Origin of the sequence: Caldisericum sp. (assembly GCA_022759145.1) — a bacterium.
Classification (GTDB): Bacteria; Caldisericota; Caldisericia; order Caldisericales; family Caldisericaceae; genus Caldisericum.
In genome coordinates this window covers 1-57,671 of the sequence record JAEMPV010000048.1, presented here as the reverse complement: position 1 = coordinate 57,671, position 57,671 = coordinate 1, and the positions used below count along the sequence as shown (strand labels likewise).

Genomic DNA, 57,671 nt, shown 5'->3' with positions numbered 1-57,671 from the left:
TCAGAGTCCTCTTTTGATTGTGTGTTCACTTTAGCATACTTTATAAACCTTTCAATCATTTCTTCCATAGTTCACCTCTTAGAAATTATACCAAAAGATGTATAATATAGAAACTATATACTATATTAGGAGGTTAAATTATGGCACAATTTCATATTAGATGTGAAAGTGAGGATATCTCACCTTATGTAATCCTCGTTGGGAACCCCCAAAGAGCAGAGAAGATGTCTCATCTTCTTGAAAATCCAAAACTTGTTAACGAGTATAGACTTCTCTATGTTTATACAGGTTACTACAAGGGAGAAAGAATAACAATAGCAACAACAGGAATGGGTGCTCCTTCTACTGCAATAGTTTTAGAGGAGCTTATTAACCTTGGTGGTAAAGTTTTCATAAGAGTGGGATCTGCAGGCGGAATTGATCCTAACCTCAATGTTGGTGATGTTGTTGTTGCAACAGGAAGCATTAGAGACGATGGAACAACTCCAAATTATCTAAGGACTACATTTCCTGCAGTTGCAGATTTTGATATAACAAAAACCATTATTGAAGTAGGTAAAGAAATAAAACCTAATTTAGCATATGGTGTCGTTATTTCTGAAGATGCTTTTTATATTCCTTATTCTGACGAGGAGATGGAGAAATTCGTTAAGGCAAAAGTTAAAGCAATAGAAATGGAGAGTGGCTGTGTATTTATTGTGAGCGCAGCACGTGGCGTGAAGGCAGGTGCACTATTTGCTTTAGATGGAAATGTGTATTTGAAATCTGTAAAGCCTTTTGGTGCAGAGGAACTTTTTAAGAAAGCAGAAGAAGATGCAATAAAAATTGGTTTAGAAGCAATTTACAAGCTCTCAAAAGAAGGCGTAAAATGAGAATAAGCGATAGAATTCTTACCGCTCTTAAGAATGGCGACCCTATTGTTGCATTGGAAACTACAATTGTTACTCATGGAATGCCATATCCACAAAATGTTGAAACAGCCATATCCGTTGAAAAAACTGTAATAGAAACTGGTGCCACACCTGCAACAATTGGTATCCTTGATGGAGTAATAATTATTGGCTTAAGTCCTGACGAAATTGAAGCCTTAGCAAAAAAGGAAACTGTTCTGAAGGTTTCGACTCGTGAAATACCTCTTGCAGTTGCACAAGGTCTTTCTGCAGGAACCACAGTATCTGCTACATCTTTTCTTGCTGAAAAAGCAGATATAAAAGTTTTTGCAACTGGAGGTATAGGTGGTGTTCACCGAGAAGTAAATGAGACCTTTGATATCTCAAGAGACCTTGATGAACTTGCGGAGAGGAATATTGCCGTAGTTTCAAGTGGTGTGAAATCAATTCTTGATGTCCAAAAAACTATTGAGTATTTAGAGACAAAAGGCGTGCTTGTTTTGGGCTACAAGACAAACGAATTCCCTACATTTTATTCAAGAAAAAGTGGTTTGAAGATTGATCCAGTAGATGAGAGCGTTGTTGCAAAAGTTCTTAGGATAAAGAATATATATGGCATAAAAGGTGCAATTCTCGTTGCAAACCCGATACCTGAGAAATATGAGATTCCATATGAAACCATGGAAAGGTGGATTAATAACGCACTGTTGGAATTAAAGAAAAACAAAATTACAGGCAAAGGCGTAACACCTTTTCTTCTCTCTAAAATTTTTGAATTGAGTGAAGGAAAGTCATTAGAAGCAAATATCGCACTCATTAAAAATAATGCATATGTTGCAAGTTTAATTGCAAAAGAAATCGCCTCAAATGGACTGGACTAAAGAATATTTTGACGATGTTTATTTAAAATATTTTCTTTTACCTCAAAACGAAGAAAGAACTAAAGAGCAGGTTAACTTTGTTGAAAAGTTTTTGCTTCCTAATTCATATGTGCTTGACGCTGGCTGTGGTATAGGAAGACACTCAATAGAACTTGCAAAAAGAGGATATAGAGTTTTAGGTATTGATTCAAGCCCTCTTTATATAAAATTTGCAGAAGATTTCAAAAATGCCCTAAATCTTGAAAATTTGGATTTCAAACTCGTGGATATGAGAGAACTTGCTTTTAAAGATTCTTTCGACGCTGTAATAAATATGTGGTCTTCCTTTGGCTACTTTGATGACGATACAAATGAAAAAATCGTTTCAAATTTCTATAATGCACTAAAAAAGGGCGGAGCCCTCATAATTGACATTGAAAATCGGGACTATATACTCAAATATTTTATTCGAGAAACTTTTAAAGAAAAGGAAGATGGTGTATTTATACTTGAACGTAGAAAATTTAATCCAGTTACATCCGTTGTATCTACCCATCGATATATTGTAGGTCCCAATCTAAGGAAAGATTATATAAGACACATACGTATCTATTCTCTCACTGAAATGATAAACCTATTTAAGAAATTTGCTTTTAAGAATATAGAATACTACGGCAATTACGATTTCGAAAAATTTCATATAGACTCTGAACGCATTATCATTATTGGCAGAAAGTAGGACAAATAAACTTGAATTTTCATAAAATTGTATTATAATATTACCGCCTTAGTAATAATTGAAAATGAAAAGAGGGTAAAGTGATACTTACAACACTTGAAGGTTATGCTATAAAATCGTTAATATACATTGCAAGCAAAAAAGATAGACGCGCAACCGTGAGCGAGATTGCGCACAATAATAATGTTTCGTTCCCCTATATCCTGAGGATTTGCTCTATGTTAAGAGAACATCATATTCTTGAAAGCGAAAAAGGAAGAAGCGGCGGATATACACTTGCAAGAGACCCAAAAGATATTACTGTGCGTGAAATAATAGAAGCCGTAGGAAGACAAAGTATTGAAGTTAAGTGTGAATTTGGTAAGAAAACCCTCAAGTGCAAACCTACAGAGTGCATTTCTATGCAATCGCTTGAATATCTTAAAGAAAGATTAGACGAATTTTTACAAAATATAACGCTTGAAGATTTAATAGAAAGGAGAGCAAAGTATGGCACTTTTACAAACACAGGTAATTGATGTCCTTAAAACAACCTATGTCCCTAAACTGAAAAAATTACTTTTAAACATTGGAAGCATTGATGGGGTAGAAGTAATTGGAAACAAAGTAAACATAGCGCTTCGATTAACTCCAATTGATGAAGAAACGCTAAACGAATTGAAACAGGTTATCACAAAAAGGCTTACGCAACTTGGAGCAGAGGTAGTTGAGTTTGAAATAACTTTCAAGGAAACTCCTAAAATAAAGCACATAATTGCGGTTGGCTCAGGAAAAGGCGGGGTAGGAAAGTCAACCGTTACAACAAACCTTGCAGTAGCACTTGCTAACCTTGGTTATAAGGTAGGAATAATGGATGCGGATGTATATGGACCTAATATTCCAAAGATGTTTGGTGTAGAACAAGAATTGCCAAGAGTAACTGAAAATAGGAAAATGGTTCCGATCGAAAAATTTGGTGTAAAGCTTATTTCTATTGGTTTTCTCCTTGAGGATCCATCAACACCTGTTATATGGAGGGGACCACTTGTAACTAAGGCTTTGGAACAATTATACGAGGATGTTGAGTGGGGAGAGTTGGACTTTCTTTTAATTGATTTACCTCCAGGAACAGGAGACGTTGCACTTACAGTTGCTCAAACTTTACCAACACATTACGGCATAATCGTTACAACACCACAAAGTGTATCGGTACTTGATGCATCTAAAGCATTAAATATGTTTAAGCAAATGAATATAGAAGTACTTGGAGTAATTGAGAATATGGCATATTTTAAGTGTCCACACTGTGGAGCAAAAACGGAAATCTTCGGAGCGGGGGGAGGTAAGAAGCTTGCAGAATCAGCGGGTGTGCCGTTCCTCGGAAGCGTCCCTCTCGAGGTGCAGGTAAGAGAAGGCGGAGACGTAGGCATTCCTTCTTTCTACATAGAGGGTAATAGTGAAGTAAAAGAAGCATTCACTATTATTGCAAACGAAGTAATAAACAAACTAAAATGACTATTTGAAATTCCCCCATTTTCTGCTATTCTATAATAGATAATGGGAGAAGAAACCGAAGTAATACGACTAAAGAACCCTAAGAATATATTAAAGGTTACTGGTGTATTAGATGAAAACTTCAGGGTAATCGAAAAAAATTTAAATGTAAAGATTACCCTGAGGGACGAAAAATTATATATAAGTGGCGAAAAAGAGAATGTTCAATTAACGAAAAAGATTCTAAAAGAAATAGAACAACTTGTAGAGAAGAAATATCCATTTTCCATTCAAGAGGTAATTTATTCAACAAAAATAAAAGACGGGAATTTCCTTAAAGAACTTCCCGAAAGCCAAATTATCGAAGACATAAAAGGAAGGGGTATAACCCCTAAGACACTTGGACAGAAAAAATTTATAGAGGCAGTAAACAAAAGCGATATCACCTTTGTAATAGGACCAGCAGGAACCGGAAAGACCTATTTGTCAGTTGCAATTGCAGTTAAGTATCTTCTTTCAAATAAAGTTTCTCGAATAATACTTACAAGACCTGTTGTTGAGGTAGGAGAAAAAATAGGGTACTTACCGGGAGACATTCAACAAAAAGTTGATCCATATTTTAGACCAATATACGATGCTCTTTTCGAATTCTTGGGACAGGAAAAAACTCAAAAACTCATCAACAATAAAACAATAGAAATAGCACCTCTTGCTTTTATGAGAGGAAGAACTCTTAATGACGCTTTTATAATTATGGACGAAGCACAAAATACAACATTTTCTCAAATGAAAATGTTTCTTACAAGACTTGGAATAGGCTCTAAGATGGTTATAACTGGAGACTTAACGCAAAGCGACTTACTTGCAAGCCAGGGGCGAAATGGATTGGAGGTTGCAATTGATATTCTGAGAAATGTCGAAGGAATTGAGTTTGTTTTTCTTGATATAAATGATATTGTAAGGCACACCCTTGTCCAAAAAATTATCAATGCTTATGAAAAATTTGAAAATAAAACGAAGAATAGCAACGGGGCTTAAGGAAACATTTGTCTCTATAACCCTTGAGAAGAAGCTTTTTGCTGTGCTCCTTGTATTCTTTCTTACTTTAAATTATCTTTTACTATTCTTATCTATCAGAAACCAAATAAATATTGCCGTTAATGAGCCAGCTCCACAGGATATAATCGTTCCTGCGACTATATCATATATTGATGAAGCAAAAACCGCTCAGGCAATAGAAAATGCAAAAAAATCAGTCATGCCGTTATACACATATGATTCAAATGTAGAGATTAAAGTTCAAAACAGGATAGTTAACTTATTTAATGAAATACTTGCTATAAAAGAGGATTCCTCAAAAACAAAAAATGAAAAGGTAGCTTCTTTAAAGCAAATTTTTGACAACGATTCAGAACTTGCAAATTATGTCCTTGAGTTAAGCAAAGACAGATTGCTTTTCATAAAAAATTTTTTATTAAACGAGTTTAACAATCTTTATAAAAAAGGGATAAGAGATTCTGAGATAAATGATGCTTTTGATACAATCAATAAGGACATTAATTCTTTAAAACTTTCGGATGCAGAGAAAACCCTAACTTTATGGATTTCAAGAAAGTTTATTGAACCGAACTTTGTTTACGATGAAGAGGCAACAAACAAAGCAATTCAAGAGGCAATTAAAAAAGTAAAACCGGTAGAGGTAGTCCTTCAAGAAGGAACAAAAATTATAGAAAAAGGCCACATAATAACCAAAGATGATATTACGATGCTACAGAAAATCGGAATCTATAAAACCATTACCATTTATAATATAATTCTTTTGGCATTTCTTGCTTTATTGGAATCTGTAACAGCATTTATTATTCTTTCCAGGAAGAAAAATGTCCCAAAGAAAACTTCTGAGTTTTTATTAATTGTCTCTATCTTTTCTTTCCTTTCCTTCTTTATCTCATCATTCTCAATCTATTTAATATTGGTTCCTCTATTCTTGATCGTATTTAATGAATTTTTCGAATTAAAGGACTTGTTACTATCATCTTTTGTATTTATATTGATTCTTTTGCCGTTTCTAACTCAACCTCTTTTCGTGATAATAATATTCTCAGTTACATCTCTCTTAATTGTTTACTACATAAACAAAACGAAAAAGATTGCAAGTTATATTATTTCAAGCGCAATAGGCGGATTTTTTGTGGGAATTACAGTATTTTTTATGGGAAAAACTTTTTCTTTGGCAACGCAACCATCTTTCATAAACAGCCTATTTTCATTTTTGAACTTTTTACTTTCGGTACCAATTGCAATAGTAATTATATATATTTTCGAACACATTTTTAACGAAGCAACTCTTTTAAGGCTTTTAGAGTTAAACGATTTGAACACACCGCTTTTGAAGGAAATGTCAGTTAAGGCACCTGGAACTTTTGCACACAGTATTGCTGTTGCAAATATTTCTTCTCAGGCTGCAGAGGCAATAAACGCAAACTCGCTCCTTGTAAGAGTGGGGGCATTGTATCACGACATTGGTAAGCTACTTTATCCTTACTATTTCACTGAAAACCAATCGGATGTTCCAAACATTCACAATACGATTTCACCAAGCCTCAGTAAAGTAATTATTCTAAACCACGTAAAGGATGGAATTGAACTAGGTAAAAGATACAGGCTGCCTGATGACATAATTCATTTTATCGAGACTCACCATGGGAAAAGTGTAATGATGTACTTTTATTTAAAAGCAAAAGAAATTGACCCTAATGTTACAATGGATGATTTCAGATACCCCGGTCCACTACCGGATACCAAAGAAACTGTTATAGTTTCGCTTGCCGATGCAGTAGAAGCGGCTTCAAAAAGTCTGGATAAAGAAGAACTCGAATATAGGAAAATAGAGGAACTCGTTAATAGACTAATTGAGGACAGAATAAAACAAGGAGAGCTTTCTGAGGCTGATATTACCTTTGCCGAACTTGAAAAGGTAAAGAACTCATTTGTAAAAAGTCTCATTTCTATGTATCATAAAAGAGAGAGGTATCCGAATGGAAAGTAAGGTTAAATTAGAATGTAGCAGTAAATTGAAAAAATACAAGGTAAATAAAAGTGCGTTAAAAAATATAATTAAAATGATTGTAGAGGAATTAGGCATAAAAGAAAATGTCTCTATAAGTTTTGCAATTCTTTCTAAACCTGAGATTCAAAAATTAAACAAACTTTACAGAAAAATTGATAAGCCGACGAATGTACTTTCCTTTCTTATCGATTACGAAGAAGGCAAAAGACTCTATGGAGAGATACTCATTTGTCCAGAAGTTGTCTTAGAACAATCAAAAAAACTAGGGAATAACTTTAACGACTATTTTATCCTTCTGTTCATTCATGGAATTTTGCACCTTCTCGGATATGACCACGAAAAAGAGAAGGATAGACTTATTATGGAAGAAAAGGAAGAAGAACTGCTAAATAAGATTCTTCAAAATCTTAAAAGGCAGGTGATTGAACTTTGTCTTCGTTAGGCGTGAGTACTTTAATCGTAATTCTTCTTTTGTTTATTTCAGCAGTTTTCACAATGCTTGAATCAGCGATGTTTAATTCTTCGCTTCTTCGCATACAAACTTATGCTAAAAAGAATTTCCTTTATAAACTAATTCTTGAGCATAAAAGGAAACCCGAAAGTTTTATAAGTGCAGTCGTTATTGGAAATAACTTTGTAAATTTCCTGATATCTGCCTTAATTACAAATATTGCAATAATGTACTCAAAGAACTACGCTCTTTCAAACGAACTCATAGTTCTAATAGCAACGATTATAACGACACTACTTGTAGTGATCTTTGGTGAAACTGTCCCGAAAACTATTGGGAGTTCAATTCCAGAAAAAAGCCTAAGTTTTTCTTTTGCTATATTCCTTCCTTTTTATTATTTAATAAAACCTTTTGCGTATATCCTTTCAAAAGTTTCCCAGTTTGTTCTTTTAATTTTAGGCATTAGAGCAGAAGAAAAGAAGTTCTTTGCATCAGAAGATGAAGTCCTATCTATGATCGAGATTGGGAAAAAGGAAGGGATAATTGAACGAGAAGAAGAGAAAATGATATATTCAATTTTCGAATTTGGTGACACTATTGTAAAAGAAATAATGACTCCTCGCGTAGACATTGTTGCAATAGATATCGAATCTGAAATTGATGAAACACTTGACACCATAACAAAAAGCGGTCACTCAAGATTCCCTGTATATGAAGAAAAGATTGACAATGTGATAGGTATTCTTTATGTGAAGGATCTTCTAAAAATTATCGCAAAAAAAGAAAAAATCGATCTTAAGAAAATCTTGCGTACACCTTTGTTTGTTCCTGAGACAAAAAGAGTAGATGAGTTGTTTAAGGAGATGCAAAAGAATAAAATTCAGATAGCGCTTGTTTTTGACGAATATGGAGGAATTTCCGGTCTTGTAACAATTGAGGATATATTGGAAGAAATCGTTGGAGAGATACAGGACGAGTTTGACATTGAGGAAAAACCAGTCCAAAGATTGGGAGAAAATGCATATCTTGTGTCGGGTGCTTTTAATATTGATGACTTCAATGAAATGTTTAATGTAAATCTCTCAGGGGAAGAGGCATCTACTATAGGGGGTCTTCTCTTAGAACATTTTGGAAGGCTTCCAAATCCGGGCGAAGAGATTATAATAGAGAATATCAAGTTTATCGTAAGCAAGGTTAGAAATAGAAGAATAGTCCAGGTAAAGGCTATTTTTCTTGAAAATAAGAAAGAAGGTGAGGAAGAAAATGGACAAGAACGAGGTGATTAAACAAGCAATAGAAGCAATGGAGAACGCTTATGCACCTTACTCAAAGTTCAAGGTAGGTGCAGCGTTACTTACCAAAAGTGGTAAAATTTACACGGGTTGCAATATCGAAAATTCAAGTTATGGTGCAAGTGTATGCGCCGAGAGAGTTGCAATTTTTAAAGCAGTAAGCGAAGGAGAGCATGATTTTGAGCTTTTGGTTGTTGCAACAAAAACCGAAGAGCCATCACCACCGTGCGGAATTTGCAGGCAAGTAATATCTGAGTTTTCCAATGATTTACCAATAATGCTTGTAAACGACAAAGGCTCAATTATTGAAACGAACATAAACAAACTTCTTCCGTTTCCATTTTTAAAAGAAAGGTTGGATGGGAGGTAAAAATGAGAAAGTATTATCTTTTTGCAAATTGGAAGATGCATAAGACTGTAAAAGAAGCACTTGAATACGCAAATTATTTGAAAGGAGAAGTAGAATTTAATGAAAATGTTGAGATGGGCGTATTTCCACCTTTCACTGCAATTGAAAGTTTCTCAAAAGCAATTTCTAACTCTCCGGTAAAAGTAGGCGCACAAAATATGCACTATGAAGAAAAAGGGGCTTTTACAGGTGAAATTTCCCCAATAATGCTAAATGAGTTTGGAGTTCAGTATGTGTTAATAGGGCATTCTGAACGAAGGCATATATTCAAAGAAGATAACGAAATAATAAACAAAAAAGTTTTATCTGCTATTTCTCACGGACTAACTCCAGTTCTTTGTGTAGGCGAAACTCTTGAAGAAAGGCAATCAAACAAAACTGAGACCGTGATAAAGGAACAATTAGAGAAAGGGCTTAAAGGTGTGAGTTCTACAAACTTTATCATTGCTTACGAGCCTGTATGGGCAATTGGAACAGGAGTAAATGCAACACCAGAACAAGCAAATGAAGTTCATAAATTTATTAGGAATTATCTTGTTGAACTTTTTAACAATCCTGAGTTCAAAAATGTTTCCATTCTATACGGGGGAAGTATAAAAGTTGATAATTTTGACAGTTTGGCAAACGTTAATGATATTGATGGTGGGTTGGTTGGTGGAGCAAGTCTTGATGCAAAAACATTTACCGAACTATACAGAATTTTAAAAAACGCAAAGTTAAAATAAAGAGTGGTAGAATATCTTTTAAGAGAAATTAAATCCTCTGAAGACTATCGAGGGCAAATAGTAAAGATATTCGATATTCCAGGGGACACTTATGAAAGATTTGATTTTCCGTTAGATATAGATAGCAAGCTAAGAAAAAAACTCGAGGATAATGGCATCTTTGGGTTATACAGACATCAAATCGAAGCGTACAATCTGCTCAAAGATGGGCATAATGTAATAATAACCTCTTCTACTTCCTCAGGCAAAACGTTAGCTTTTAATGTCCCCATCATTTCAAAACTTAACAAAGATCCCCAAGCAACAGCTTTGTACCTTTACCCAACAAAAGCTCTTGCCCAGGATCAATTAGAAAAGCTCCATGAAATAACAGATTTGCAATCTTCTACATATGATGGCGACACGCCAGCCCAAGAAAGGATTAATCTCAGGAAATATTCAAGAATTGTTATTGCCAACCCAGATATTCTTCATGTAGGAATATTACCAAACCATATGCTTTGGAGCAGATTTTTAACCGGGCTGAAATTCGTGGTAGTTGATGAAGCGCATTACTACTCAGGAGTTTTAGGAGCACATTTTGCAATGGTTATGCGAAGGTTAAGAAGAATACTTTCTTATTATGGAAGTTATCCTCAATTCATATTATCTTCCGCAACACTTGAAAATCCAGTTGAATTTGCTTTTAAATTAGTAGGCGAAAGATTTGAGTGGGTTAAAGGGCCTCTTAATCCACCATACAGAAAGTCTTTTGTAATATACAATCCACCAGTAGTAAATGAAGCACTTAATTTGAGGAAGAATATTATTCAGGAATCTGTAAATTTAATAGAAAAACTTCTCAAAAACAATCAAACGGTAATTGCCTTTGTAAAATCAAGACAAGGAGTAGAAATTCTTACTAAATTGCTACAAGAAAGGTTGGGCAAATCTTTTGAAATTTCTCCATACAGAGCAGGTTACACTAAAACACTACGAAGAGAAATAGAAAGAAAAATAAAAGAAGGATATATCAAATGTGTCGTTGCAACTAACGCTCTCGAACTTGGAATTGACATAGGAGAATTAGATTCAACAGTTATCGTCGGTTACCCTGGAAGCGTTGCAAGCCTATTTCAGCAATCCGGAAGGTCTGGAAGAACTCACGAATCTGTTACTTTTTTTATTACAAGTAGCAATCCTCTTGATCAATATTTTACAAAAGATCCGGACTATATAATTTCTCGGAAATTTGAAAGTCTTAATATCGACCTTAATAACCCATACATCTTAAAACCTCATTTACTCTGTGCTTCTTACGAACTTCCGATTGATGCTGAAGTTGATAACGAATACTTTGGGAATTCCGTAAAGGAGTCAATTTTTGAATTTGAAAAGAACAATCTACTTACAAAAAGAGGAAGCAAATATTTTTTGAATAGCAAAAAATCTCCTGCACCAGGAATTAACCTGAGAAGTGCAGGTGAAGAAAACATAAAACTTATAGACATAGATACAAAGAATGTGCTTGAAAGAATTTCAAAAAGTAGAGCATTGGAGGAAGCTTTTGTAGGTGCTGTTTATATGCATCTTGGAGAAACATATGTTGTAAAAGTTATGGATTTAGAAAATAAAGAGGTTTACCTGAAAAAGGAGACTACAGACTATTACACGGATTCGCTTGCAGTTGAAACAATATGGATCGATAATATATTAAAGGAAAAGAAAGTAAAGAATCTAAATGTGTATTACGGAGAGGTTACTGTCGAAGAAGTTATTCGAGGTTTTGTTAAAAAGCAGTTCTTTACAGACAGGAAAATAGAAACGCTTCCTCTTGAACTTCCAAAAATCGAGTTTAAAACAAAAGCATTATGGTTCACAATAGAAAACAACATTACAGAAAAGATTAAAAAAACTGACGATTTTTTAGGAGCAATTCATGCAGCAGAACATGCCCTTGTTGGAGTTATGCCATTAATCGTCCAATGCGATAGAAATGATGTCGGTGGAGTTTCACACCCAATGCATCCTGACACGAATATGACCACAATCTTTTTATATGATGGAATTGAAGGTGGTGTAGGAATTACAGAAAAAGCCTACGATAGAATTGAAGAACTTCTAGAAAAGGCTTTCATTAGTATTTCAACATGCCCTTGCAAAGATGGTTGCCCCTCGTGCATATATTCCCCTAAATGCGGAAACGAGAATAACCCGCTCAGCAAAACAGGTGCAATAAAACTTCTGATGGAGATAAGACCCTCATGAAATATATACTTATTGTATCGATAGTACTCGTTCTTATTTTTGCTCCCTTATTTACGATCCTTTTACTCAACCAGTGCGTTTTTTCTCATCTTTTTGACATGCTACATCTTCAGCAATATAACGGATTCGAAAAGAGAGAATACTTAAACAAAGTTTCTTCAATTATCAGTTATTTTTTCGACAGAAGTGTTTATCTAACAATTGACGGATTTACAGAGATAGAAAAAATTCATATGAAAGACGTTAAAATACTTGTTCTTATTTCATTTTTGCTTTTTCTTTTATCACTATTTTTCATCATTTATTTTCGAAAAAACCTTAAAAGAGATGTCCTTAAAATAAGCGCAGTAATTACTATAATATTTGTTATATCGCTAATTGGATTTTCATTAACTAATTTTGATGAGGCTTTTACCTTATTCCACAGAATTCTTTTTAGAAACAATTACTGGCTTCTTGACCCCGATACGCTACTTATAAGACTTTTCCCTGAAGAGGTTTTTATGAAACTTGCCTATGTTTGGTTTGGTGGAACACTTCTTTTATCGCTTGCTATTCTTCTTTATCTCTATGTAAGTAAGCGTAAGCGTTATGGTTATGAATACTTTCGTAACTAATTGCTTCTACCTCGTAATAGGTTATCCTTTTGTCATTATCTAAAGCAATTGCAACATCTCTTACAATATCCTCAACAAACTTTGGGTTTGTGTACGCCATTTCGGTAATATACTTTTCGTCGGGACGCTTTAGCAAAGCATAGAGTGGCGCCGAGGCGGAATCTTCTACCAAGTCGACTATTTCTTCAATCCAAACAAGTTTGTTCATCTTTATTCTTACCTTTACATTTGCTCTCTGGTTGTGCGCACCAAAATCCGAGATTTCTTTTGAGCAGGGACACAAAAGGTGAACAGGGACATTTACCTCAAGCATAAATTCAAATTTTTCATTTTTCGAGGCAATAAAGGCACATTCATAGTCCATAAAACTTTCTTCATTTGTTACAGGTGCCTTTTTGAGAATAAAGTAGGGAAACCTTAAAATTATGTGAGAAACTTTCGCTTTTAGTTCAATTTTTACATCGTCAAGGATTTTTTCAAGGTTTGAGAGTGACATGTTGTTTCTGTGTCTATTTAATACCTCGACGAACCTGCTCATATGCGTTCCCCTATAATCGGATGGCAAATCAACGAAAATATCGACTAATGCAACTGTATTCTGGAAACCGTTTTGTCTATCCATAACTCTAATTGGATATCTTAAAGATGAGACACCTACTTTTTCAATAGAAATATTTCTTTCGTCTTTCTCGCTTTGAACATCTCTCATCGAACTGTCACCCTATTGTTATTGCCTTCAAAAAGTGTTATTTCGTAAACTCTACAGTTAAACTCTTTAAATGCATCGCTCAACTTATCATAAATCCATTTAGCAATTAACTCCGTCGTTGGATTTTCAAAAAGGTCGTTTAAATATCTGTGGTCAAGTTCTGAAATTACATTCTCATTAACTACCTTCTTTAGTATAGCAAAGTCAAGAACCATTCCATCATTTTTAATTTCTCCCGTGATTGTTACTATAAGGCGATAGGTGTGACCATGCAGATTTTCACATTTACCATGGTAATCAACTACTCTGTGAGCAGCATCAAAAGAAAATTCTCTTGATAAAAGAAACATTTTGCCTCCATAAATGGCGGAGAGGGTGGGATTTGAACCCACGGCAGGGTTTAGCCCCGCACACGCTCTCCAGGCGTGCACCTTAAGCCGCTCGGTCACCTCTCCAATAGCCTATAAATAATAACAAAATTTGATAAAAAAATCAAGGTTTAAATTTAAGGAAAACTATCCAGATAGATGTTAAAATCAGTAACAATAAAAATGGCTTTAACATAAGCTTGTAAACTTTAGTGAAATTTGTTTTGAAATAGTCTACGCTGAGCGAAAGACAAAGATGCATCGGCGTAAAAAGAAGCGCTGTCCATACTCCAAGATATGCAATAAGAACATTGGAAGAACTTAATGCACCATTGCTCTTAAGCAAAGGCATAAGAAGTGGATAGGCTATACCGATTGAAGCAGATGAAATACCAGCAAGAAAGCCTATTGAAAAAGGAAGCAAGAACAGAATTAAAAAAGTCGGAGCTTTAAGTAGTTGAAGCTCGTTATAGACACTTGCTGCAAAGTTAGTAGAAGTAATTATCTCTCTAAGGAAAAATATGGAGTAAATTAAAAATGCGTATTCTATGATTTTTTTGAACTTAAAGGATGATTTTAGTTTTGATAAAGTTACTCTCTTCATAATAATAAGGTAAATAAGCCCCGATAGCATTGCAACGAAACTTGGTAGATTCTTAAAACTCATAAGAATTATGAAAATGAAAATTATAGGAGATAGGCTTCTCAATATATTAATTAAAATTTGCAAGTTCACACCATCAGTAGGCTTAGTTTCACTTTTAATAAGAGGTATTACAAAAAGTATTCCAGAAAGAAGCATACCTAAAGATACAGGCCATTGGATACTTATTACCTTTCCTATTGTTGTGCCAAGTATAGAAACACCAAGAAGGAACTCAGGATAAAGTGGCGAAATAGGTTCCCAAACATGCCTGAACCAGAAGTTTAACAATGCCTTTTCCTCTGGATTTATCTCTACATCCTGTGCACCTTCTTCAACCATTGGAGCAGAAACCAACGCTCCGCCTGGCATAGGTAGAAGACCTATAACAAGTGCATAAAGAGGAAGATATATTTTGGGTGAGAAAATTTTTTTGAAAGTTGAAGATATGTCCGAAAGTAGCCCTGAAGTTTTCAAAATCTCTCCAAGGTAAGTAACTATTATCATTACAAGAATCATATTGATTGTATCCATATGAGTTAATGTTTTGGTTAGAAGGTGGATAATCGAAATTACGTCTAAACCTTTAAAAATTGCGGTAATTATAGCAAGCAAAAACACTGAAATTGCTATGCTTATTTTTAGCTGGACAAGAACTCCAATCAGGAGAAGCGATACCACAAGGAAAATTAAATCTCTCATACTGCACAATTATAATGAAATTTTGTAATTTAAGGAAGAAAATTATAATGTTAATATGAAATTTAAGAATGATACATTAGAACAAATAGAGAACCTTTCGAAATACTATGTTGAAATAAGCAAAAGGAAACGAGAACTAATTCATTTGCTTAAAGAGCAAATTTTGGATATCGACTTAAGTGAAGTTGATAAAATTAAATCTCCCCCTGAATTCAGTTTTGCAAAATTTATAGATGACTTTTCAACTTTTCCTGTTCAAGATAAAGATAATTTAGAGTATTCGATTCTTGCTGTTGACGGTTCAAGAATAGAAATGCAAGAGGGCTTTCCTCTACCATTCTATGTAATTAATGTTTCATCTGTTTTTGAGATAATAGGAAAAAACCATAGACATCTTGAAGACTCTGAAACTCAAGTATATTTCAGGGAAAACGATATTTACGATTCAAACGGAAATTTTATCACAGAACAAGACATAGACCTTAATATGCTTTTGCAGGAAGCAGAATTTCTTGCACAGAAAATTAAAACTCATAAACCCGATATTTCTCTTGTTGATGGTTCACTTATACTATGGGGACTCAAAAAGACGGCAACTAACGAACAAGAAGCAATTCGGAAATACGAAAAGCCGATTATTGAAACAAAAAATGCAGGAAAAGCTATCGCTGGATTTATAAGCGGAACAAGGTCGAGAGAAGTTATCAAAACGATGGGCTTGTACTTAAGGAAGAAGAATGTACAACTTGATGAGAAAGATAAACAACTTTTAAGGGCGATAACTGATGCAGAACTTATGAGCGTTTTGCTCGAAGAAAACCAAAGGACTTCTCTCTTTATATCAACAGAAAAACTTCTATCGAACTACTCAAACAGAATATATTTCTTTTTCTTAAAGACAAAATATGAAGTCGTGAGAATTGAGGTTCCAGATTTTCTTTACGAAAATAATCAAATGTTTGAAAACTTATGCTCGCTAATTCTTTACGAAATAGAAAGAGGTCAAGGATATCCTCTAATCCTTAAACTTGCTCACTTTGGTGCAGTTATTACCGAAAATGAGAAAAGATTTTTAGAAGATTATGTTAGAAAAAGAATGATTGATTCTAGACGTTATTCTGAAAAATTGGCTTCAAAATTAAAAAGGAAAATTTAATCTTCATTAAGTAATTTTTCAATTTCGCTTTTAAGGACAGGATATATTTCTTCGCCCCTTACTACTTTAACAATTTTGCCTTTCTTAAAGAGAACTCCAGAGTCTTTCCCGCATGCAACACCAATATCAGCATCTTTTGCTTCACCTGGACCATTTACAACACAACCCATTACCGCTACTTTTAGTTCCGTTTTTACATTACCGAAATCTGTATTCAATTTTGTAACTATACTTTCTATATCAACTTCGGCTCTCCCACAGGTAGGGCACGAAATAATCTCAAGTCCATGTTTTCTTAATTCAAGAGCCTTAAGTATTTTGTATCCAGCAATAACCTCTTCACGTGGATTCCCTGTAATTGAAACTCTTAATGTATCTCCAATTCCTTCATTCAAAAGAATACCAATTCCAATGCTACTTTTTACAAGTGAATCAGAAAGAGGCCCTGCTTCTGTAACGCCAATGTGGAATGGATACTCAAACATATCACTTAATAGTCGGTTTACTTGTATTGTTGTTAAAACATTCGACGTCTTTGCAGAGATTACAATATTATCAAATCCCACCGAATTTAATATTTCAACTTCATTTTTTACGCTCTCAACCATTGCTTTAACAAGGTCTTTTGGTCTTTCTCTAAATGAACCGAGATTTGCTCCTACTCTTATGGGTATGTTCCTCTCTTTGCATAGTGTTGCAACTTTTTTAATCCACTCCTTATCCTGAATGTTAGACGGATTCAATCTAATTTTATCTGCTCCATTTTTTATCGATTCTACAGCAAGCCGTGGATCAAAATGGATATCTGCAACAAGTGGGATATGAATTTTCTTTTTTATTTCTCCTATTTTTGATGCAGCCTCCATATCCTTAACGGCGACTCTTATTATCTCACAACCCAGTTCTTCCAATTCGAGTATCTGATTGACTGTCGAATCAACATCTCTTGTGTCAGTCTTAGTCATCGACTGAACACGAATAGGGTTTTCGCCACCGATTTCGGTATTTCCAATTCTAACAACTCTTTTTAATTTTCTCATTTGTGGATTAATTTCAAAATGTCGTTTATGCTTACTATAAACATCAGGAATAGCATGAAAATTAGAGCAATACTTTGAATCTTAGCTGTAAGTTCTTTAGGCAACTTTTTTCGTGATATGCCTTCTGCTAATATGATAATAAGCCAACTTCCATCAAGAGGGGGGATGGGAAGCAAATTCGTAAAAGCAAGTGCAATGCTTATATAAGCAACAAAGAAAAGAAGGCTTAAAAAACCCGCCGATGCTGCTTCGCCGGTCATAGATATAATCCCTATAGGTCCAGTAACCGATGAAATGCCTGTTCTTGTAAACAATTTTGGTAAAAATGTAAACATATTATAAAGCGTTGAAAGAGTCCACCTTGTTCCCTCTATAAATGACTTTCCTAAAGGATAGACCTCTCCTTTCGGGGATATACCAATCAACCATCTTTTTTGAACAGAGTCGTAACGGGGAGCAACTTTTACTTCTAAGGTTTCGTTTCCTCTCTTAATCTCTATTACTGCTACGTTATCCTTATTTTTTTGAATTTCAGTTACTATATCATCCCAGGTTTTTACTTCGGTCCCGTTTATCTTAAGAATAGTATCTCCTGCAACTATTTGAGCTTGTTCAGCGGGACTTCCCTTTACAACGCTTGCAATAGTTGTAGTAGGTGATAAAGGATTTCCAAACGTCGCAAACACAACTCCAAAAATTAGAATTGCAACTACAAGATTCATAAGCGGCCCTGCAAGTATTGTAAGGAATTTAGCTAAAAATCCTTTATTATAGAATCCTTCGGGATCGTCATAATTATCTTCCATACCTCTTATTTTTACATAACCCAAAATAGGGAATAGTCCGATTTTAAAGGTAGTGCCGTTTGGCTTTTGAGGTTTCTTTTCATAAATGCTTGGTCCGAAGCCTATTGCAAATTCTTCTACAGGAATGCCTGATAATTTTGCAACAATAAAGTGCCCAAATTCGTGGGCAAGCGCAAGAAAACTGATAATTAAAAGTCCATAGATTGCATATAAAACACTATTCATCATTTTCTCCTTAGTATCTCTAAAATTTTATTTTTCGTATTATTATACACATTTTCTCCCTCTTCCAAGCTGTTGATTTTTTGAAACTCAATGGAACCCAAAAAATCTATTAAGTACTTCTCAATATCAAGGAAAGAAATCTCTTCGCTTAAGAAACTTTCAACCAACGCTTCGTCAATTGCAACAATTGATGGTAAATAATTTCCCCCAAGCATTGCATAACTTAAAATGGTATCAAATAGTGGAAATGCATCTCTATCAATTTCATAAAATGTTAGTTTTCCTAAAGATACCAAATCTAAGTGCTTAATATTGTTCTCTTTTCTTTCAGGATAAGTTAAGGAATACTGTATTGGAATAGCCATATCTGGAGTACTTAAAAGGGCTTTTATCTCGCCATCTTTAAATTCAGCCATTGCGTGAATAACACTTTCCCTATGAATAACTGCATCAATTTTCGAGTAAGGAACATTAAAAAGAAAATGAGTTTCAATAACTTCAAACGCCTTGTTAACAAGATTTGCAGAATCTACTGTTATTTTACTGCCCATACGCCAATTCGGATGATTCAAGACGTCTTTCACAGAAACTTTCTCTAAATCGTCTCTCTTCTTGTTAAAAAACGGACCACCAGAGGCAGTTATAATTATCCTTTCTAAATCTTCTTTCCTCTCCCCAAGCAACACCTGGAAAATGCCAGAAGTCTCAGAATCTACTGGTATAACGAGATCTCCAAAATTCTTATTTTCAAACAGGACTTCTCCAAAAGCAATTATACTTTCTTTATTTGCTATCCCTATTCTTATGCCCTTTTCAAGGCATACTCTTATTGCTTTCGCAGAGGTTATACCTGATGCAAGAAAGAGGACAATGTCAGGCTCGTATTCAAGTATATGCTCATGAACTTCGTTTAAAGAGTATGTTTTAGTATTTGGTTCCTCAATCTCTCCAAGTAATTGATCGTCTACCGCAACGAAGGATGGATTTGAAAGAAGCATTTGTTTTCTAATTTCAAAAACATTTTTATAAGCAGTAAGACCAACAATTTTATAACCAAGGTTCAGTGAAATTTCAAAAGCTTTTTTTCCAAGAGTCCCTGTTGAGCCAAATATAACAACTTTTTTAGACACCGCCGAATCTTCTTTCCCTCTTACCAAAATCTTGCAATATTTTAAAATATTCTTCCTTTGTGAAGTCGGGCCATAATGTTTTTGTAAAATAAAGTTCTGTATAGGCTACCTGAAATAGAAGAAAATTACTTATACGCATTTCCCCACTTGTCCTAATTAGCAGATCCGGATCTGGAAGATCTTTTGTATATAGAAACTTTTTAAAATTTTCCTCTGTTATATCTTCATTACTTTCGCATAATTTTCTACACGCTTCAAGGATCTCGTGACGTCCACCATAGTTTATCGCAATTGTTAATACTAAACTCGAGCCATCCGAAGTTTCTTTCAAGGCATATTCCATTGTCTTCTTTAAAGGCACAGGGAGAGGTGTAAAATCACCTATAAAATTTAACTTCACGGAATTTCTTTTAAGTTCTGGTATATAGTTATAAATTGTATCGACGAATAAGTTTAGCAAAAAATTTACTTCGCTTGGTCCTCTTTTCCAGTTTTCAGTAGAAAATGCAAACAAAGTTAAATATTTAACGCCTACCTCAACAGAAGCCTCTACTATCTTTTTTACGACCTTTACGCCTTCTTTATGACCCTCGGTTCTGTTGAGACCACGTTGAGTCGCCCATCTCCCGTTCCCATCCATTATTATCGCAACATGATTGGGAACGGGAGAAATTAGATTCATTAAACCTCCAGAATCTCCTTCTCTTTCTTTTCTAGTCTTTCGTCAATTATGTCAATATACTTTTCCGTAAGTTGCTGTATCTTTTCTTGGAGTCTAAATTTATCGTCTTCTGATATTTCTTTATTCTTTTCCATAGTTTTTATCTTTTCGATTTCTTCACGTCTTATTGCTCTAACTTCTTCTCTGAATTCTTCAGCAAGTTTCTTAACTTGAACTACAAATTTTTGTCTTTCTTCTTCGGTAAGCTTAGGAAACGGAAGAGTAATGGTAGTTCCATCGCTCTGAGGCGTAACACCTAAATTTGCCTTTAAAATAGCTCTTTCTATTTCCTTCAAAAGAGACTTGTCCCACGGCTCGACTACTAAAAGCCTCGGTTTAGGAGCTACAACAGTTGCAACCTGTTTAAGCGGCATTAAAGTACCATAGGCTTCTACCTTAACAGGATCAAGAATTTCTGGAGTAACTCTTGTAGCCATAATTTTCGAAAACTCTCGTTCCATGACTTCAACTGCTTTTTTCATTTTCTCTTCAACTTCATTTAGGATCTTTTTCTCTTGTTCTAAAGTCATCTCTATCCCTCCTTTATAACTGTTCCTACTTTGCCTTCAATTACCGCTTTAATTAGTGTATCCTTACCCTTAATGCTAAAAAGAATTATTGGCAATTTAAAGTCTCTGCAAAGGGAAACTGCCGTCGCATCCATTACTTTCAAATTTTTAAGTAAGAACTCTGTATAAGTAATTGTTTCGTATCTTACTGCGTTAGCATTCTTAGTAGGATCATCCGAATAAACTGCATCAACTTTTGTTGCCTTAAATAAGGCTTCCGCCTTTAATTCAAGTGCACGAAGCGCCGCAGTTGTATCGGTACTAAAGAAGGGGAGACCCGTGCCTCCCCCAAAGATAATCACTCTATTTTTTGAAAAGTGTGAGAGCGCCTTAGCAAGAATATAAGGTTCTGCTACCTCTGGAATTGTAAAGGAGGACATAACTCGTGCATCGATGCCTCTACTCAAAAGTGCATTTTGAAGTGCAAGTGCATTTATTATTGTTGCAAGCATTCCCATATAATCACCAGTTGCTCTATCTATTCCTAATTTTTCTGCTTCTGCACCACGCAAAATATTTCCACCACCAATAACCACACCAATTTCAATAGCCTGGTTATGAAGATACGCAATTTGCTCAGCAAGTCCATCAAGGGTTACCTTGCTTATGCCAACTCCATCGACATCTGCAAGCGCTTCCCCGCTTAGTTTCAGTATAATTCTTTTATACTGAGGCAAATCTACTCACCTACCTTGAAGCGTGCAAATCTTCTTACAGTTATGTTTTCGCCAAATTTTGCGATATGCTCCTTTATTAATTGCTCAATAGTAATGCTTTCATCCCTTAAATATGGCTGCTCAAGAAGGCAATGTTCCTTGAAGAATGTTTCAATTTTTCCTTCGATGATTCTGTCAATAACATTGGCAGGCTTTCCTTCTTCTTCCAACTGCTTTCTGTAAATTTCCTTCTCTTTTTCTATAACATCCTGCGGGACATCTTCACGAGAAACATATTCAGGTGATGAGGCTGCAATTTGAAGTGCGATCTCATCGGCTAATTTTTTGAATTCATCAGTTCTTGCAACAAAATCAGTTTCGCAATTTACTTCAACAAGTACTCCAAGTTGGCTTCCTGGATGTATGTAAGCAGCAATAACACCCTCGTTTGTTACACGTCCAGACTTCTTAACTGCCTTTGCAATACCTCTTTCTCTTAAAATATCAATCGCTTTCTCGATATCACCGTTTGCTTCTTCTAGTGCTTTTTTGCAATCTGAAATACCTGCGCCTGTTCTTGCACGTAGTTCTTTAATTAAATCTAAACCCATATCATTTCACCTCTTTTCTAATTATTTTTTATAATCTTCAAACTCTTCGAAGTCAAACTCTTTTGTAAGAAGTTCTTCTTCGCTTACTTCTTCCTCAATTTCTTCCTTTTCAACTTTTCCTTCTTTTCCTTCAATCACTGCATTTGCAATTATTGAAGTAATAAGCCTAAGTGAACGGATCGCATCGTCATTGCCAGGGATAGGATAATCAATTTCTTCTGGGTTAGAATTTGTATCACAAATACCAATAATCGGTATCTTTATTTTTCTTGCCTCGAGAATAGCACTTCTCTCTTTGTGAGTGTCCGTTACAAAAATTGCCCATGGAAGAGTTACCATGTCTTTAAGACCGCCATAAAGTTTTCTAAGTTTTGCTAATTCTCGCTCAAGTTTAACTCTTTCTTTAACAGAAATGGTATCAAAATACCCTTCCTGTTCAAGTTTCTCAAGTTCTTTTAATCTGTTAATGCTCTTGCGGACGGTTTGGAAGTTTGTTAAAAGACCACCAACCCAACGTTCATTCACATAGGGCATTCCGCATCTTTCTGCCTCTTCCTTTACGATGTCCTGAGCAGCCTTTTTTGTACCCACAAAAATAATCTTTCCACCCTGCCTCGTAACGTCAACTACAAACTTATAGGCTTCCTCTATCTTTTGGACAGTAAGCCTTAAGTCAAAGATATGGATCCCGTTTCTTTCTGTAAAAATGTACTCCTTCATTCGTGGATCCCATCTCTTCGTCTGATGTCCAAAATGGACACCTGCTTCAAGAAGTTCCTTCATTGAAACTACACTCATTTTTTAGACCTCCTAATTTAGTTTTTACCTCCCATCCTTCAACTTCTCGGAGATAGGTTACATACCTACACTTTCCGAGAATCCAGATGGTGTGTAATCATTATATTTTAAGGATTTATCCAAAAAAATCAAGTATTTTTATTACTAAGCGTTAACTTGAAAAATTAATAAAATTTACTATAGTAAAATCTATGTTCTATAACTTCATCACAGTTATCGAAACCAAAGATTTATTTTATATACAGATTTCAATCAATAAATCTTTAAACTTTGTATCTAAGTAATAGTGCGCTATTGCTTATGAAGTAAAATTATCTGTTTTCTAATTTTTTTAAGAGAGTTTTAAGTTTTTAGAAGATTTGATAAAATATATAAAGGAGGAAACTATGGAGGAAAAAGACTTATACAATGAGGAAGAAAAAGGAACACAGCCCAAAGTAGATTTTAAAAACATTTATACTGGAAGCCAGGCTTTAGAAAAGGCACCAAAAATATACGGAGTTCCAACAGGTATAGAAGGGCTGGATGATTTGTTTTTTATTGTAAAGGATGAAAAAGGAAAATTGGTAAAGAAAACTTTAGGCGGCATACCAGCATATTCCGTTTTTAACATCACGGGTGTAAGTGATACTGGTAAATCTCTTATGGTTGAGCAATTTACAGTTGAACAGGCAAGTAAAGGTTCGAAGGTTGCATTTATAACCGTAGAATCACCAGCAAACTTTGTTGCAGCGTCTCTTCAAATAAGGGCAACTGCAATGGGTTATAACTTCAAAGATTTCGAAGATAATATTATATTAATTGACGCAGCATCGTCATACAATCTGAGAGAAAATATCCCTGACTTGCTTGCAACGCTTGCATATGTTATCCAAAACTACAAAGTCAGGTTCACAGTAATAGACTCTGTAACAGGACTTTTTGAAAGCAAGGAAATGTTTGCAAGGGCAATAGTAAGGAGGCTATTCAACTTCATGAAATCCTGGTATCAGACTGCAATCTTTGTTTCACAGAAGAGAAGTGGTCATGAAGAATTAACTGCAGAAGCAGCTGGTGGATATGCAGTTGGGCACATTGTCGATGGTACTATGGTCGTTGCAAAAGAACTCATTGATAGTCAATACAAAGCAAAAATTTACAAAAAGCCTTTGGGCGATATAGTAAGACTATTTAGAATCGACGGTTGCAGACTTTCAGGTCACGATACAAGGACTCACTTTTTAGAAATAACTGAGTCAGGTATTGTAAAAATCAAGGAGCCAATAGGAGGAGGTGATGTAGAATGATTATTGTAGGTAGCAGTGAAATTCCTCAAAATGAATTTGAGGATCTCGTTGCAAGAGTATTCTCGAAGTCCATTGACCTTTTGGGAGGAATCGTAAAACTTGCTGAGTACAGAACGCTTACATGGTTACCGTCGCTTGCAAGAGCAACGCTTGCGGTTGTATTAAAGGAAGAGTATCTCCGTTCAGAAGAAGAAATTGCCCAAAAGGTTGGGATAACAAAAAATACTGTAAGGAACATCATAAGAGCTGATCCACAACTTGCGCTTGAAAAAATTAAAAGACTTGAAGAACTAACTAAGGAAGAAGCAAAGGAATTAAAGACACATACTGCAGGTGGTATTGCAAAATTAGCTTACAAACTTGTAAAAGGCGGAGAGGATGCTAAGGTTCTTGTTAACTTCAGTTCAGCTGTCCTCGAAGATATGATGAAGACATTAGAAATACCATGGGCATATATGGTACTTAAAAGAATAAAAGGAATAAACTTTCCAATTACATCACACGAAGTGCTTCAGGATAAACTTATGGATGTGACTTATAAAGAAACGAAACTTATTGATATTTTAGCTAACCTACAGTATCCTATAAGTACACCTGCGCAGTTAATAAAAGAAATTAAAGAACACTTAAAGATGAAAGAACAGTAGAAGTAATGCAGCCTCACCACAGGAAGAATTCAACAAAATCTCCTGCGTTGAGGCCTTCTTTATCCTGGGGAATTTTAAAATACCCTTGAGAATTATTAATTACAAATACAAATGAAGAATCAGCAAATACTGGTTCTATTAAATTTTCGTTTTGAGAAATTGTTAGTTTTCCAAGCACAAACTCTTCTCTTCCTTTTCTTGAATTTACTTGAGATGAAAGCCTACCAACAATTTTGCTTTCATTAAAACGAATGCCTATTTTCTTTGATAAAATTTTTCTTACTACAATTGAGTAAATCATAAAAGATGCAAGAGGATTTCCTGATAGACCTATTAACAATTTCTTTTCTACGACACCAAAAATCGTAGGTTTACCAGGAGATGCATTTAAACCATGAATAATAACTCCAGGAGTTCCTAGAGAATTAATGGTATTTACTGTGAAATCAAAGTTCCCTTTACTTGTTCCTCCAGTTGTTATAACAAGATCATTTTCATTTAAAGCCGTTTTTAAAGCATATGTTATCGCATCACGATTATCTTTTATAATGCCGTAATCAGATACAATAAAGCCATCTTTTGTAATCAGGTTCTTAAGCGTAATTCTGTTAAAATCAAAAATTTTTCCGTATGGTAAAGGATGTTCGTCGGTAATCTCGTCTCCCGTTGAAAACAGACCTACCCTTATCGGCTCTATCACATTAACAAATTCAACTCCTACCGAATTCAATAAGCCAATATTCCTTTCATTAATTCTTGTCCCTTTTTCAAGGATCACTTTACCTTTTTCAAGTTCGACTCCCTGCTCAAACATATTTTGAGAGGACTGAACATCTTTAAAAACAAAAACCGTGTCTCCTTTTACTTCTGTGTCTTCAAGCATTACAACCGCATCAGCGCCTTCGGGAACAGCACCTCCTGTAGGAACATAGCAAGTAGTTCCTTCTTCAATTACAAACTCAGGTTTTGTTCCTATCTTAATTTCGCCTAAGTTTTTTAAAAAAACAGGATTGCTTTCGGTTGCTCCCTTTACATCCGATGATTTAACGGCAAAACCATCAACTAAAGATTTTCTAAAAGGAGGGAGATCAATTTTTGAAGTGACATCCTCTGCAAGATAATATCCAAAAGAATTTTCCACCGGAATTGAAAGTATTTTTATATTTATCTCGAAAGTATCTAATATTTTTTCTATCGCTTCGTTATATCCGTAGACTTTTAAAAACTTTTCGCCCATTCAATAACTCCTGGTAAAATATCCTCAACCTTCTCATTTATCTTTATTTGTGCTTTTGAAAAAATTGGTGCAGATGGATCTTTATTTACCGCTATAATTTTTCCTGCTTGAACACTATTGAGATGTTGCTGTGCACCAGATATCCCTAATGCAATATAAATATCTGTATGCAATGTACTGCCCGTATCTCCAACAACTCTATCGTATGGAAGATAGCCAAGATCAGCAACCGGACGAGTACAAACAACCTTCGCAGAGATTTTATCCGCAAGTTCAAAAATAGAATTTAGCAATTCCTTAGATACGCCAAGCCCAACGCCTATTGTTATCTTTGACTTTATTTCATTTGTAAAATTAATCTCTTTTGTCCGCACAAATTCAATATCGCTTTCATCTTTAACTTCGATAATTTCTTTGTCTCCATTGGGATAGTCACCATTAAAGGGCTTTAGATTTGCAATAATAACGGTTGGTTTTGTTTTTGATGCTATCTTTAGACCAAGGTTTTTCCAACTATAAACGATAAAAGACAAATCATCTTTAGCCTCTATACCGCTTACGTGTGAAATTGAAGCAAGGTTATTCTTTGAGGCAAAGTAGGAAGCAATTTCTTTTGGTAAAATTTCATTTGAAAAAATAATAACATCAAAATCAAGAATATTCTTAATTTTCGAAAGAAATTCTACACCCTGAATTGATGTTTCGAGAGGTTTCGATGGAAGAAAATCACCATTCGCATTTCCATCAATATTTGCAACTTTTATATCAGTAAAAATTCCCTTCAAATAATCAATATCAGGAAGTTCAGTTTTATAAACTACAAGTGCTTTCATTTCAACACCTCTTTTGAAATAATATCCACAATTATCTTATCACCATTTTCTTTGATTAATTCGTTAGATTGCACCGTTTTCACCTCAAATAATTCGTTTACAACAGTTTTGGAACCAATTTTACCAATTTCATCTTGACTAAGTTTAAGTGTTTCATTTGTTATAATCTCTAAATGCTTCTCATTCTCATCAAAAATATAATAAAGGTTAGGCAAGGCCTTCTTATCGCTCCTGTCAGAAAAACTCACCACTGCTTTACTAAGAACTTTAAGTAAATGCAAGGAGTCCTTTTCAATTTTTTCCGCAAGAAGAGAACCATCCAGATAATTTACACTGAGTACGTTTGAAATATATAGTATAGACAATTTCGAAGCGACTTCTCCTGGCAGTAAGCCCGTAAGTCCATCCGAGGAGTAATTCCCTGTGAAAATAAAATTAAAATCGTTATCAAAATTAAGAATAAATCTTGAAAGTACATTTGAAGTTGAAAAAACATCCGAATTAGCAAATGCAGGGTCCGTTAGTAAAAATATTCTATCAATTCCAAAATCAAAAAGTTTCAAAAGAGTATCTTTAGCTTCTACAGGCGCCATTGAAACAGCATCAATTTCAAAACCATATTTATTCTTTAGTTCAACTGCATTCCCAACGGCGATTAGGTCCGATGGGTTAATGATATTTTCTTTAGACCTTTTAATTCTTTTTGATTCTTTATCAAACTCTATTTCTTTAGGTACTACCTTAACAAGAGTAATAATTTTCATATTAGTACCTCCAAGACTTGCGGTTTGTATCCATTTATAAAATCTGATGCATTCATAACTCTCTTCCCCTCCAACTGCACCTCAATGACCTCGATATAACCATTACCTGTAGCAACAATAAAAAAATCTTTTCTTAATTCAACGATGGTCCCAGGTTTATGCTCGATTTGTAAGTCTATAATTGGAACAGTCTTAAAGATTTTCAATTTCTTTCCTCTAAAAGTTGTATATGCACCTATTCTTGTCAAGGCTCTCACTTTGTTGTGAATTGAAATTGCATCCTTTGACCAGTCGATTTTTTCCTCTTCGCTTGTTATTTTTTTTGCGTAGGTTCCTTTACCTTCCTGTGGAATAGGTAGACAAGTGCCACTCAAGCAACACTGAAGTGCCTCCTTAACAAGGGGAATACCTACCTCGTACACTTTTTCCAAAAAAGAGTAATAGTCGTCGTATAGTGATACCTCAAAATGTTTTTTCAAAATTATCTCACCTTGATCGAGTTTTTCGTTCATTTTCATTATTGTTACTGCAGATTGAGACACTCCATCCATAAGTTGTCTCTCAATCGGGCTTGCGCCTCTATAATATGGAAGGTCTGAGGGATGGACATTCAAGGGGCATTTTACTAATTCAAGCACTTCCTTAGGAATAATCTTTCCGAACGAGAACACTATATAAGCTTCAGGATTATGTAACTTAATATTAGTAACAGTTTCCTCATTAAAGTCTTCTATCTCCAAAACATCAATACTGTTTTCATCGGCAAATACTTTTACGGGATTTGGAGTTACTTTTGAGCCTCGTCCTCTTATTTTTGGTGGCAGAGTTACTATTAAATTTATATCAGGAATTAATGCTTTAGCAAATGGTATTGAAATGTCCGAGCCACTAAAAAAAACAATGTTCATTTTGATAGGTATCTTTCGATAAGTGCTTTTGGAAGTTCAAAACCTTCCTCAACCTCTAATTTTTCTATACTATCGATATAATCTGTAAAAATAATACCATTCAGGTGGTCAGTCTCATGCTGAAATACCCTCGCCTTGAGACCTTGTAGAATTTCTTCGTGCACTTTTCCATCCATATCCATATATCTAACAACAATTTCAGAAGGCCTTTCAACAATTCCATAGACTCCAGGCACAGATAAGCAACCTTCTTCTTCGGGTTCTAACTCTTTTCTCTTTTCTAAGATTTCGGGGTTAATTACTACTCCTTTGTCATCCTCAAGTTCATAAATGAAAAAAGCATACGTTAAACCTACTTGAGTTGCAGCAAGACCAATACCTTTTGGGAAATTTGTCCTCATAGTTTCAAACATATCCTTAATGATTTTTTCCATCTCTTTATCAATTTTCGTAACCTTCTTTGCTTTTTTCCTCAAAACAGGATGTCCATAGGTATAAATTTTCATATTTCAATCGCTCCTTTTCTAATTATAACAGGAATTCCTGAAGTTACATCGACTACTGTTGACGGAAGACCTAACATTTCTATGTTGTGCTCGAATTCGACAAAAAGAATTTTATCCCCAAAGGTTTTCAATACGTCATCCTTGGAAAGTAACGGTGGTTCATTTGAGATATTTGCACTTGTATTCAAAATTGGCATTTTTATGTATGCCATAAATTCTAATAGGTCAGTATACTTAGGAATTCTAACGCCCAAAGTTTCGCCTTTTTCATCAGGCTTTGTATAAAGTTTATTCTGGGACCTCAAAATTATTGCAAGAGCTCCCGGAAAATACTTTTTCATAAGATCGAGTGCAGCATCTGAAATACCATAGGTATATTCATAAATTTGTTCAATCGAATATGCCAAAAGGTATAATGGTTTATCATAAGACCTGCCTTTTAAATCAAAAAGATTTTTAACAGCTAAATTATCAAGTCCATTAACACCAAGTCCCATAACTGTATCGGTTTTAAATGCTATTACGCCGTGATTATTGAGGTGCTCTACCACTTTGTCGTAATCAGTTTTCATATTTTCTCTCCATAGGCAAATCTCTCAAAGCCTGCAAGGTCTTTAACTATACTCACCTTCTTAAAGTATTTTTTCATTTCCGTTAAGACCATTTTTGCAATTGATGAGTCAATCTCAAAAATAACAAACCCACCTTTGTTTAGTAATTCAAAAGATTTCTTTATCAAATCAGGATATAATTTAAAGCCGTCAATACCTCCATCAAGGGCTTCGACAGGTTCATAAGGGAGATTTTTCAAATTCTCGCTTCTTACATATGGCGGATTTGAAACAATAAAATCGAACTTTTCGTCTGTCTCAAAATTCCTAAAGTCAGCCAATTCTATTTTTAATCTATCAGAAACTTTGTGCCTTATAGCATTTTCTTTCGTTACACTAATTGCTTTATTGGAAATATCTATTGCATGTCCTTTGAGATTCTTGCAATAATAAAGGATAGATATTGCAATAACACCAGAGCCACATCCAATGTCAAGAAAAGACTTTTTATTACAGCCTTTTTTGATTGCAAGTTCAACGAGTGTTTCAGTTTCTGGACGAGGAATTAAGACACCTTCCTCAATGTAAAAGTCAAGGGACATGAATTCTTTGTGTTTCAGTATGTACGGAAGTGGATATCCCTTTCTAATCTTTTCAAGGTATTCATTTATAAGAGAGATTTGATAATCAGTAAGTATTTCATTTTCCTTAAGATAGACTTTTTCTTTTTCGACTCCAAGAACATGAGACAATAGCATTAAACTCTGAAGATAATATTCATCACTAACTTCCTTCAAAGTTCTTATTGATTGAATGAAAGAATCTTTTACCGTCATGATTTTCCAAAATATTCCTCAAGCAGTTGTGCCCTTTCGTTTTCCATTAAGGCATTTATTAATTCATCAAGGTTACCTTCCATAATCTCTGGTAGGTTATACAACGAGAGATTAATCCTGTGGTCGGTTACTCTACCCTGCGGAAAATTATAAGTTCTTATTCTCTCATTTCTATTTCCACGACCGATTTGCGCTCGTCTTGCACTAGTAATCTCCTGCTCTTTCTGCTGCTCATATAAATCGAGAAGTCTTGCTCTTAATATCCTCATTGCCTTCATTTTGTTTTGCAATTGTGATCTTTCATCCTGGCATGTAACCATTATTCCAGTTGGCTTGTGGATGATCCTTATTGCAGTTGCAACTTTCTGAACATTCTGTCCGCCATGCCCACTTGCGTGAAACACATCAATTCTTAAATCATCTGGATTTATCTCAACATCGACTTCCTCCGCTTCAGGTAATACTGCTACAGTTGCAGTCGAAGTATGAATCCTTCCAGAAGCTTCTGTTTCAGGCACTCTTTGGACTCTATGGACTCCGCTTTCGTACTTTAAATGTTTGTAAACATCCTTTCCAGATACTGAGAAAACTATTTCTTTAAAACCGCCGAGGTCTGTTTCATGTGAGTCAAGGATCTCTACTTTAAAACCCTTTCTGTCTGCATAACCAAGATACATCTTGTACAAATCTTTTGCAAAGAGAGCCGCTTCCTCTCCGCCTACACCTGCACGAATCTCCATTATGATGTTTTTACCCTCGTAAGGATCTTTGGGTATCAAAAGAATTTTAAGGTCGTTTAAAATCCTTTCTTTTTCATTTTGAAGTCTTTCAAGTTCACCTTCTGACAACTCCCTTATTTCCTCATCCTCAGATTCAAGCAATTCTTGTACATCCTTTATTTCAGATTCGACTTTCTTATAAGCCATATACAAATTTACAATTGGCTCAAGCTCTTTATACTCTATTGAATACTTTTTGAAAAGTTCTGGATTGGAAATCACTGAAGAGTCAGACAAGAGCCGTGAAAGTTCGTTGTATCTTTCAATAGTTTTTTCAAGTTTATCAATCATCCTTACCACCCTTTACATAATGATGCAGTTTACACCGTGCCTCATAAGATTCACTTGCTCCGATCATAATAACAGGATCATTATAGGATGCAGGTTCACCATTTATAAGCCTCTGTGTCATTGTAGCGTCTTCACCACAAACGGTGCAAATTGCATGGAGTTTTAAAACTTCATCTGCTATTGCCATAATATAGGGCATAGGGCCAAAAGGTTCTCCCCTAAAGTCCATATCCAGTCCTGCAACTATTACCCTTTTACCAGATTTTGCAATTTTTCGTAAAGCATCAACGATTTCTGTATCAAAGAATTGTGCTTCGTCAATCCCTATAACCTCTGTATCTTCTTCTATTCTCTCTAACAATTCTTTTGTTGAAGAAACCGGCAAAGCCTCAACCTTTTCTCCTGCATGGGAGACAACTTCCACAACAGAATAACGAGTGTCAATAGAAGGCTTAAAGACCTGTACCTTTTGCCTTGCAATCTTTGCCCTCTTAATCCTTCTAATAAGCTCTTCGCTCTTCCCTGAAAACATACATCCTGTAACTACTTCGATTTTTCCAATTTTACCTTTCATCTGGCACTATGCTCCTTAAAAGTTCTTCATTTGATCTTGTCTGTTTAAGCATCTCAATAAGTCTTTCAAGTGCTTCCCCTGGTTCAAGAGAACTTATGAATTTTCTAAGAGTTAGGATTCTCTTGTACTCATCCTCACTATAAAGAAGTTCCTCTCTTCTTGTTCCTGACTTCTTTATATCAATTGCAGGGAAAATTCTTTCTTCTGCTAATTCTCTATCAAGCACTATTTCCATATTGCCGGTTCCTTTAAACTCTTCATAAATAACCTGGTCCAATTTTGAACCTGTATCAATAAGAGCAGTTGCAAGAATTGTAAGACTGCCACCGTTCATAATGCTTCTTGCAGCACCCAAAAACTTTTTAGGTCCCCTTATCGCAGCAGGATCAAGACCACCAGAAAGTGTTTTACCACTCGAAGAAGATAGAAGGTTATAAGCACGAGTTAGTCTTGTTATACCATCAAGCAAAATCATAACATCTTTTCCAATTTCAACAAGTCTTTTTGCCTTTTCGAGGGCAAGTTCAACAACTCTTATGTGGTTTTCTGGCGGTTGGTCAAAGGTGGAACTTACAACTTCTGCAGCAACTGAATTTTTCATATCAGTAACTTCTTCTGGTCTCTCGTCAATGAGAAGAATCATAAGGTAAATTTCAGGATGATTTTTCACAACACTTTTTGCAATTTCCTTCATTAAGGTGGTTTTACCTGCTTTCGGTGCAGATACAATAAGTCCTCTCTGGCCTTTTCCAAGAGGAGCAATAAGATCTATTACTCTTAAAGCAATATTGCAACCAGGCGTTTCAAGGACAATTCGTTCGGTCGGGTAATATGGTGTTAAATTTTCAAAAATAGGACGCTTAAGAAAACCTGTTACTTTTATTCCGTTTATTGTATCAACATTTACGAGTGCTGGGTATCTTTCTCCCTCTTTTTGTGGCCTTTGAACTGGACCAGAAACAACATCTCCTGTTCTTAAGCCATACTTTCTAATTAATGGTGGTGAAACATAAATATCAGTGAAGGATGGAAAATAATTTGCCCTCAAAAATCCATACCCATCTGGGTGTGCTTCAAACAAGCCTTTGAAGTACAATTGCGGCTCATTCTCGACCTTAACATAAGCACTTTCTCCCTGTGCTCTTGAAGTGTTAAGAAGTTCTTGTAAATTCTCTTCTTTTTCCTCTCTTGGTTTTTTATGCTCTTCTTTTGGTGCAATACTTTCGGTCTTCTTTGCGTTTTTTACTGTTTCTCTTGCAACTTCTTCTTTCTCATTTTTTGTTGAAGACCCTTGTTTAAGTTGTTGAATCTGCTTGTATAATTCACTTACAAGTTCGTCTTTCCTGTAATGAGAGTAGTTCTTTAACTTCACTATCTGGGCAACCTTGTATAATTCCCTTGCTGTCATTGCATTTAAATCACTTTCAGTCAAATTTAAAATTTCGTCCATTTAGTCGATGCCTCCTTATATTTTTAATGAATTTTGAATTTCTTCTTTTAATGTGTTTATCTTATTTTTAAATTCACTCTCAATGGATAATAGCTTAGCATTTGTATCAGTAACAAATTTATCGTCTTTAATTGCTTGAAGATTTATAATAACATTTGCCTTTGCGCCTTCGAATGCAGAATCAATAAAACATAACGCACTCCATAAATCAGAGATAGCCGACTTTGGACAAAAATCCTTCGCCTTCTCAAGGAGGTACTGTTTTTTATAGATTGTGTCTATAACCTCAAGAGGAACTAATGCAGCCCCAATAAGGGCATCCTGCATTAACTTCTTTCTCTTTTCTTTTTCCTCGTCTGTATCTTTAGGAAGTTTTAGCACCTCCATAAACTTATTGAATGCTTCAGCATCTTTAGAAGAAAGTTCGAGCAGTAAAAATGCTGTCTCTTTTGCATCGTTAATTAAAGTTGCAATCTCATCGTTTGGATTCTTCTTTTGATATATTCCCATTACCATAGATACAAGAGAAAATCCAAAAGATGCAACAATAGAAGATGCACTTCCACCACCAGGCGTGGAAGATGAGGATGCAAGTTCATTTACAAATTCTTTTAAGGGTAAATTAGAGTACATAAACCACCTCGCTTGAGTCTAAACATGAATATATAAAAATAAAACCAATTGGGCTACCTTTATATAATAGTATAAATTTGATTTTAGTCAAGAAGAAAACGAAGATACAAAAACTCTATGTTTCGATTAAAATATGGGTGATGAAAGATTTAATAGAAAAAGTCCTGAAAACAATAAATAAATATAATTTGATTAGTCCAAAAGATAGAGTACTTTTAGCAGTTTCTGGTGGAATAGACTCAATGACTATGTTACATATATTCAATAGAATTAAGGGTATCCTCGATATCGAGATTGGGGTTGCCTCTTTTAATCACGGAATAAGAACAGAAGGGCATGAAGAGGTTGCTCTTGTTAAACAATTTGCAGAAAGTCTTGGTGAACCTTTCTTTTATGGAGAAGGCGATGCCCTTAAAGTGCAAAAAGAAACCAAAAGAAACCTTGAAGATGTTGCAAGAGAATTGAGATTCGATTTCCTAAATAGAATCAAAGAAAACGAACACTTTAATAAAATCGCATTAGCGCACAATAAGAATGATTTTGCTGAAACTTTCCTCATGCATCTTTTCAAAGGAGCAGGGCTTAAAGGTTTAACGAGTATGCTTCGTAATGAAAACAACATTATAAGGCCACTTATTGAGGTTACAAGAGAAGAAATAGAGCATTATGCAAAAGAATATAGAATTCCTTATGTAGTAGATCTCACCAACTATAACCTGTCATATGAGAGAAATAGATTAAGATATCAGATAATTCCTCTAATAAAATCTGTTTATGGGCAGTTGCTTGACACAGTTATGAACTTTGGAGAAATTGCACTACGAGAAGATGAATTTCTTGATAAAGTTGCGGCAATTGAACTTCAAGGAATTAGAATACAAAATGAAGAATATTCGTTGAAATTATTTGAAGCACTACCTCTATCGATCAAACGACGTATTTTAATGAAGATTTTAGGAGATGCATCATCGTTTGAAAGAATAGAAAACATTTTGCAGTTTATGGAGGGCTCTCAAAAGAAAATAAGTATTGGAGAAGATTTATATATTACAAAAACCAAAAACACATTTTTCATCGAGCATGGAACTCCTTTCACAATCGATTCGTGTTATGTGCTATCAGTTCCAGGTAAAACTGTTATCCCCGAGAGTAGTATCGAAATAGTTTCGGAAGTTGTTGAACCAGATTATAAATTTAACTTAAAGGACAAAAACATCGCTATCTTTGATATGGATCAATTAAAGTTTCCGCTTATGGTAAGATTTAGAAAAGAGGGGGATATCGTAGAAATTGAAAATGGACATAAGAAACTTCAGGACATATTTGTTGATATGAAAGTAAGAAGGGATTTAAGATACAAAATACCAATCCTTGTAGATAACGAAGGAAAAATTCTATGGGTAGTCTCCGTAAAGAGAAGTTCAATAGCAAAAGTAAACGAAAGTACAAAGAAAGCGCTTCTTTTAAGAATAGTTCCAATAAAATAAAATTTATGATATAATTATCGTATGCATGAAGATATTGAAGAGATTCTCGTATCCGAGAGTGAAATAAAGAAAAGAGTGAAAGAGTTAGGAGAAGAGATTTCCAAAGATTATAAAGGGAAATTTCCTCTCTTCGTATGTATTTTGAGAGGAGCATTTGTTTTTCTTGCTGACCTCGTTAGAAATGTCGATATCCCCATTTCTGTCGATTTTATGGCTATTTCAAGTTATGGTGGCAAAACAGAATCAAGCGGACAGGTAAAAATCCTGAAAGACCTCGACACACCAATTGAGGATAGACATGTTCTTATTATAGAAGACATAGTGGACACAGGACTTACTATGGATGCCGTTACGAGATTGCTCAAGACAAGAAAGCCAAAAAGTATAAAGATTTGTACGCTTCTTGATAAAGTAGAAAGACGAATTATTAATGTTAAAGTTGATTATTATGGCTTTAGAATTCCAAATAGTTTTGTTGTTGGTTACGGACTTGACTATGAAGAAAAATATCGAAATTTGCCTTATATAGGCATCTTAAAAGAAAGAGTATACAAGGGAGGTAAATAATTTAAATGGCACCAAAAAATAATAACAATCTAAAAAATACATTAGTAAGAGAAGCAATAGGATGGGTACTTTTAATTGTTGTTTTGTTCTTTGCTTCTAAATTCTTAATTAATGGTGGTAATTCAGCACCAGAAACTATTCCTTACTCACAATTCTTAAGTTATATCGATCAAAAGGAATTTACCAGCGTAATTATAAAGACGCAGGACAATGTAACAACACTCGTGATAGGAACCCTCAAAGATGGAAAGCAGGTTCAGGCAAGGACTCTTCCATTTTCCACAGTTCTTGAGGACAAGCTCGCCCAATCTGGAATAACTTATGATATTCAGTCATCGAGTTCAACCTTTACAACTCTTTTATGGAACATAGTCCCATGGATTGTAATTATGCTTATATGGTGGTTTTTAATGCAGAGAATGCTTGGTGGTGCTTCTTCTTCATCCAATCAGGCGTTCAGTTTCGGAAAAAGTAAGGCAAAACTTTTCTTAGACAACAAACCACAAATAACATTTAAAGATGTAGCAGGGGCAGATGAAGTTAAAGAAGAAGTTAAGGAAATAATAGAGTTCCTTAAAAACCCGAGGAAGTTTACAAAATATGGAGCAAAAATTCCAAAGGGAGTTCTCTTGGTTGGACCTCCAGGATGTGGTAAAACGCTCATTGCAAAGGCAATTGCAGGTGAAGCAGACGTTCCATTCTTCTCTGTTTCTGGTTCTGAATTTGTTGAAATGTTTGTTGGAGTCGGCGCTTCACGTGTAAGGGATCTTTTTGACCAGGCAAGAAAATACGCTCCATGCATAGTCTTCATTGACGAAATTGATGCTGTGGGAAGATACAGAGGAGCAGGCATTGGTGGTGGGCATGATGAAAGAGAGCAAACATTGAACCAACTTCTTGTAGAGATGGATGGTTTCGACCCACATACAGGAATTATCGTAATTGCTGCAACAAATAGACCTGACATCCTCGATCCTGCTCTTTTAAGACCAGGCAGATTTGATAGAAGAATTGTTGTTGGTCTTCCAGACACAAAGGAAAGAGAAGAAATTTTAAAACTGCACGCAAGAGGTAAGCCCCTTGCAGAAGATGTAAACCTTACAGCAATTGCCCAGCAAACAGCAGGTTTTACAGGAGCCGATCTTGAAAATCTTCTTAACGAAGCAGCCCTTATTGCAGTGAGAAAAGGGCAGGAAAAAATAACCCAGAAAGAAATTGAAGAGGCAATAGACAAGATAATAGCAGGACCAGAAAAGAAGTCGCTTGTTCTATCCGATGAAGAGAAAAAAATCGTTTGCTTCCACGAAACTGGACATGCAATTGTTACAACTGCACTTCCTTCTGGCGATGTAGTCCATAGAATTTCAATAGTTTCAAGAGGTATGGCTCTTGGATATAATGTGCAACTTCCAGAAAAAGATAAGTATCTCCAGAAGAAAAGTGAACTTATAAATAAGATTGCAGCACTTTTAGGTGGACGTGCAGCAGAAGAAATTTTTATAGGAGAAGTTTCTACAGGTGCTGCAAACGATCTTGAGAGAGCAACAGATATTGCAAGAAAAATGGTTCGTGCATATGGTATGTCAGAGAAACTCGGGCCTCTAACATTTGGCAAGCAAGAAGAACTTATATTCCTTGGAAAGGAACTCGGAGAACAAAGAGACTATAGCGAAAGGACCGCAGATCTTATTGACGCAGAAGTTAAGCGGTTTGTAGAACTTGCATACAACAAAGCAAAAAAGGTTATAGAAGCAAACAAAGACCTCGTATTTGAAATAGTTGAAGTTCTTAAAGAAAAAGAAACACTTCAAGGTGATGAACTTAAGAACTACCTCTCAAGAGTTAGAAAAGAAGCAGAACTTAATCTTGAAAGCGTTTGAGGTTCTCTATAGACACTTTGGAAGGCAGAATTGGTGGCCTGCGGAAACTCCTTTTGAAGTAATTGTTGGAGCAATTTTAACTCAACAGACTACATGGAAAAATGTTGAGAAAGTGATTTCAAGATTAAAAGGGCTTGGGGTTTTAAATCCTCTTGCCCTTTATAATTTGAGCGTTGACGAACTTGCACAACTTATAAAAGAATCGGGATTCTATAGATTAAAAGCAAAAAGGTTAAAGAACTTCCTTAAATACTTCAAACAGTACAATTTTGATCTCGAACAACTGAAAAAGAAAAGCTTGCAGGAGTTAAGAGAGGAATTGCTTAATATCGACGGCATTGGCAAAGAAACGGCTGACTCAATTTTACTTTATGCGCTTGATAAGCCAATTTTTGTCGTAGATAACTATACAAAAAGATTCGGCTATAGGTTTGGAATATTGAAAAAAGACTTAAAATACGATGATATAAGGAATATTTTTGAGGAAAGTCTAAAAGGCAAAACAATCAATGAAACCATTGATAATTTTAAAGAGATGCACGCTTTGATTGTAGAATTAGGCAAAAATTTTTGCAAAAAGAAACCGGACTGTTCCTCTTGTCCGCTCATAAACGATTGCGAAAGGAAGGGGTTAGAAAATGAGTACAGTTAGAATTGTTGAACAAAAAGATTATGAACTTGATACTTTAAAAGAGAAATTGTTGGAAGTCCTGGACTGGTTAAATTTTGACGAAATTAAAGATAAAAAAATTGTTGTTTTCTTTGATAATATGCTCCCAAATATTAATCTTTTAAAAGCATTAAACAATATTTTAGTTGATAAAGGTGCAAAAACTGTCGAATTTGGAACATCAATTATTTTGCCTAACCAAAATGAGCTTTGGTCTCTTTTCGAAGCACAAGGTTTAAAATTCCATGATTTTAGAAATGAACCATACGAGGAGTTTGAGGTAGATTTAAAGGCTAAAAAAACACAGCATTTTTTGGGCTACCAAATTTTATCTCCAGGGCAGTATCAGATGGAAAAATCTTTTGAAAAGTCAGATGTTTTCAAAGTTAGGACACTTAAAAAAGTCTTCATTCCAGAAACTGTTGCTGAAAGTGATTACATAGTTCCTGTGGTTAAATTAAAAGATTCCCCAGTAAGTAAGATTGGCGGCTTTCTAAATTCATTACTATATTTGGTTCCAACAAATTTGAGATCAGAAATATTCCTTAGAATACTTTCTGCAAAATTTGGGGATGCATTGCTCGATGTATACGGTGTAATTAAAAATTCCATTCTTTTTGGTGTTGTGGACGCAGTAGAAGGAGAACTAACAAATAGTGAAAAAGATAAATTCGGACTTCTTATGTCGTCAAAAGATCTTCTTGCGCTGGACTCCGTAATTTCAGTCCTTATTGGATTCCGTTCTTCAGATATAGAAACGAACAAATTAGGATCAATTTACGACCTAGGGCACGGACTTTTGAAGGAAGTAGTAATTGATGGAACAGATTTCCTCAAATTGAGAAAAGAACTTGTTAGGAAGATGAATTTTTCAAAATTTTATGAAAGAAAGTCCTTTCCTACTATAAAGGGGCAGGATAGAGAGTTTGACTATATCGGTCTATACTGCCCCACTGGCGCAATCGAAAAATTAAACTCAAAATATAGCATAAACAAGTCAAAATGTATTAAATGTAACTTTTGCATCGAATTAGCACCAAAATTATTTAATACATAAAACTTATTAGAGACTTAGTGATACATTAAAATAAACAGAATATCCGCAAGTATTATTTCAAGGATAGTAATTGGTGCAACCTTTTTAATGTATTCTCCCCAGCTCACTTCAATTCCAGCATTCCTCAATATAGAAAGTCCAACAACGTTTGGAGTTGCTCCAATAGGAGTTAGATTACCTCCGACATCCGTTCCAAATGTTATAATGAGTCCCATAGAAAGCAAACTTACTGGAACTTTCCCAGCAAGTGCTTTTATAAGAGGAACCATAGAAGCTGCAAAGGGAACGTTATCAATAAATCCGGATAGTATAGAAGAGGTCCAAAGTAATACATTTTTTGTTATTAAAGCGCTACCTTTGGCAAAAGACACGATAACATTTGCAAGAGATTGGATTACACCCGTAACTTCGAGAGCACCGATGATTATAAAAAGTGTTGCAAAAAATACGAATACTTCCCAATCAATCTTTTCCCATATATCTCCTACTCTATGGCCATTTAATAGCAGGACAATCGTTGCACCTATTATTCCAACATGTCCAACCGTTATTCCAAGTTTCTCATGAATTATGAGCAATAAAATTGTAATTAAAAAACTAAAAACACCAGAATAAAACATATAGATATTCTTGATACTTGAGTATGGTTTAATTGAGTTTACATAATCCATTTCAAGAGTTTTTGCTTTTAAAAAATCATTCCTATTAGCAAAATAGAACAAGTATGCGTTCAAAATAAGTAAAACAAATACTAAAGGTGCCAGATATATAATATATTGTGCAAGTGTTATACCCAACCCCGTTCCAAGGATTATATTAGGTGGGTTACCCATAAGCGTAGCGCTTCCACCAAGGTTTGAAGAGGCAATTTGAGATAGAACAAATGGTACAGGGTCCATATTAAGTTCCCTTGCAGTCTGGATGCTCAATGAAGCCATGAAGAGCATTACTGTTATACTACCCATAAAAGCAGACAGTATACCAGTTACGATAGCTAAACTAATAAAAACTGTCATAGGTTTCCCTTTTGATAATTTTATCACATAAGCACTTAGTAAATCAAAGAACCCACTTTCAACAAGTACGTGCACAAGGATATACATGCCAAGTATAAGACCCATTGCTTCCCAGTTTATAAGGGAAACAACCTGAGTATCTTTAAGTATACCAAGTATAAATAGAAGTACTGTGCCAGCTAATGTTACTATAGTTCTTGGCAATAAGTCAGCAATTATCAAAGCGTAGACAAAAACAAATATTAAAATAGATGTTAAAGCATGATTATTCATTTTAACCTCCTATACTAATCGCAAATTAGAAGTAATGGCTTTGGTAAGAAAGCTATGAGTAATTTCAAAGTCGCGTCTAATGAAAACGGCTTAAATATAGTTCTAAGTTTGTAAGATGGTCTTGGCGAACCCCTCGATCCTATAATGATATCGGAAAAAGACGATCTTTTCAAGATCGAATTTATTTCACTTTCTTCTGCATAAGTTATCGTAAAATCTATATGGAAATTACTTAAAAGTTCTTTTACACGCTCTGCAATTTTCTCTTTTGGTTCTCTTAAAATTAGTGCTTCGACCTCAGAATCCCAAAAAGATGCAAGTTTACCAACTTCAACTGTTGCAATTTCGGAATACTTACTCCCTGTTGTAGGGTGTAAAATCTTTGGCGACCTTTTTATTTCGAGACGCTCGTTTAAAAGTAAAACAGGAATATGTGAGTTAATTAGAAGCCTGTATGTTGTTCCACCTATTTTTATCTTATTTACGCTTATTCCCGCATGAGTTTCGAGAACTATAAGGTCTATACCTTTTCTCTTTGCATAACTCAAAAGGACAGAAACAGGCTCTCCTTCAATTACCTCTGTTTGAAATTTTGCTTTTTTCTCTTCCAAAAGTAATTCAAGGCGGTTCAAAGTTTCCTCTGCAAGAGACTTCATTTCCCTAAAGACCGTTTTTGTATAATAACCAGAAAAAGGACCAAGATTTACAACACTTAGTAAATACAAAGTAGAGTCAGGGAAAAGATTGTAAGTATACTCAACAACATCATCCATAACCTCAGAGTTATCAACAAGAATCAAAATTTTCTTATACATTTCTAAAACCTCCTTCTATATAATTTTAGCAAAGATAAAATTTTTTGCAACTTTTTTCAAAATAACTGCTATAATATATTTAGGAAAATTAATAAATCTGAGGTGGAAAAAGTGAAAAGCGGAATTGTTACAATTTTAGGAAGACCAAATGTAGGAAAATCTACTCTTTTAAATTACATTGTCCAGAGAAAGATCTCTATAGTAACGCCAAAGCCTCAAACAACCCGGTTTAGAATTTTAGGTGTTAAAAATCTAAAAGATGCACAGATTGTATTTGCAGATACGCCTGGTTTTCACCTTGCAAAAAGTGCATTGAACAAATATATGGTTAATGTGGCTTTGAAAAGCCTCGAAGGTGCAGATGTTGTTTATTTTATGGTTGAGGTAAATGACTATATTGGAGAAGAATATCCGGAAATGCTAAAGCACCTAAAGGACCTCACAATTCCTGTTTTTCTTGTTATCAATAAGATTGACATGTATAAAGAAGAAGACATCAATAAAACAGAGGAAGTTTTTAGAAGTCTTTTTGATTTTAAGGAAGTTTTTAGAATTTCAGCGCTTACTGGAAAGAATGTGGACGCATTAATTGAAAAAACTGTTGAGTATCTTCCTGAAGGGCCTGCATACTTCGACGAAGGAGAAGTTACAGATTTGCCGTTTAATCTCCAGGTTGCAGAACTTATAAGAGAAAAACTATACCTTCTTTTGAGGCAGGAGTTACCTTACGAGACCGCTGTTACCGTTGAAGAAGTAAAGGAAAGAGAAAACGGCGTTCTTTATATTAGCGCCATAATCCATGTTGCAAAAGAATCCCAGAAAGGCATAGTAATCGGTGCAAATGGTTCTATGATTAAAAAAATCGGAACAACAACGCGCCTTGAACTTCAAGAGATCCTTAAAAAGCCAGTTTTCCTTGAATTGCAAGTTAAAGTGGAAGAAGACTGGCCTAAATTAGAGAGTAAACTTAAGAAATTAGGATATATAATTGAATAAAAAGGAGGTCGTGATGGGTATCGAAGAGAATTTAAAATCTTTAGGATTAACCTTACCAAAACCAACAAAAACTCTTGGAAGTTATGTTCCCGTTGTAGTCACAAACTCAAAACTTCTTTTTTTCTCGGGAGTAATCCCAGTTGAAAATGGTGAGGTAATAAAAGGAAAATTCGGAAGAGAACTAAAATTAGAAGATGCAAAAAAACCTGCTCAATTGATAGTTCTCTCAATCCTTGCAAATATAAAAGAAGTAACAAACGATTTTGCCAAAGTAAAACAAATTGTAAAGATTGAAGGGTTTGTAAATGCAACAGATGACTTCGAAGACCATCCTAAGGTAATGAACGAAGTTTCTAATCTCCTCGTAAGTGTATTCGGAGAAAAGGGAAAACACTCGCGCATTGCTATAGGCGTTAATTCACTGCCAATGGGTGCTTGTCTTGAGGTTTCCGGCATTATTGAATTAGAGTGAAGGAATAACAAGCACTGGGATTTTAGAAAGCCTTATAACATTTTGAACAGTGCTTCCTATTAGTGTTGGAGTAAATCCTGCTCCGGTAGATGCTATTACTATTAACTGAGCTTTTTCTTCTTCAGAAATTGAAACAATTACTTTGGATGGAATTCCAAATTCCACCCTTGATGTTACCTTCAAACCGTTTTCTTCAAGTTCCTCTTTTATATATTTCATTCTTTCAAAGTTCCTCTTTCTATACTCCTCAATCTCGAGTTTTGAAGAACTTCTGGAAGTAAATTCCTCATATTCAAGTACATTTACTACGACAACTTCTTTTAAACCAAAATTCTTAAGTTTAACGATGTAAGAAACAACTTGTTCACTAAACTTAGAAAAATCAAATGGAAATACGACTTTTTCAACCATTTCACTCTCCTACTTCAACAAAATTAATCCCAATGTCCCCAAAATAATGCAGTATATTGAAAAGACATAAAATTTGGTCTTCTTAATGAGAGGGAAAAATATCCAAAGGCTTATTAATCCTACAACAAAAGAAACCAGGGAGCCAACAAAAAGGTCTGTAACAGTAAAGCCCGAAAAATTCATTTTTCTAACCTCAAGAAGAGAGGCACCAAATATTACAGGGATTGCTACAAGAAATGAAAATTTAGAAGCGCTTTCCCTGTCCATTCCAGAAACAATTCCTCCAGTTATTGTGGAGCCTGATCGGGAAATACCAGGAGGGAGCGCTAAAATTTGAAAAACTCCAACAATTAGCGCATCCAATGCCGTGATATTTTCAAGTGTTTTTCTTGATTTTTCAGATAAAATACTTCCAATAATGAGAAGTATTGCAGTAATAAAAAATAGATAGGAAACGGTCCTTGGGTTAGAAAACAAAAGATCAACCTTATCAGATAATAAAACTCCTGCAATTCCAGCAGGAATTACAGCAATAATAATCAAAACAAATAATCTTAAGTAAAATTGCTCTTCTTGAGTTCTCCTACTTTTAAATATTGAGAAGACACCTTTCAACAGTCCCCAAACTTCTCTGTAGAAGTAAACCAAGAGCGAAAGCAAAGTTCCAGCATGAAGCCCCATTGTAAAAGCAAGATTGGGAGGGTTAAGATGAAATAATGCTGGAATTACAACAAGATGTCCCGATGAACTTACCGGTAAAAATTCTGTAGCACCCTGGATTATTCCAAGTATAATTGATTCAGTTAATCTATTCATTTTTTACCTCCACTGAATTATAGCACAAACTATTTAAAAATAAAAGGTTTAAGAGTATAATTAATTGGAGGTGGGATATGAAAAAGATAGCAGTTTTGATTGAAGACAATTTTAATGAGTTCGAGTTGATTTATCCTTACTACAGGCTTAAAGAAGAAGGCTTCCAATCGGTTCTTATAGGTCCACAAGTGAAAACTTACCACTCTAAAGTTGGGCTTGAGATGAAGGCTGAAGCATCTATTGATGAAATAAACTTTGACGAGTTTGACGGAGTAATAGTTCCTGGAGGATACGCGCCAGACTTGCTTAGAAGAAACGAAAAAGTACTTGCTTTTGTAAGGAGGATGTTTGAATCCAACAAACTTGTTGGAGCAATTTGCCATGCAGGTTGGGTTCTAATATCAGCAAAAATCGTAAATGGAGTTACAATGACTTGTTTCTACTCTATAAAAGACGATGTAAAGAATGCAGGCGCAAAATATGTCGACGAAAGTGTAGTTGTTGATAACAATTTAATAACATCGAGACAACCTTCTGATTTGCCAGACTTTATGAGAGAAATAATCAAGTTTTTGAAAAAATGAGTGAAATTTTTGTTAGTGTTATAGAAGGAACAAAAATAAAAGTAATTAAGGGCGACATCACCGAAGAAAATGTCGATGCAATAGTAAACGCTGCAAATTCTTATCTGTCTCATGGAGGTGGCGTTGCCCTTGCTATTGTAAGAAAAGGTGGAAGAGAGATTCAAAAAGATAGCGACAAAATCGTAGAAGAAAGAGGTCCAATACCCGTTGGAGAAGCCGTAATTACAAAAGGGTACCGATTAAAAGCAAAATATGTAATTCATACTGTTGGACCAAGATTTGGCGAAGGTAATGAAGAAGAGAAACTAAGGAATGCAATACGAAGTGTTCTCAAATTAGCAAAAGAATACGGCATAAAGTCTATTTCAATTCCTGCGGTAAGTTGTGGAATTTTTGGGTTTCCAAAAGACAAAGGAACGAAAATTATAGCAGATGAAGTACTAAAGTTTATAAAAGAAAATAAAGGAGTATTAGAAGAGGTTCATTTTATAGGTATCGACGAAGAGATAACAAATCTTTTTAAAGAGGCTTTAGTCAATGGTTGAAATTTATACTGATGGCGCAAGCAGAGGAAATCCAGGAGAATCTGCGGTTTCCTCTGTATTTGTGCTGGATAATAAAGTCATTCTGGTATATAGTGAATATATAGGGTTTGCTACAAATAATGTTGCGGAGTACACGGCAATTTTAAAAAGCTTAGAGAAAGCAAAGGAAAGAAATTTCAAAAGAATTAAAGTCTTCTCTGATTCACTTCTTGTCGTTTCCCAATTAAATGGAAGATACAAAGTCAAATCAAAAGACCTAATGCCATACTTTACATCAATAAAAAATATCCTAAATGAGTTCGAAAATATTTCTTTCGAACATGTCCCAAGAGAATCAAAATACACAAAAATTGCTGACTATCTCTGTACTTTAATACTAGGTCCTAAATAAAATTCACGGAAAAACATATTCAATTGTGATCTTCTTCTGCTTGTCATCCCATGATACTGTGCAGCCAATCTGTTCAGCAACAAAACGAAGCGGGACCATAGTTCTATCGTTTATTATTAAAGGTTTAACGAGCGGATTAGACGGATCAATTGGAACTTCAATTCCATTAACTTTTGCAATATTATTTCCTATTTGAAGACTTATTGATTTATTATTTATGTTTATCGTTACTATTTTATTAACTGTATCCCAACCTATACTTCCTCCTAATTTTTCTACTATTGCTCTTATGGGAACGACGGTTCTATTCCACCCTGATATAATTGCTGGTGCAGTCCCTCTCCCAGGATCAATTTCTTCAGCAACACCATTTACGTACATAATAGGATTTCCGACTTCAAGGACTATCGTTAATTTTAACTTGCCAGTGAATTTAATATTCTTCTGGATAGTGGTCTCTTCACCAGTTTTTGCTTTAGATACTACTATTAAATTTGTTTGGTAACTTGAGAGCGTTAACTTATATGTAAAACTCCCATCACTTTGAACAGAAACCGGCATACCATTTACATAAACTGTGCAATCAGGCGTTGTTTTGCCTGTAACTGTAATCGTTTGGACTGAAGTCGAAAAGTTATCAGGTATATTTACAGTAAGCAAGGGTGTAACGGTTATTCCACCAGGAAAGATATTTTCAAATTGTTTTACTTCATCCGTAACAGCAGAGTAATTAGCTTCCGTAATTTGTAATACAGCACTTCCAATATTTAGACCTTTAAAAGAAAGATAGCCAATTTTAGATGTATTTAATAGATAATTCTCTTTTGGGAATTCAACCATTACTGTAATGCCGTTATCAATCTCTTTAGTAAGTATAAGTGCATTACTAAATTGAGATTCCGGTTTAAAACTATCAAATGCAACCTTATTTTTGTCAAATATTAAATCAAAAGCAATTCCCCTTATACCCGAAGGGTTTTTAATATAAAGTGGAAGCAGAATGTTTCCTCCAACTTGAACCGAACCTTCATCAATAAAAATTCCAGGTTGCAAATTGGAAGTAACGCTTATTATAGAATTAGATATCATTGAGTATTTAAGATTTGAGGAAGTTACCTTAAAAATAACCTGTGTTGAGTCACCATCTTTTGCATCTTTACTTTCTACAAGAACCCTTACTCTTTTAGAAGTATTTGGAAGAAGCAAGAATGTGTTACTTGAATCAAAAATGGTATATTTAAATGAGTTTGCATTTGTTAAACTTACGGAATATGTATAAGAGTCAGTCTTTAACCCAGTATTAGTGACAGTGAAATAAATGTTTACAAAGTCTGAATGAGAAATGCTTGCTTCTTCTGGGAACGAACTAACAGAAAATGAATAATCAAGATATTGCTTTTTTACCTCAAAAACCCAGACAATATTATGAAAGGCATCAGATGCAATAATGTGTGAATTCTCAATCTCAATTGAAGTAATACCAGGATAGTTAGGCTCAGTTTCAAATAAAGGTGTACCATTATTAGTGAATACTGTTATCTTACCATTCTCAGTATTTGCAATATAAACATTATCATCTTTGTCAATGTCAAGATCTTCAGGAATATATAGTTTAAAATTTCCTTTTCCGGAACCGCCAAACTTCATAAGTTCTTTGAATGTTGAATCATACACATGCACCATATTATCATCAAGGGATGTAATAAAGGCTTTTCCTTTTGAATCAAAAGCAATTCCCGAAGGGAACTTACATACGCTAAAACTACCAACAATTTTAAAATTGCTATCCAGTTTTAGCACCTGACCATTGTCCTGTGAAGTTACCCAGTAATAACCGTTAAAAAGCAAAATTTTCTTTAGCAAACCAAAATTTGCATTAAGGATGTTTTGTTTGAAAGCTCCTGTTGAACTAAAAACAAGAATTTGATTATTGCCAATAGCAAGGATGTTTCCTCTTTTGTCGGAATATATCGATGTTAAAGAAGGTAGGCTTTGACTTCCAATTTTCGTTATTCTAAGAATAAGAGTCCCATCAGAACCAAATTTCAGAATTTCACTCTGGTCAAGGTTGCCTCTGTTAAGAACCCAGGTATAACCGTTTTCATCAAGAGTTGCACCGACTGGATTTAGCAAAATACCCTTGCTTGAATCTCTCACAAAGTCTTTTTTGCTTACGAAATATCCTGAGGTATTAAATACCGAAAGCCTTGTTATAAGAGGATAGCCAAATGGCGCATCAGAGTTGGATTGTAAATAGAAGAAATAGCCAGAATCAAAAACATAAAGAGAGTTAGTCGAAGAAACAGCAATACCAGCAGGTGTAAGAAAAGCACCATCTGGAATAGATGATGTGCTATTTGAAAGACTGCCAAAAGAGTTTACAAGTTTGTAATTAGTATCGAATACAAAAATTTTGGGGTTGCTTGAAGAGTTTGGATTTAGCCCTCTATCAACAACATACAGATATCCTTTAGAGTCGGTTGCAGAGTCTGAAGGAAAAGTTAACACATCATCTCCAAAAGCCTTTACTAAATTAAGGTTCAAATCAAAAACGTAAATTTTTTTCTCTTTACCTGAAATGGCAAAGATATTTCCTTTTGTATTAGAAGAAAGCCCTAAAGGAGTGGCTATATTGACAGAACTTAAAATTTTTCCATTAGAATCGAGTTTAAATAAAGTATTCGAGAAGTAATCAGAAACAAATATATAATTTGAAGCAACAGTAACTCCTATAGGCGATGTGAAAGAAGAATTCTTAATACTTTTTATGAATATCCCGCTTTTTTCGTAAATCCTTATTTCCTTTCTAAAGGGGTCGGTTATATAAAAATTGTTGTTCGCAAAAGCAACATCAGTTGGATATGTAAATTCCTTTAGAGATCCAAAGGAATATTTTTCTTGAAGCAATGGACTAAGAATATGAATACGTCCGTAAGCATTATCAATAACTGCAATAAGACCGTCATCTGTAACTGCCATACCCTGCATTGGGAAAATGTATCTTGTATCATAGTCACTTTCAAAGAAATTTACTTCCGCAAGCGTCGCACTTCCGATAAAATCGCCCTGAGGAATCCCAATTTCAGCTATTGGATTAATAGAATCTATAGTATAAGCATCTACTCTATTCAGAATAAAAAAATTCGATACAGTTATTAAGACTAAAAATAGCAAAACGACTTTTCTCATATCGCCTCCTTAAGGATAAACTTCCCCAAAGTGCTTTGCAAAAATAAAGAAATCATTTTTATCAACTATGCCGTCGAAGTTCAAGTCACACTTAGGATTAAAATTCTTGTTATCCTTAGTTAAACCAAAGGTTGCCTTAAAAATGCTTGCATCCTGAGAGTCTACTCTTTTGTCTCCGTTAAAATCGGCTATTTTTGCGTAGTCAGATATAAGATACTTAATTCCGTTCACATAGAATACTTCATCTGTGTCTGAAGAAGGTCCATAAATATCAATAAATCCGCTGCCATTTTCTAACGCTTTAAAAGAAAGTTTTAGTTGCGTTGTTGTTACCGGTGAAACGGATTGAATTTTTATAATAACCCCATTTTGCGAGTCACTACTATCTACTGAAATATCTCCCTGAGAAACTAAGATAGAAGATAAGGCAATCTTAGTTTTATCGAATCGAAGTTCAAAACTTAAATTCAAAAATTGCTTTGTTGCATTAATATTCAAATTAACAGGTAGAATATCACCCTTATTCATTAACGGAGCGTAGTTTGAAGGTAAACTCATTGAAATAGTACCAGTTACTCCGAAGTTAGATACTGAAAAACTTCCGCTTTTAACAAAGGTTTCAACAGTAGGGTATACATTTTTACTATTTTCGTCATCATTTGCTTCAATAAAAGAAATCTTGTAAAAATACGTCCCGTTCTGCAGGAAATACAAGCCTCTTACAGGATCATAAGGTGAAAGCGTTATCGAATAGTCTCCCACATATATTGGCGCAACATCAAAGATATCCTTAATAATATTCCCTTTTGCATCAATCACGGAAACTCGTACTTCTTCTGCAATGTTTTCCCTAAACTTATAATTTTCTCCAGTTCCAACGCTCCCTATTCCAACGGAAAACGAAATTTTAGCAGTATCATTTGGAGAAAGGATATTTTTGTCTATCTTTACATTGTATATAGGTTCTTTTGGTTCGTTATCGTTTAGATACACAAAAGGAATATGTAGTTTCTCAAATCCGCTATCAAAGAAAATAAAACCATAAGAACTTATAGTATCAGAGGAAGCAGATAACGAAATGTTGAATGAAAAGGTTGAATTTCCTTTTACTGTTATTGTAGATGGTAAATTTATATTTAATCTTTCGTTGGAACCGAATGATATTGATGTTGAAAAAGTTTTGGAAGTGCTCGAAAGATTTTTTATCGTTAAATTGAAGGTTTTCGATTGTATGCCATTACCAAAGATTAATGATGAAGGGTAAATAATAGCATTAGAATTAATTGCGTTAAATACATCAACTCTTCCAGCACCTTGAAGAGTAGGGGAAAACGGTAGTGAAGATGCGGGATTATATAGTATATCTGCCGTGTTCATAAGTATATACTTTATTTCTTGAGGTGATAAATTAGGTTTTGCTTGCTTAACCAGTGCAACGGAACCTGCAACTACAGGCGAAGCCATAGATGTACCACTCATTTCAACATATGAATTATTTAGATAAGTTGAATTTATATTAACTCCTGGTGCAACAAGATCTGGCTTCAAATAAAAATCCGTCGTAGGACCTGCAGATGAAAATTCGGCAATTTGACCTAATCCAAATTCGTTACTTATCGTAACTTTCTCTTTAATATGCTCTTTCAGAAACTGACCATCGGTAAATGAAATAAAAAGGAAGGGTATGAAATCCGTTCTTGAAGGATTATCCTGCGAAACGAGAGTAATTTTTGGCATTCCACTTACATTATTGTAAACAATGACACCAACTGCACCTGCATCTTTTGCATTTAAGTCCTTATCTCCAAAATAAATCTGACCCCTCTCGATTAGAGCTATTTTCCCTTTAACATCAATACCTTTAAAGTCTTCTTTTCGCCCAAGTCCACAATATACAATATCAAAGTCACCTTCGCTAAAGTCAGGTGATTCGTTTGGGTATTGCCCAATAATTTTTCTCCCAAAAGAGTTAATTATCCCTGTAAGGGCGTCATTCGAAGCACCGACGCCAATTGCAAGATCAACAGAACCAGGAGAGCTAACAGGGTAATTGAAAAATTCACTTGGAACGCCGTTATTTCCGGCTGCAGCAACTACAACAACGCCTGAATTAACAGCCGTCCTCACTGCTTGAGATTCCGGATCAGAAGAAGTAGCTCCTCCATTCTGAAGCCCTATTGAAATATTTACTACATCACACTTGTCTTTTACTGATTGATCCAAAGCCTTTATAATAAGAGAACTTGTTGTAGTAGTGCTATTTTTTGAAAACACTTTATAGGCATAAATTTTTGCATCCTTTGCAATCCCTTTTTCCGATCCTGCAGCAATACCTGCAACATGTGTGCCGTGACCATCGTAGTCCATTGGGTCAGGATCGTTATCAGCAAAATCATACCCACCAACAACTTTTGAATTAGGAAATTTACCTCCACCAAGTTCCTTATGCGTATAATCAACACCCGTATCAATAATGCCTATTTTTATATTCGATCCAGTAATATAATTACCAGAAGCATCTTTTGTTGCATTTACCAAGTCTGACTTTATTACTTTCCTTGTGATATCTCTTTCAAGCGTATAAGTTTTTTCCTCATAAATCCCCTTTATAGAGTTAGAGCTTAGAAGTTCATTGAGAATTTTGCCATCTGCTTCAACGCTTATTCCGTTAACAACATAAAGGAAATCGTAAGTAGTCTTTCCGCCAAACTTTTCGATCATCCCTCTGAAATTTTCATGTTTTTCATTAAGAGATCTTTCATAATTTTCTGTTGGATTGACTCCAATAAGCGAAAGTAATTTATACGAAAGCGTATCTTTATAGTTAAGAATTGATGGTTCGTTAAAAAGAACGATTGCCTTGTAAGTTTTCCCTTCAACGAATTTTGAATAGTTACTTTTTGTCTTGTTTGCTTTTATTGGTGAAGAGAGAGAAAATAAAAACAAAAATACTAAAAAAATCGAGATAATCTTCTTACTAAGTGTATATTTATTTTTCATACTTTATTATACATTTTTTGATTATTTTGCAAAATAAATTATAATACTTTGAAATGGAAAAAAGAGGTATAGACTTACTTATTTTTGACTTCGACGGAACGCTTTTTGATACAACCTTGGATATAGCAAACGCCGTTAACTTTTCTCTCAAGCAATTCGGAAAATCTGAACTAGATCCAAAATTAATTTGGAGTTATACGGGCGATGGCTTACTAAATACCGTAAAAAGGGCTTTTGGTGAGGGAAATGAAGAGATAATAAATAAAGCTTATGAACTAACTTTAAAGTACTATATAGAACATTCAGGAGAAGAATCTATCCCTATCGATGATGTTCTTGAATTCCTTGAAACCGATACCCATAGAAAGGTAATTCTCTCAAACAAGAACCTTGAACCTATGCTAAAGGTCTTAGAAAGATTTAATATTAAGGATAAATTTGAGAGAGTATATGGCTTCGAGAGCCTTCCTTTTGTAAAGCCTGATCCACGAACAATAGATTATATTGTACAAGAGTTAAACCTTCCGAAAGATAATGTTGCAATAATTGGCGATGCAGACCAAGACGCACTAACTGCAAAAAACGCAAACATCAGGTGTTTTATAATTCCTTCAAAACCAATAACTGTTGAATGTTGTTTAATTTTCACTAATTACCATGAACTTGGCATTTTATTGGAAAACTCTTAAAATAAAATAGGAGGCATAAATGGCATATCTTTTGGTAATTGTATTGAACAAAACAGAAAAAATTAACAAGATTCTCGAAAGATTTTTAGAGGTTGATGTAAGAGGAGCAACAATTATCGATTCAATTGGAATGGGAAGAACACTTGAACCCGAAGTTTCTACATTTTCGACACTTCTTGAAATCTTTAATGTAGGTAGTGGTAGATACCCTGAAAACAAAACAATATTTACGGTAATAAAAGAGGAAAAAACTTTACGAGAAGCACAAAGGGTTGTAAGAGAAGAACTAAATGACTTTAAGGAGCCAGGAACAGGAATAATGTTCGTTGTTCCCGTTATAGACTTTGTTGGACTTGCACCTTCCTTAGAAGAAGAGAAAAAAGCAATCGAAGAGAAACGAAAAATAGAAAAAATTATCTAAATTGGTGGAGGCGGCGGGAGTCGAACCCGCGTCCGGGTAGGTAATCTATACTGGCAACTACAGGCTTAGCCATTTTTTGTTATTCACGCTCTAACTCCAAATGGCAGGATTTAGAGCGCATATTCCGACTTGCTACTCTTGTAACAGGCTCGGAAAACCTATTACAAGAGGCTCATGTCCCGACGCTTTGCAAGCCCCATGAGCAAAGACTTTGCAAAGCGGCAGCATAATCTTATGCTGCTAATGCATAACTATAATCGGCGTTTATTTTTTAGCGGCTTTTTTAGGAGGCCAACCGCTATCCTCCGCCTGCTCCAGTACACCTTACCTATCCGTCGAGCCCCAGCGCCCCCATTTTTTACGCCTATATATTATAGCACAAATTTTCGCTTTTTGTTACATCACCTTGCAACTGTTTCTGTTAGAATTATCATTAATAAAATAAAAGGAACAAACTGAATAATATAGCCAATATAAAAGTAAAGTGGATTTGATAATCCAACACTTCCAAGCGCCCCAAGTAACGCACTTAATTCAAATATTACAGTAAGAGAAACTACGACTCCATTAAAATCTAAAACATAGTTAACATTCGTATTTTCTTTATTAGTTAAAGCGAAAAATATGAGAGGTGGTATCATTAAAAATACATAGGAGAGAGGATAAATTGGCAAATTGAGATTCAATAATTCGTTAATAATAAATTTGTTAGCATATGGCAACACAAATTCCAATGCAACTACGATTAAGATTACGATAGTCGAAAAAAGTTTATTTTTTAATTCTTTATCAATAATTATTGAAATGTAAAATAGAACAGAAATAAGTAAAAAAGGCAAATATACAAATAATTCGGTTCTTTCCACTGCAAGAAAAGGCAGACCTCCAAAAACAAACAAAAAAGCGAAGATTATAAAAATATTTGCTATTTCAATTTTCGAGATTTTTCTCTCAAAAGTAAGTAGTATTGCTAAAGCAAAAATTAACGCAAAGTAGAACAATATTACCTCAAAAGTTGGATACGGTGGAAACACAACCTGATTATGAGGCATTAGAGTTTGAAACTCGACTAAATTATAAATGGCAAACAACGCAATGTAAACAAACGCAAATGAAAGCATCTTACTCCTTCCTCTATAGAAGACATACATCAAAAATACTCCAGACATAATTAAATAAGAAATTGATATTATGCTGTATCCAAGAAATTTCAGGTTACATAAAATTAGAACTATTGACAATAAAAGCGATAGAGTTATAAACATTGCTTTATTTAGAAGCCGTTTGATTGGAAATTCTTTTTTATACAAAACAAAGGCAAACGCTAAAATAACTATAACCAAAAAGAACTGCGGAATTATATTACTACTTTCATAAATATTTTCAAAAGTGAGCCCTTCAACTATTATACTTTCGTCCTTATCAAGATCTATTGATTTTATCTCAAATGGACTTAAATCTAAATCAAAAGATCTTTCATTACCTGGAACTCGTGATATTACCTTTTTATGGATATTTTCGCTTGTTCCATTCCTAAAAATTACTGAAACATTGTGAAATGTTGTTGGCTTAATTGTCGTAGTTTCGACATAAAAATTATCATTATGTAATTCAACAAGTCCGATTCCGTTAATATCAAAAACGAGGAAATTCTTACCACCATCACTTATAAATCTTTTATTACCTATACCGCCAATTGTATTTATATTTTGAGGATTTATACTGCCAATTTCTAATTTAACGCTTCCATTTCCTTTAAAAACATAACTTGAAACGGACTTATTGTTAAATTCTGAGACTTCGTAATTTTCAAAATTCTTGGTCTCTTTGTAATCGAGATTATTAACTCTGCTAATTATCATTAGAGATTCTGATATAATAGGTGAGAACTTCGAAAAATCAGCCTCATAGTAAAAATAATCATTGGTTGTAAGATCCCTACCAAACTGAGGAGTAAGTCCATATATAGTGCAGATATCAAGAAAATTTCTAATATCAGTATCATTAAGCCTGCCGTTATAATTTGCAATTACTCTTTTATTTGCGAGTATCTCTCTAACGGTTCTAACTTCGTCAAATCTGTTATCGTTTACGTTTGTTACAAAAACATCACCAACATCCTTGACTAAATTAGCGTTTTCTTTTGTAACATTTGTAAAGACTATTATTTTGTTTCCAATATCTTTTTTCAAAGCACTTATCGAACTCTTAATTACTTTTTCATATCCATAGGTTACCTTATCTGGAAGAGCTATATAAAATCCATCAAAATCAAGAAAAGGATTTTGGTATTTTCTCCTTGCAGCTTTTGTTAAGATATTCGATTGATCTACTATTGTACCTTTCAAAAATTGATAATATGAGGTCAAATCCTTATATGGAAAGCTCAGGGGATCTAAATAGAAGTTTGTCGTTAAGGTGTTCTTCATTTTCGGCGTTCTAACAGGAATTGCTATGTAACCCGTCTTCGTAGACTCATATTTGTATGTAATTACAATTTCAGGTTCACTCTGTTTAACCTCAGTTACAGCCTTTCCATTAGCCTTAAAAAGTGATGCAATTACTGCAAGTAACTTTTGTTGTTCCAAAAGGCTGAGGTTTGAATTTTCCTTGTAAAATTTTACTAAATCGCTAACGTTCGCAGGTTTTGTGCTTTCAAAAGGGTAAAGAAGCAAGTCTAATTTTACAAAAGTTCTTATTCCGTTTTTATACGCTATATTTTCAATATCTACAAGCGAATTTGGGTCTTCAATAAAATAGGAATTTACAGGAATACTGCCATTTTTTATCAAAAAGGTCGAAAGGTCTATATTAGAAACTGAGATCCCCTGTCCCAAGAAGCTCCTATCTATATCTTTAGCAAAAACAGGTGCATTGAAATTGGTTAAAAGTACCATAAAAATAATTAGGATAAAAACCAAAATTAGTTTTTTCATAATCTATTCACCTTCCAAAGAAGTTATACCACAACTAGGCTATTAGTCAAAGATAACAGATAAAATTTTTAGTACATAGAGAGTTTAAGAAGATATAAAGGTTAGAAATAAAAAATGGTGGAGATGAGGGGATTTGAACCCCTGACCCCATGGATGCAAACCATGTGCTCTACCGCTGAGCTACATCCCCACCGATGGTGGGCTTCTCTGGACTCGAACCAGAGACCTCGTCCTTATCAGGGACGCGCTCTAACCTACTGAGCTAGAAGCCCTTACGCTGTATATTCTAATAAATTTATCCTTTTTGTCAAGAGTTACAAGCCCCTGTTCAGGCATTTTTAAATAAATCCTTGTAGTCAAAAGCAATTTCGTATATTTTTGTTACAACTTCTTTTGAGAGTGGTTCTCTTGCTGAAATAGTATCTTTTCCTTCATCCTCAAATGCCATCTTAACAATTTTTTCTATATCGTCTTTCTTTACCCCATACTTTTTCAAAGATTCAAAAGCATCTACTTTTTTCAAATAATGAACAAGCCTTTCGATTGTTTTAGTAGGTGAGTCAGTTGAGAAAATTGCTTTACCAAGTTTTTTCAGCCTATCGGCGTGGATATCTTTTGTAACATATAGAAATGCAGGGAGTAAAATTGCAAGACCTCTCCCATGTGATATACCATAAAGCCCTGAAAGGGGATGCTCAAGCCTGTGAATTGGAAATGGACCACTTCTCCCCGCAGAAGGAATCTGCGATAACGCGAGAGAAGAAATCCACGAAAGGGATTCTCTTGCATCTATATTTTGAGGATCCGAATAAGCTATTTCACCAAAAAACAGGGCTTCTTTCATGAGAGACTCAGAAATCGCATCAGACACAGGAGCATATGCCTTAGAAGACAGATAACTTTCAAGGATGTGCGTAAACATATCAACAACACCGTCAATGGTTTGTTTCGGTGGAATGGAAAGAGTTAAAAGGGGGTCTATGATAGAAATTTTCGGATACAGGTACTGAGACATAATGCCTCTTTTGTGTCTTGTTCGAGTATTTGTAATCACAGATGCGCCGTCTAATTCTGAGCCGGTTGCTGCCACAGTTACAACAGATAAAATAGGCAAAACAACACTATCTACTCTCCTTTTCGGAGGTCTTTCAAGGTAATCCCAAATATGGTTACCGGTCTTAGCGACAAGTGATATTGCTTTTGCAGCATCAATTACACTTCCACCACCAATTGCAATAATGAAATCAACAGACT

59 protein-coding genes, 3 tRNA genes and 1 other RNA gene (1 of these 63 running past the window's edge) are annotated in these 57,671 nt (G+C 34.7%); 28 read left to right on the top strand and 35 right to left on the bottom strand.

Annotated features, from left to right (window positions below; translation table 11 throughout):
- On the bottom strand, window positions 1-68 hold the 5' portion of the coding sequence (pepT, locus tag JHC30_03215; GenBank protein ID MCI4463162.1) for a peptidase T. The gene continues 1,153 nt to the left of window position 1, outside the view; 68 of the gene's 1,221 nt are visible here — the first part of the coding sequence; it begins with the start codon at window positions 66-68; its stop codon lies off the left edge, out of view.
- Between the two features lie 72 nt (window positions 69-140).
- On the opposite strand from pepT, the gene JHC30_03210 reads away from it, so the two are divergent.
- The 13 genes from JHC30_03210 to JHC30_03150 all read left to right on the top strand — a co-directional run bounded on the left by JHC30_03210 (window position 141) and on the right by JHC30_03150 (window position 12,773).
- The gene (locus JHC30_03210) at window positions 141-872 is read left to right on the top strand and encodes a nucleoside phosphorylase (protein MCI4463161.1); all 732 of its coding nucleotides are present in this window, start codon (window positions 141-143) and stop codon (window positions 870-872) included.
- Entirely contained in the window at window positions 869-1,771 is a 903-nt protein-coding gene (locus tag JHC30_03205) for a pseudouridine-5'-phosphate glycosidase (GenBank protein MCI4463160.1), read from the top strand. The genes JHC30_03210 and JHC30_03205 overlap by 4 nt, the downstream gene beginning before the upstream one ends.
- Entirely contained in the window at window positions 1,758-2,489 is a 732-nt protein-coding gene (locus tag JHC30_03200) for a class I SAM-dependent methyltransferase (protein MCI4463159.1), read from the top strand. The genes JHC30_03205 and JHC30_03200 overlap by 14 nt, the downstream gene beginning before the upstream one ends.
- 80 nt (window positions 2,490-2,569) lie before the next feature.
- Complete coding sequence (locus tag JHC30_03195) at window positions 2,570-3,007, top strand: Rrf2 family transcriptional regulator (protein ID MCI4463158.1); 438 nt, start codon at window positions 2,570-2,572, stop codon at window positions 3,005-3,007.
- A complete protein-coding gene (locus JHC30_03190) occupies window positions 2,979-3,983 on the top strand; it encodes an Mrp/NBP35 family ATP-binding protein (protein MCI4463157.1) in 1,005 nt (334 codons plus the stop codon). The genes JHC30_03195 and JHC30_03190 overlap by 29 nt, the downstream gene beginning before the upstream one ends.
- 42 nt (window positions 3,984-4,025) lie before the next feature.
- Window positions 4,026-5,000 (top strand): PhoH family protein, encoded by a 975-nt coding sequence (locus JHC30_03185; protein MCI4463156.1) that lies wholly within the window; start codon window positions 4,026-4,028, stop codon window positions 4,998-5,000.
- Window positions 4,966-7,011: an HDIG domain-containing protein gene (locus tag JHC30_03180; GenBank protein MCI4463155.1), complete on the top strand. Its 2,046-nt coding sequence runs from the start codon at window positions 4,966-4,968 to the stop codon at window positions 7,009-7,011. The genes JHC30_03185 and JHC30_03180 overlap by 35 nt, the downstream gene beginning before the upstream one ends.
- A complete protein-coding gene (ybeY, locus tag JHC30_03175; GenBank protein ID MCI4463154.1) occupies window positions 7,001-7,474 on the top strand; it encodes an rRNA maturation RNase YbeY in 474 nt (157 codons plus the stop codon). Before JHC30_03180 ends, ybeY begins: the two co-directional genes overlap by 11 nt.
- A gap of 2 nt (window positions 7,475-7,476) precedes the next feature.
- On the top strand, window positions 7,477-8,769 hold the full coding sequence (locus JHC30_03170) for an HlyC/CorC family transporter (GenBank protein ID MCI4463153.1): 1,293 nt from the start codon (window positions 7,477-7,479) through the stop codon (window positions 8,767-8,769).
- Window positions 8,747-9,145 (top strand): cytidine deaminase, encoded by a 399-nt coding sequence (gene cdd, locus JHC30_03165; protein MCI4463152.1) that lies wholly within the window; start codon window positions 8,747-8,749, stop codon window positions 9,143-9,145. The genes JHC30_03170 and cdd overlap by 23 nt, the downstream gene beginning before the upstream one ends.
- A 2-nt stretch (window positions 9,146-9,147) precedes the next feature.
- Window positions 9,148-9,909 carry a triose-phosphate isomerase gene (locus tag JHC30_03160; protein MCI4463151.1) on the top strand — a complete coding sequence of 254 codons (762 nt, stop codon included), beginning with the start codon at window positions 9,148-9,150 and terminating at the stop codon, window positions 9,907-9,909.
- A gap of 3 nt (window positions 9,910-9,912) precedes the next feature.
- Complete coding sequence (locus JHC30_03155) at window positions 9,913-12,156, top strand: DEAD/DEAH box helicase (protein ID MCI4463150.1); 2,244 nt, start codon at window positions 9,913-9,915, stop codon at window positions 12,154-12,156.
- On the top strand, window positions 12,153-12,773 hold the full coding sequence (locus tag JHC30_03150) for a TIGR01906 family membrane protein (protein ID MCI4463149.1): 621 nt from the start codon (window positions 12,153-12,155) through the stop codon (window positions 12,771-12,773). Before JHC30_03155 ends, JHC30_03150 begins: the two co-directional genes overlap by 4 nt.
- Here the strand turns inward: JHC30_03150 and JHC30_03145 are convergent.
- The 4 genes from JHC30_03145 to JHC30_03130 form a co-directional block, all read right to left on the bottom strand.
- Complete coding sequence (locus JHC30_03145) at window positions 12,709-13,482, bottom strand: GTP cyclohydrolase I FolE2 (GenBank protein MCI4463148.1); 774 nt, start codon at window positions 13,480-13,482, stop codon at window positions 12,709-12,711. The genes JHC30_03150 and JHC30_03145 overlap by 65 nt on opposite strands.
- Window positions 13,479-13,832, bottom strand: coding sequence for a 6-carboxytetrahydropterin synthase QueD (queD, locus tag JHC30_03140; protein ID MCI4463147.1), 354 nt, complete (start codon window positions 13,830-13,832; stop codon window positions 13,479-13,481). Before queD ends, JHC30_03145 begins: the two co-directional genes overlap by 4 nt.
- 14 nt (window positions 13,833-13,846) lie before the next feature.
- Window positions 13,847-13,937 (bottom strand) — tRNA-Ser (locus tag JHC30_03135).
- Between the two features lie 37 nt (window positions 13,938-13,974).
- On the bottom strand, window positions 13,975-15,195 hold the full coding sequence (locus tag JHC30_03130; protein ID MCI4463146.1) for a DUF401 family protein: 1,221 nt from the start codon (window positions 15,193-15,195) through the stop codon (window positions 13,975-13,977).
- A gap of 55 nt (window positions 15,196-15,250) precedes the next feature.
- Between JHC30_03130 and JHC30_03125 the strand changes: the two genes are divergently transcribed.
- The gene (locus JHC30_03125; GenBank protein MCI4463145.1) at window positions 15,251-16,351 is read left to right on the top strand and encodes a DNA double-strand break repair nuclease NurA; all 1,101 of its coding nucleotides are present in this window, start codon (window positions 15,251-15,253) and stop codon (window positions 16,349-16,351) included.
- Here the strand turns inward: JHC30_03125 and ispG are convergent.
- The 8 genes from ispG to rpsB are packed head-to-tail and all read right to left on the bottom strand — an operon-like array spanning window position 16,348 to window position 22,907.
- Window positions 16,348-17,391 (bottom strand): flavodoxin-dependent (E)-4-hydroxy-3-methylbut-2-enyl-diphosphate synthase, encoded by a 1,044-nt coding sequence (gene ispG / locus JHC30_03120; protein ID MCI4463144.1) that lies wholly within the window; start codon window positions 17,389-17,391, stop codon window positions 16,348-16,350. The genes JHC30_03125 and ispG overlap by 4 nt on opposite strands.
- A complete protein-coding gene (rseP, locus tag JHC30_03115) occupies window positions 17,388-18,422 on the bottom strand; it encodes an RIP metalloprotease RseP (protein MCI4463143.1) in 1,035 nt (344 codons plus the stop codon). Before rseP ends, ispG begins: the two co-directional genes overlap by 4 nt.
- A complete protein-coding gene (locus tag JHC30_03110) occupies window positions 18,422-19,552 on the bottom strand; it encodes a 1-deoxy-D-xylulose-5-phosphate reductoisomerase (GenBank protein MCI4463142.1) in 1,131 nt (376 codons plus the stop codon). The genes rseP and JHC30_03110 overlap by 1 nt, the downstream gene beginning before the upstream one ends.
- Window positions 19,545-20,234, bottom strand: coding sequence for an isoprenyl transferase (locus tag JHC30_03105; GenBank protein ID MCI4463141.1), 690 nt, complete (start codon window positions 20,232-20,234; stop codon window positions 19,545-19,547). The genes JHC30_03110 and JHC30_03105 overlap by 8 nt, the downstream gene beginning before the upstream one ends.
- Complete coding sequence (gene frr, locus JHC30_03100; GenBank protein ID MCI4463140.1) at window positions 20,234-20,803, bottom strand: ribosome recycling factor; 570 nt, start codon at window positions 20,801-20,803, stop codon at window positions 20,234-20,236. The genes JHC30_03105 and frr overlap by 1 nt, the downstream gene beginning before the upstream one ends.
- 2 nt (window positions 20,804-20,805) lie before the next feature.
- The gene (locus JHC30_03095) at window positions 20,806-21,519 is read right to left on the bottom strand and encodes a UMP kinase (protein ID MCI4463139.1); all 714 of its coding nucleotides are present in this window, start codon (window positions 21,517-21,519) and stop codon (window positions 20,806-20,808) included.
- A gap of 2 nt (window positions 21,520-21,521) precedes the next feature.
- A complete protein-coding gene (gene tsf, locus JHC30_03090) occupies window positions 21,522-22,109 on the bottom strand; it encodes a translation elongation factor Ts (GenBank protein ID MCI4463138.1) in 588 nt (195 codons plus the stop codon).
- A gap of 21 nt (window positions 22,110-22,130) precedes the next feature.
- Window positions 22,131-22,907, bottom strand: a complete 777-nt coding sequence (gene rpsB, locus JHC30_03085) for a 30S ribosomal protein S2 (GenBank protein ID MCI4463137.1) — start codon at window positions 22,905-22,907, stop codon at window positions 22,131-22,133.
- A gap of 491 nt (window positions 22,908-23,398) precedes the next feature.
- On the opposite strand from rpsB, the gene JHC30_03080 reads away from it, so the two are divergent.
- Window positions 23,399-24,193, top strand: coding sequence for a KaiC domain-containing protein (locus JHC30_03080; protein MCI4463136.1), 795 nt, complete (start codon window positions 23,399-23,401; stop codon window positions 24,191-24,193).
- Window positions 24,190-24,840 carry a bacterio-opsin activator gene (locus JHC30_03075; protein ID MCI4463135.1) on the top strand — a complete coding sequence of 217 codons (651 nt, stop codon included), beginning with the start codon at window positions 24,190-24,192 and terminating at the stop codon, window positions 24,838-24,840. The genes JHC30_03080 and JHC30_03075 overlap by 4 nt, the downstream gene beginning before the upstream one ends.
- Before the next feature lie 13 nt (window positions 24,841-24,853).
- On the opposite strand, the gene JHC30_03070 is transcribed toward JHC30_03075, so the two are convergent.
- From JHC30_03070 to JHC30_03020, 11 genes are read right to left on the bottom strand one after another with little or no spacing between them, the layout of a single operon-like run.
- Entirely contained in the window at window positions 24,854-26,077 is a 1,224-nt protein-coding gene (locus tag JHC30_03070; protein MCI4463134.1) for a molybdopterin molybdotransferase MoeA, read from the bottom strand.
- Complete coding sequence (locus tag JHC30_03065) at window positions 26,059-26,910, bottom strand: electron transfer flavoprotein subunit alpha/FixB family protein (protein ID MCI4463133.1); 852 nt, start codon at window positions 26,908-26,910, stop codon at window positions 26,059-26,061. The genes JHC30_03070 and JHC30_03065 overlap by 19 nt, the downstream gene beginning before the upstream one ends.
- Window positions 26,907-27,674, bottom strand: coding sequence for a hypothetical protein (locus JHC30_03060; GenBank protein ID MCI4463132.1), 768 nt, complete (start codon window positions 27,672-27,674; stop codon window positions 26,907-26,909). The genes JHC30_03065 and JHC30_03060 overlap by 4 nt, the downstream gene beginning before the upstream one ends.
- A complete protein-coding gene (gene fmt / locus JHC30_03055) occupies window positions 27,671-28,582 on the bottom strand; it encodes a methionyl-tRNA formyltransferase (GenBank protein ID MCI4463131.1) in 912 nt (303 codons plus the stop codon). The genes JHC30_03060 and fmt overlap by 4 nt, the downstream gene beginning before the upstream one ends.
- Window positions 28,579-29,088 carry a peptide deformylase gene (gene def / locus JHC30_03050; protein MCI4463130.1) on the bottom strand — a complete coding sequence of 170 codons (510 nt, stop codon included), beginning with the start codon at window positions 29,086-29,088 and terminating at the stop codon, window positions 28,579-28,581. Before def ends, fmt begins: the two co-directional genes overlap by 4 nt.
- Window positions 29,085-29,660: a threonylcarbamoyl-AMP synthase gene (locus tag JHC30_03045; protein ID MCI4463129.1), complete on the bottom strand. Its 576-nt coding sequence runs from the start codon at window positions 29,658-29,660 to the stop codon at window positions 29,085-29,087. Before JHC30_03045 ends, def begins: the two co-directional genes overlap by 4 nt.
- Window positions 29,657-30,475: a peptide chain release factor N(5)-glutamine methyltransferase gene (prmC, locus tag JHC30_03040; GenBank protein ID MCI4463128.1), complete on the bottom strand. Its 819-nt coding sequence runs from the start codon at window positions 30,473-30,475 to the stop codon at window positions 29,657-29,659. Before prmC ends, JHC30_03045 begins: the two co-directional genes overlap by 4 nt.
- The gene (prfA, locus tag JHC30_03035; GenBank protein MCI4463127.1) at window positions 30,472-31,545 is read right to left on the bottom strand and encodes a peptide chain release factor 1; all 1,074 of its coding nucleotides are present in this window, start codon (window positions 31,543-31,545) and stop codon (window positions 30,472-30,474) included. Before prfA ends, prmC begins: the two co-directional genes overlap by 4 nt.
- Complete coding sequence (locus JHC30_03030) at window positions 31,538-32,119, bottom strand: thymidine kinase (protein MCI4463126.1); 582 nt, start codon at window positions 32,117-32,119, stop codon at window positions 31,538-31,540. Before JHC30_03030 ends, prfA begins: the two co-directional genes overlap by 8 nt.
- Window positions 32,109-33,569, bottom strand: a complete 1,461-nt coding sequence (gene rho / locus JHC30_03025) for a transcription termination factor Rho (protein MCI4463125.1) — start codon at window positions 33,567-33,569, stop codon at window positions 32,109-32,111. Before rho ends, JHC30_03030 begins: the two co-directional genes overlap by 11 nt.
- 15 nt (window positions 33,570-33,584) lie before the next feature.
- Complete coding sequence (locus JHC30_03020) at window positions 33,585-34,202, bottom strand: cyclodeaminase/cyclohydrolase family protein (GenBank protein ID MCI4463124.1); 618 nt, start codon at window positions 34,200-34,202, stop codon at window positions 33,585-33,587.
- 140 nt (window positions 34,203-34,342) lie between these two features.
- Here JHC30_03020 and tilS point away from each other — a divergent pair, with 140 nt between their 5' ends.
- Genes tilS through JHC30_02995 form a run of 5 tightly spaced genes read left to right on the top strand, consistent with a single transcriptional unit; the run spans window position 34,343 to window position 39,863 of the window.
- Window positions 34,343-35,689: a tRNA lysidine(34) synthetase TilS gene (tilS, locus tag JHC30_03015; protein ID MCI4463123.1), complete on the top strand. Its 1,347-nt coding sequence runs from the start codon at window positions 34,343-34,345 to the stop codon at window positions 35,687-35,689.
- Window positions 35,690-35,710: 21 nt separating this feature from the next.
- Window positions 35,711-36,256: a hypoxanthine phosphoribosyltransferase gene (gene hpt / locus JHC30_03010; GenBank protein ID MCI4463122.1), complete on the top strand. Its 546-nt coding sequence runs from the start codon at window positions 35,711-35,713 to the stop codon at window positions 36,254-36,256.
- 5 nt (window positions 36,257-36,261) lie between these two features.
- On the top strand, window positions 36,262-38,136 hold the full coding sequence (gene ftsH / locus JHC30_03005) for an ATP-dependent zinc metalloprotease FtsH (GenBank protein ID MCI4463121.1): 1,875 nt from the start codon (window positions 36,262-36,264) through the stop codon (window positions 38,134-38,136).
- Window positions 38,072-38,788 (top strand): endonuclease, encoded by a 717-nt coding sequence (locus JHC30_03000; protein ID MCI4463120.1) that lies wholly within the window; start codon window positions 38,072-38,074, stop codon window positions 38,786-38,788. Before ftsH ends, JHC30_03000 begins: the two co-directional genes overlap by 65 nt.
- Window positions 38,775-39,863, top strand: coding sequence for a DUF362 domain-containing protein (locus JHC30_02995; protein MCI4463119.1), 1,089 nt, complete (start codon window positions 38,775-38,777; stop codon window positions 39,861-39,863). The genes JHC30_03000 and JHC30_02995 overlap by 14 nt, the downstream gene beginning before the upstream one ends.
- 14 nt (window positions 39,864-39,877) lie before the next feature.
- Here JHC30_02995 and JHC30_02990 read toward each other — a convergent pair whose 3' ends face one another.
- Both JHC30_02990 and JHC30_02985 read right to left on the bottom strand, forming a co-directional pair.
- The gene (locus JHC30_02990) at window positions 39,878-41,152 is read right to left on the bottom strand and encodes a hypothetical protein (GenBank protein MCI4463118.1); all 1,275 of its coding nucleotides are present in this window, start codon (window positions 41,150-41,152) and stop codon (window positions 39,878-39,880) included.
- Window positions 41,153-41,166: 14 nt separating this feature from the next.
- A complete protein-coding gene (locus tag JHC30_02985) occupies window positions 41,167-41,967 on the bottom strand; it encodes a universal stress protein (protein ID MCI4463117.1) in 801 nt (266 codons plus the stop codon).
- 111 nt (window positions 41,968-42,078) lie between these two features.
- Here JHC30_02985 and era point away from each other — a divergent pair, with 111 nt between their 5' ends.
- Together era and JHC30_02975 are read left to right on the top strand one after the other, a co-directional pair.
- Window positions 42,079-42,963, top strand: coding sequence for a GTPase Era (era, locus tag JHC30_02980; GenBank protein MCI4463116.1), 885 nt, complete (start codon window positions 42,079-42,081; stop codon window positions 42,961-42,963).
- A 13-nt stretch (window positions 42,964-42,976) separates the two neighbouring features.
- Window positions 42,977-43,435, top strand: coding sequence for a RidA family protein (locus JHC30_02975; GenBank protein ID MCI4463115.1), 459 nt, complete (start codon window positions 42,977-42,979; stop codon window positions 43,433-43,435).
- Here the strand turns inward: JHC30_02975 and JHC30_02970 are convergent.
- Entirely contained in the window at window positions 43,427-43,846 is a 420-nt protein-coding gene (locus tag JHC30_02970) for a universal stress protein (protein MCI4463114.1), read from the bottom strand. The two genes, JHC30_02975 and JHC30_02970, sit on opposite strands and share 9 nt — an antisense overlap.
- A 9-nt stretch (window positions 43,847-43,855) precedes the next feature.
- Window positions 43,856-44,662, bottom strand: coding sequence for an undecaprenyl-diphosphatase UppP (gene uppP / locus JHC30_02965; protein MCI4463113.1), 807 nt, complete (start codon window positions 44,660-44,662; stop codon window positions 43,856-43,858).
- 77 nt (window positions 44,663-44,739) lie between these two features.
- Here uppP and JHC30_02960 point away from each other — a divergent pair, with 77 nt between their 5' ends.
- From JHC30_02960 to JHC30_02950, 3 genes are read left to right on the top strand one after another with little or no spacing between them, the layout of a single operon-like run.
- Window positions 44,740-45,246, top strand: a complete 507-nt coding sequence (locus JHC30_02960; GenBank protein ID MCI4463112.1) for a type 1 glutamine amidotransferase — start codon at window positions 44,740-44,742, stop codon at window positions 45,244-45,246.
- On the top strand, window positions 45,243-45,791 hold the full coding sequence (locus JHC30_02955; protein ID MCI4463111.1) for a macro domain-containing protein: 549 nt from the start codon (window positions 45,243-45,245) through the stop codon (window positions 45,789-45,791). The genes JHC30_02960 and JHC30_02955 overlap by 4 nt, the downstream gene beginning before the upstream one ends.
- Window positions 45,784-46,182, top strand: coding sequence for a ribonuclease HI family protein (locus tag JHC30_02950; GenBank protein ID MCI4463110.1), 399 nt, complete (start codon window positions 45,784-45,786; stop codon window positions 46,180-46,182). The genes JHC30_02955 and JHC30_02950 overlap by 8 nt, the downstream gene beginning before the upstream one ends.
- Before the next feature lie 3 nt (window positions 46,183-46,185).
- Here the strand turns inward: JHC30_02950 and JHC30_02945 are convergent, their stop codons facing one another.
- Together JHC30_02945 and JHC30_02940 are read right to left on the bottom strand one after the other, a co-directional pair.
- Window positions 46,186-49,371, bottom strand: a complete 3,186-nt coding sequence (locus JHC30_02945) for a hypothetical protein (protein ID MCI4463109.1) — start codon at window positions 49,369-49,371, stop codon at window positions 46,186-46,188.
- A 9-nt stretch (window positions 49,372-49,380) separates the two neighbouring features.
- Window positions 49,381-52,371 (bottom strand): S8 family serine peptidase, encoded by a 2,991-nt coding sequence (locus JHC30_02940; GenBank protein MCI4463108.1) that lies wholly within the window; start codon window positions 52,369-52,371, stop codon window positions 49,381-49,383.
- A gap of 53 nt (window positions 52,372-52,424) precedes the next feature.
- Here JHC30_02940 and JHC30_02935 point away from each other — a divergent pair, with 53 nt between their 5' ends.
- Complete coding sequence (locus tag JHC30_02935) at window positions 52,425-53,060, top strand: HAD family hydrolase (protein ID MCI4463107.1); 636 nt, start codon at window positions 52,425-52,427, stop codon at window positions 53,058-53,060.
- 19 nt (window positions 53,061-53,079) lie between these two features.
- Window positions 53,080-53,481, top strand: a complete 402-nt coding sequence (locus JHC30_02930) for a hypothetical protein (protein MCI4463106.1) — start codon at window positions 53,080-53,082, stop codon at window positions 53,479-53,481.
- A gap of 2 nt (window positions 53,482-53,483) precedes the next feature.
- Here JHC30_02930 and ssrA read toward each other — a convergent pair.
- The 5 genes from ssrA to JHC30_02905 all read right to left on the bottom strand — a co-directional run.
- Window positions 53,484-53,834: a transfer-messenger RNA gene (gene ssrA, locus JHC30_02925) on the bottom strand.
- A 48-nt stretch (window positions 53,835-53,882) separates the two neighbouring features.
- Entirely contained in the window at window positions 53,883-56,417 is a 2,535-nt protein-coding gene (locus tag JHC30_02920; protein ID MCI4463105.1) for a hypothetical protein, read from the bottom strand.
- Between the two features lie 115 nt (window positions 56,418-56,532).
- Window positions 56,533-56,607 (bottom strand) — tRNA-Ala (locus JHC30_02915).
- Window positions 56,608-56,612: 5 nt separating this feature from the next.
- Window positions 56,613-56,689: transfer RNA gene (locus JHC30_02910), tRNA-Ile, on the bottom strand.
- A gap of 56 nt (window positions 56,690-56,745) precedes the next feature.
- Window positions 56,746-57,671 (bottom strand): iron-containing alcohol dehydrogenase (locus JHC30_02905; protein ID MCI4463104.1); only part of this gene is annotated, 926 nt, incomplete at its 5' end.

Excerpts from the sequence above, each read along its gene's own strand:
- JHC30_02960 (MCI4463112.1), top strand. The coding sequence starts at position 44,740 with ATGAAAAAGATAGCAGTTTTGATTGAAGACAATTTTAATGAGTTCGAG.
- JHC30_03200 (MCI4463159.1), top strand. The coding sequence starts at position 1,758 with ATGGACTGGACTAAAGAATATTTTGACGATGTTTATTTAAAATATTTT.
- JHC30_03210 (MCI4463161.1), top strand. The coding sequence starts at position 141 with ATGGCACAATTTCATATTAGATGTGAAAGTGAGGATATCTCACCTTAT.
- rho (MCI4463125.1), bottom strand. The coding sequence starts at position 33,569 with ATGGACGAAATTTTAAATTTGACTGAAAGTGATTTAAATGCAATGACA.
- fmt (MCI4463131.1), bottom strand. The coding sequence starts at position 28,582 with ATGAACATTGTTTTTTTTAGTGGCTCGGACATTTCAATACCATTTGCT.
- JHC30_03105 (MCI4463141.1), bottom strand. The coding sequence starts at position 20,234 with ATGAATCTAATTTCTCCCGTTCCCAATCATGTTGCGATAATAATGGAT.
- JHC30_03145 (MCI4463148.1), bottom strand. The coding sequence starts at position 13,482 with ATGAGAGATGTTCAAAGCGAGAAAGACGAAAGAAATATTTCTATTGAA.
- uppP (MCI4463113.1), bottom strand. The coding sequence starts at position 44,662 with ATGAATAGATTAACTGAATCAATTATACTTGGAATAATCCAGGGTGCT.
- JHC30_03160 (MCI4463151.1), top strand. The coding sequence starts at position 9,148 with ATGAGAAAGTATTATCTTTTTGCAAATTGGAAGATGCATAAGACTGTA.
- JHC30_03125 (MCI4463145.1), top strand. The coding sequence starts at position 15,251 with ATGAAATTTAAGAATGATACATTAGAACAAATAGAGAACCTTTCGAAA.
- JHC30_03060 (MCI4463132.1), bottom strand. The coding sequence starts at position 27,674 with ATGAAAATTATTACTCTTGTTAAGGTAGTACCTAAAGAAATAGAGTTT.
- JHC30_03000 (MCI4463120.1), top strand. The coding sequence starts at position 38,072 with ATGAACTTAAGAACTACCTCTCAAGAGTTAGAAAAGAAGCAGAACTTA.
- cdd (MCI4463152.1), top strand. The coding sequence starts at position 8,747 with ATGGACAAGAACGAGGTGATTAAACAAGCAATAGAAGCAATGGAGAAC.
- JHC30_03190 (MCI4463157.1), top strand. The coding sequence starts at position 2,979 with ATGGCACTTTTACAAACACAGGTAATTGATGTCCTTAAAACAACCTAT.
- JHC30_02930 (MCI4463106.1), top strand. The coding sequence starts at position 53,080 with ATGGCATATCTTTTGGTAATTGTATTGAACAAAACAGAAAAAATTAAC.
- JHC30_02975 (MCI4463115.1), top strand. The coding sequence starts at position 42,977 with ATGGGTATCGAAGAGAATTTAAAATCTTTAGGATTAACCTTACCAAAA.
- JHC30_02920 (MCI4463105.1), bottom strand. The coding sequence starts at position 56,417 with ATGAAAAAACTAATTTTGGTTTTTATCCTAATTATTTTTATGGTACTT.
- ftsH (MCI4463121.1), top strand. The coding sequence starts at position 36,262 with ATGGCACCAAAAAATAATAACAATCTAAAAAATACATTAGTAAGAGAA.
- frr (MCI4463140.1), bottom strand. The coding sequence starts at position 20,803 with ATGACTTTAGAACAAGAGAAAAAGATCCTAAATGAAGTTGAAGAGAAA.
- JHC30_03130 (MCI4463146.1), bottom strand. The coding sequence starts at position 15,195 with ATGAGAGATTTAATTTTCCTTGTGGTATCGCTTCTCCTGATTGGAGTT.
- JHC30_03205 (MCI4463160.1), top strand. The coding sequence starts at position 869 with ATGAGAATAAGCGATAGAATTCTTACCGCTCTTAAGAATGGCGACCCT.
- JHC30_03075 (MCI4463135.1), top strand. The coding sequence starts at position 24,190 with ATGATTATTGTAGGTAGCAGTGAAATTCCTCAAAATGAATTTGAGGAT.
- JHC30_03045 (MCI4463129.1), bottom strand. The coding sequence starts at position 29,660 with ATGAAAACTGATTACGACAAAGTGGTAGAGCACCTCAATAATCACGGC.
- JHC30_02995 (MCI4463119.1), top strand. The coding sequence starts at position 38,775 with ATGAGTACAGTTAGAATTGTTGAACAAAAAGATTATGAACTTGATACT.
- def (MCI4463130.1), bottom strand. The coding sequence starts at position 29,088 with ATGAAAATTTATACCTATGGACATCCTGTTTTGAGGAAAAAAGCAAAG.
- JHC30_03150 (MCI4463149.1), top strand. The coding sequence starts at position 12,153 with ATGAAATATATACTTATTGTATCGATAGTACTCGTTCTTATTTTTGCT.
- JHC30_02990 (MCI4463118.1), bottom strand. The coding sequence starts at position 41,152 with ATGAATAATCATGCTTTAACATCTATTTTAATATTTGTTTTTGTCTAC.
- JHC30_02945 (MCI4463109.1), bottom strand. The coding sequence starts at position 49,371 with ATGAGAAAAGTCGTTTTGCTATTTTTAGTCTTAATAACTGTATCGAAT.
- tilS (MCI4463123.1), top strand. The coding sequence starts at position 34,343 with ATGAAAGATTTAATAGAAAAAGTCCTGAAAACAATAAATAAATATAAT.
- prmC (MCI4463128.1), bottom strand. The coding sequence starts at position 30,475 with ATGACGGTAAAAGATTCTTTCATTCAATCAATAAGAACTTTGAAGGAA.
- JHC30_03185 (MCI4463156.1), top strand. The coding sequence starts at position 4,026 with ATGGGAGAAGAAACCGAAGTAATACGACTAAAGAACCCTAAGAATATA.
- tsf (MCI4463138.1), bottom strand. The coding sequence starts at position 22,109 with ATGGGTTTAGATTTAATTAAAGAACTACGTGCAAGAACAGGCGCAGGT.
- queD (MCI4463147.1), bottom strand. The coding sequence starts at position 13,832 with ATGTTTCTTTTATCAAGAGAATTTTCTTTTGATGCTGCTCACAGAGTA.
- prfA (MCI4463127.1), bottom strand. The coding sequence starts at position 31,545 with ATGATTGATAAACTTGAAAAAACTATTGAAAGATACAACGAACTTTCA.
- JHC30_02935 (MCI4463107.1), top strand. The coding sequence starts at position 52,425 with ATGGAAAAAAGAGGTATAGACTTACTTATTTTTGACTTCGACGGAACG.
- ybeY (MCI4463154.1), top strand. The coding sequence starts at position 7,001 with ATGGAAAGTAAGGTTAAATTAGAATGTAGCAGTAAATTGAAAAAATAC.
- JHC30_03030 (MCI4463126.1), bottom strand. The coding sequence starts at position 32,119 with ATGAAAGGTAAAATTGGAAAAATCGAAGTAGTTACAGGATGTATGTTT.
- JHC30_03070 (MCI4463134.1), bottom strand. The coding sequence starts at position 26,077 with ATGGGCGAAAAGTTTTTAAAAGTCTACGGATATAACGAAGCGATAGAA.
- JHC30_02955 (MCI4463111.1), top strand. The coding sequence starts at position 45,243 with ATGAGTGAAATTTTTGTTAGTGTTATAGAAGGAACAAAAATAAAAGTA.
- JHC30_02970 (MCI4463114.1), bottom strand. The coding sequence starts at position 43,846 with ATGGTTGAAAAAGTCGTATTTCCATTTGATTTTTCTAAGTTTAGTGAA.
- JHC30_02940 (MCI4463108.1), bottom strand. The coding sequence starts at position 52,371 with ATGAAAAATAAATATACACTTAGTAAGAAGATTATCTCGATTTTTTTA.
- hpt (MCI4463122.1), top strand. The coding sequence starts at position 35,711 with ATGCATGAAGATATTGAAGAGATTCTCGTATCCGAGAGTGAAATAAAG.
- ispG (MCI4463144.1), bottom strand. The coding sequence starts at position 17,391 with ATGAGAAAATTAAAAAGAGTTGTTAGAATTGGAAATACCGAAATCGGT.
- JHC30_03020 (MCI4463124.1), bottom strand. The coding sequence starts at position 34,202 with ATGTACTCTAATTTACCCTTAAAAGAATTTGTAAATGAACTTGCATCC.
- JHC30_02950 (MCI4463110.1), top strand. The coding sequence starts at position 45,784 with ATGGTTGAAATTTATACTGATGGCGCAAGCAGAGGAAATCCAGGAGAA.
- rseP (MCI4463143.1), bottom strand. The coding sequence starts at position 18,422 with ATGAATAGTGTTTTATATGCAATCTATGGACTTTTAATTATCAGTTTT.
- JHC30_03065 (MCI4463133.1), bottom strand. The coding sequence starts at position 26,910 with ATGAAAGCACTTGTAGTTTATAAAACTGAACTTCCTGATATTGATTAT.
- rpsB (MCI4463137.1), bottom strand. The coding sequence starts at position 22,907 with ATGAGTGTAGTTTCAATGAAGGAACTTCTTGAAGCAGGTGTCCATTTT.
- JHC30_02985 (MCI4463117.1), bottom strand. The coding sequence starts at position 41,967 with ATGTATAAGAAAATTTTGATTCTTGTTGATAACTCTGAGGTTATGGAT.